Source organism: Pseudomonas sp. JV245A (genome assembly GCF_032424515.1).
GTDB classification, from domain to species: Bacteria; Pseudomonadota; Gammaproteobacteria; order Pseudomonadales; family Pseudomonadaceae; genus Aquipseudomonas; species Aquipseudomonas protegens.
This window is the reverse complement of record NZ_VYKE01000005.1, coordinates 1-56,291: the sequence shown is the minus strand read 5'-3', so window position 1 is coordinate 56,291 and position 56,291 is coordinate 1. Positions and strand designations below refer to the sequence as shown.

The window sequence follows — 56,291 nt, the reverse complement described above, 5'->3', positions numbered from 1 at the left end:
ACTGTCCGCGCAACCATGGGTCATTGCAGGCGGAGTTATGGGACAGCGCAAGGAACAGCCCCGGTTTGTCGATGGGCTGGGGAAACGCCGCCAGATCCGCCGTCATGCCCAGGGTCTGGGCCATGGCCATGCCTGCGTAGCGAGGCGCCAGCACATAGTCCACCTCCCCCAGGAGCAAGGTCTGGAAGACCTGGGTCAGATTCGGCAGGCGCTTGAGTTGCAGATGCTCCTTGGCCATGGCGACAAAGGGCTGAGTCAGTCGGGCCTTTTCCGACACGGCGCCCGGATGGCCTGCCAGGTCTCCCGGCTGGGTGTAGCTGAGGGTCGAATCCTTGCGGGTCCAGACCAGATAGTCGTTCTGCACCAGCGCCGGGTGGATGTAGTCCAGCGATTCCAGCTCATTGAGGGTCAGCGGTGCATCGGCGAGCAGGTCCATGCGCCCGGTGCGTACCTCGTCCAGCGCCTCGGAGCGCTTGCCGGCATACAGCACCTCGACCTTCAGCCCCAGTTCCCCGGCCACCTGCTGCAGCAGGTCGGCGCTGGCACCCATCAGGTGCTTGGGGTCCTGAGGGTCACGCCACAGGTAAGGCGGTGCATCGGGGCTGCCAGTGACCACCAGACGCTCGCACTTGCCCGCCGCCATCGACAACGATGGCAACAACGTCAGGCCCAACAGCACTGGCCAGCCACTCATGCGGCGCAGATCCATGGCGAAACCCTCCCCCGGCAAAAAACACACATAAAAAAACCCGGCCAAAAGGCCGGGCTCTTTATAAGTGAAGACGCCGGATTAGACCAGCTTCTCCAACTCAGGTACGGCTTCGAACAAGTCCGCGACCAGGCCGTAGTCGGCTACCTGGAAGATTGGCGCTTCTTCGTCCTTGTTGATCGCGACGATCACTTTGGAGTCCTTCATGCCCGCCAGGTGCTGGATCGCGCCGGAGATACCGACGGCGATGTACAGCTGTGGCGCAACGATCTTGCCGGTCTGGCCGACCTGCATGTCGTTGGGCACAAAACCTGCGTCCACCGCAGCGCGGGACGCGCCGACAGCAGCGCCCAGCTTGTCGGCCAGGGCATACAGGTGCTTGAAGTTGTCGCCGTTCTGCATGCCGCGGCCGCCGGAAACGACGATCTTGGCTGCGGTCAGTTCAGGGCGATCGGACTTGGCCAGTTCTTCGCCAACGAAGCTCGACTTGCCGGCATCGTGAGCGGCGCCCACGGTTTCGACTGCAGCCGAACCACCTTCAGCGGCAACGGCGTCGAAGCCGGTGGCACGCACGGTGATGACTTTTACGGCAGCCGAGGACTGCACGGTAGCGATGGCGTTACCGGCATAGATCGGACGCTTGAAGGTATCAGCGCTTTCTACCGAGATGATTTCGGAGATCTGGTCTACGTCCAGCTGAGCGGCAACCCGCGGCAGGATGTTTTTGCCGTTGGAAGTAGCGGCTGCCAGGATGTGGCTGTAGCCAGCGCCCAGTTCGGCCACCAGCGGCGCAACGTTTTCCGGCAGTTGGTGAGCGTAGGCGGCGTTGTCGGCCACCAGCACTTTGGCCACGCCAGCGATCTTGGCCGCGGCTTCAGCCACGGCGCCAACGCCCTGGCCGGCTACCAGTACATGCACGTCACCACCGATTTTGGCGGCGGCGGCAACGGTGTTCAGGGTGGCCGGAGCCAGCGCCTTGTTATCGTGTTCGGCGATTACCAAGATAGTCATGATCAGATTACCTTCGCTTCGTTTTTCAGTTTCTCGACCAGTTCAGCCACCGACTTGACCTTGATGCCCGCGCTGCGTGCAGCCGGCGCTTCGACTTTCAGGGTCTTGTTGGTGGAGGCGGTGGAAACGCCCAAAGCATCAGGAGTCAGCGTTTCAAGCGGCTTCTTCTTGGCTTTCATGATGTTTGGCAGAGACGCGTAGCGCGGCTCGTTCAAACGCAGGTCGGTGGTGACGATGGCTGGCAGGTTCAGCGCAACGGTCTGCAGGCCGCCGTCGATTTCACGGGTGACGTTGACCTTGTCGCCGGACACTTCGACCTTGGAGGCGAAGGTGCCTTGAGCGTAGCCGCTCAGGGCTGCCAGCATCTGGCCGGTCTGGTTGTTGTCGCTATCGATGGCCTGTTTGCCGAGGATCACCAGCTGTGGCTGTTCCTTGTCGACCACGGCCTTGAGCAGCTTGGCCACGGCCAGGGAGTTCAACTCTTCAGCGGACTCGACGAGGATCGCGCGATCGGCACCCAGTGCCAGGGCGGTACGCAGTTGCTCTTGAGCAGTAGCAGGACCGATGGAGACGACGACGATTTCAGTCGCTACACCTTTCTCTTTCAGGCGTACGGCTTCTTCCACTGCGATTTCGCAGAAAGGGTTCATCGACATCTTGACGTTGGCGAGGTCGACGCCGGAGTTGTCCGCTTTGACGCGAACCTTGACGTTATAGTCGACCACTCGTTTGACAGCTACAAGAACCTTCATGGATTCCTCGTTACTCTCCGGTGAAAAGAAAGTCGCCTAGGCGAGAACCTGGCGGTTGATGCTCATCGGCACAAGGGCACCTCCAAAAACGCTGGCGCACAAAAAGGTTGACCTTGCTCACGGGGTGATGACCGTTCGTCAGTGGTGACCGACGAGTCATTCATTATCGCGGCGTGTAGACTGCGCACTTTCAAGTTGCGCGCGCGTCACCTTTACTGCCTTTGCCCTGTCTTTAGAGGTGCTCTTGAAACCAACAGTCAGCCTACGGCGAGCGCAAAACCGACCGTATCTTGACCGGAACGCCTTTTCCGGTCAATACGGCAAAATAGCCGTTTATAAGCCGCGCTTCTTTGATTTATCTGGGCTGCGGCAAATTCAAACAAACGTTTGTATTGGACGCTGAGAGTGGTGTAGATATAATGCGCCGCCCAGAGAGAAAGGTCGGCCGTCCTCCCCTTCTCCCCCCCATGCGCGATGGGAGAAAGCGGGGATGCAACGCCAAACCTCCAATTAGAAAAAACCGTTGAGCCTTGAGTAGGAGATAGCCTAGTGGAACGCGAATACATGGAATTCGACGTGGTCATCGTCGGTGCCGGCCCCGCAGGCTTGTCCGCCGCTTGCCGCCTTAAGCAGAAGGCCGCTGAAGCCGGGAAGGAAATCAGCGTCTGCGTGGTTGAAAAAGGCTCCGAAGTCGGTGCTCACATCCTTTCCGGTGCCGTGTTCGAACCACGGGCCCTGAATGAATTGTTCCCGGACTGGAAGGAACTGGGCGCCCCGCTCAATACCCCGGTCACCCGCGACGACATCTATGTCCTGCGCAGCGGCGAAACCTCCACCAAGGTTCCAGACTTCTTTGTGCCCAAGACCATGCACAACGAAGGCAACTACATCATTTCCCTGGGCAATCTGTGCCGCTGGCTGGCCCAGCAGGCCGAGAACCTGGGCGTGGAAATCTACCCGGGCTTTGCCGCCCAGGAAGCCCTGATCGACGAAAACGGCGTAGTCCGCGGGATTCTTACCGGCGACATGGGTGTCGACCGTGAAGGCCAGCCGAAAGAGGGCATGTACACCCCCGGCATGGAACTGCGCGGCAAATACACCCTGTTCGCCGAAGGCTGCCGTGGCCATATCGGCAAGCAACTGATCAAGCAGTTCAACCTGGACAGCGACGCCGACGCCCAGCACTACGGCATCGGCCTCAAGGAAATCTGGGAAATCGACCCGGCCAAGCACCAGCCTGGCCTGGTGGTGCACACCGCCGGCTGGCCGCTGGATATCATGAGCAACGAGAACACTGGCGGCTCCTTCCTCTATCACCTGGAAAACAACCAGGTAGTAGTGGGCCTGATCGTCGACCTGTCCTACGCCAACACTTACCTGTCGCCGTTCGACGAGTTCCAGCGCCTCAAGCATCACCCGGTGCTCAAGCAGTACCTGGAAGGCGGCAAGCGCGTCAGCTACGGCGCTCGCGCCATCTGCAAGGGCGGCCTGAACTCGCTGCCGAAGATGGTGTTCAAGGGTGGCGCGCTGATCGGCTGCGACCTGGGCACCCTGAACTTCGCCAAGATCAAGGGCAGCCACACCGCCATGAAGTCCGGCATGCTGGCCGCCGATGCGGTAGCCGACTCGCTGTTCGCCGGCTCCGAAGGAGCCGACGAACTCAAGAGCTACGTCGATTCGTTCAAGGCCAGCTGGCTGTATGAAGAGCTGTTCGCCAGCCGCAACTTCGGCCCGGCCATGCACAAGTTCGGCCCGATCATCGGCGCGGGCTTCAACTGGATGGACCAGAATATCTTCGGCGGCAAACTGCCGTTCACCCTGCACGACACCAAGCCGGACTACGCCTGCCTGAAGCTGGCCAAGGACTGCGTGAAGATCGACTATCCGAAACCCGACGGCAAACTCAGCTTCGACAAGTTGAGCTCGGTGTTCATCTCCGGCACCAACCATGAAGAAGAACAGCCTTGCCACCTGAAGCTGACCGACCCGAGCATCCCGCTGAGCCGCAACCTGCCGCTGTACGACGAACCTGCCCAGCGTTACTGCCCGGCCGGCGTGTATGAGGTGATCACCCAGGAAGATGGCGAGAAGCGCTTCCAGATCAACGCGCAGAACTGCGTGCACTGCAAGACTTGCGACATCAAGGACCCGGCCCAGAACATTACCTGGGTCACTCCGGAAGGCGCCGGCGGCCCGACTTACCCGAACATGTAAGCCGGTGCGATAAAAGAAGGCCCCCTTTATGGGGGCCTTTTTCATGCCCGGGATTCAGCGACACCGACACCTGTAGGAGCCGGCTTGCCGGCGAAGAGCCCCCCCAAGCCTTGCTCCGACCCAAGGGCGCATTCGCTGGCAAGCCAGCTCCTACAAGGGGGGCGATGTTTTCAAGCGGCGCGTTCTTCGCCCGGGTTGCGTTCGAAGTAGCGCTTGTACTCGCGGCTGAACTGCGAAGTGCTTTGATACCCCACCCGATGAGCCACCTGGGCCACGCCCAGCCCCTCTCCCAGCAGCAACTGCTGGGCCTTGAGCAGGCGCAGGCGCTTGAGGTACTGCACCGGCGACAGCAGGGTGCTGCGCTTGAAATGCTCGTGGAAGGTCGAGGTGCTCATGTTGGCGCAGCGGGCCAGGGTCTCGACGTTCAACGGCTCGGTGTAGTGCTCGTGCAGGTGATTGAGCGAAGCCGCAACCCGGGCGAACTGCCCCTGCTGCTCCACCAGCGCCCGCAGCGCATCGGCCTGAGGCCCGCGTAAAGCGGCAAAGAGCAACTCGCGCACCCGTGAAGGGCCCATGACCTTGCACTCCAGAGGATCGTGCAGGCAGCGCAACAGGCGTTCCACGCAACCACGCATGGCGTCGTCGAGCACAGCCGAGGTCATCGACTCCAGGGTCTGCGCCGAAGCCGCCCGGCCTTCGGTGACGCCCATGGCCAGCACCAGCTCGCTCAATACCGCCCGGTCGATGGCGATGGAAACCCCCAGCAGCGGCGCATCGGGCAAGGCGAAGGTTTCGCACTCGAAGGGCACCGACAGGGCCTGGATCAGGTAATGCCCGGCACCGTATTCCAGGGTTCGCGTGCCCAGGTAGGCCAGCTTGCTGCCCTGGGCAATGATCATCAGGCTCGGCTCATAGATCTGCGGGCCCCGCGCCACGTCGCAACTGGCCCGCAGCACCTGGACCCCGGGCAAGGCGGTGGCAACGAAACCGTCACGGCTGGCAAGGGGCTGGATCAGCGAGACCAGGGTGGCGTTGGCGTCCAGATGGCGGGTCAGCAGCATGGGGAAAACTTCACGGAAAAAGGGACGAAAACATCATCGCAGGTCTGTACGCCAATGCCGCGTGAAAACCGCCAATGCCGGAGGAATAGGCATGACATGCCGAGGAATCGCCATGGTTGGCCCAGGGCCCGACGCCGAGAATGCCACGCCTCAATTGTCAATGCTTTTGCGAGGTCCACCATGTACACCGCCATCGGTTATGCCGCCCAATCGGCCACCACTCCCCTCGCCCCCATGAGCTTCCAGCGCCGCAGTCCGCGTGCGGACGACGTCGCCATCGAGATCCTCTACTGCGGCGTCTGCCACTCCGATATCCACCAGGCCCGCAACGAATGGGGCATCGCCGTGTACCCGCTGATGCCGGGCCACGAGATCGTCGGCAAGGTCACAGCCGTCGGCGCCAACGTCAGCAAGCACAAGGTCGGCGACCTGGTGGGCGTTGGTTGCATGGTGGATTCCTGCCGCCACTGCGAGGCCTGCGCCGCCGACCTGGAGCAATACTGCCTGCAAGGCCCGACCATGACCTACGCCACCCCGGACCGGGTCGATGGCAGCAACACCATGGGCGGCTACTCCGACAGCATCGTGGTCAGCGAGCACTTTGTGGTGCGCATTCCGGAGAAACTCGACTTGGCCAGCGCTGCGCCAATCCTCTGCGCCGGCATCACCACCTACTCGCCACTCAAGCATTACGGGGTCAAGCCCGGTGACAAGGTGGGGATTCTCGGCATGGGCGGCCTGGGCCACATGGGCATCAAGTTCGCCAAGGCCCTGGGCGCCGAAGTGACCCTGTTCACCCGCTCCGCGAGCAAGGCCGAAGAAGCCCGCCGCCAGGGTGCCGACCATGTGATCGTATCCACCGACGTGGCGCAGATGCAGTCGGTGGCCGGGCACTTCGACTTTCTCCTGGACACCATCCCGGTGCCCCACGACCTCAACCCCTACCTCGACACCCTGCGCTTCGATGGCGTGCATATCCTGGTGGGCCTGATCGAACCGGTGGACCCGGCGCTGCACGCCGGCAAGCTGGTGATGAGCCGCCGGGTGCTGGCCGGCTCGCTGATCGGCGGCATTGCCGAGACCCAGGAAGTGCTGGACTTCTGCGCCGAGCACGGCATCACCTGCGATATCGAAATGCTCGACATCCGCCAGATCAATCAAGCCTACGAGCGCATGATCAAGGGTGATGTGAAGTACCGCTTCGTGATCGACATGGCGACCTTGAAAGGCTGATTCTCGACACCGTCAAAGCATGGCTTGTCGCCGGGGGCGCCGATGGCGTGCGCCTTCGCCGGCACGCCGGCTCCTCCACGAGCCAGCGGAGGTCAGCCGCGAGCAAAGGCGCGCAGCACTTCGCCATCCATGCGGTACTTGACCCATTCCTCCTGAGGCTGGGCGCCCAGGGACTTGTAGAACTGGATCGCCGGCTCGTTCCACTCCAGCACGCTCCATTCGAAGCGCCCGCAATCATTGTCACAGGCGATCTGCGCCAGATGTCGCAGCAGTTGCTTGCCCGCCCCGCCGCCCCGTTGTTCCGGAGTGATGTAAAGGTCCTCCAGGTACAGGCAGTTGCTGCCCAGCCAAGTGGAATAACTGAAGAAGAACACCGCAAAGCCGATCGGCACGCCTTCGCGCAGGCAGATCAGGCCATGGGCCGTGGCCCCCTCGCTGAACAGGCTGCGTTCGATATCGGCGACACTGGCGATCACTTCATGGCGGGCCCGCTCGTAATCGGCAAGTTCGGTGATGAACGCAAGAATCTGCGGGGCATCGCTGGGCAGTGCAGGACGGATTTCTACGGTCATCGACGGCTCTCTTGTTGGAATCAGGCGGCCATATTAGAACGGCAGCAGAAATACATGCACGACCATTTATGCCAAGCCCCCCGGCCCAGCTCCTTGCGCACGGCACTTACTCCGCTGCCGACTAACCCTGAGGCCTGCAGGAACACAACAAACACCAGGAGGCGCCATGTTAGAAAGCCCGACATGACTTCAAGCATAAAGAGGCACTTTCATGTCGGCGTGCACCCCGCAGCAGTCCCGGGTCTCGGCCCCGTTATTCGGCCTGTTCTGCCTGGGCAGCTACCTGCTGTCGCTGTCCTACGGCTCGACCTTTCTCCTGTCGCTGCTGATCGGCAGCCGTGGCGGCAATGAACACGATGCCGGCACGGTGATTTCCACAGCCATGCTCAGCACCTTTGTTGCGGTGATCGGCTCCGGGCACCTCTCGGACCGCCTCGGCGCCGCGCGCTCGGTGGCAGTGTTCGGCTGCCTACTGGCGGTGGCCAGCCTGGGCTTTGCCCTGACCCCGGGGGTCGGCCCCGGCCTGCTGTTCTTCGGCCTGACCCTGGGCCTGGGCTGGGGGGTGTTCTATACCCTGGGGCCGATCATCGTGGCGATGCTGGTGGAGCCTGCGCAACGGGCCCGCTACTTCGCATTGCTGTCGGGCAGCATGATGACCGGCATCGGCTCCGGCCCCTTGCTGGGGCGCCTGGCCAGTGCCCTGGGCTACCCACTGACCAGCGCCTTTCTGATCGCCGCCGGTGCCAGCCTGCTGGGTGTGCTGATCTTCTGGCGGCTGGGCGGCCGGCTGCGCCAGCAGGCCAACCACCTGGGCACCTCGGCGGCTGGCATCACCTGGGCTGGCACCGCGCAGGTGCTGTCCTCCCGCGCCGTCTGGCCGATTCTCATGGTGGGCCTGGGAGGTTGCGTATTCGGCGGCCTGTCGAGCTTCCAGACCAGCTACGGCCCCTCCCGCGGCGTCGACTACTCGCTGTTCTTCCTCGGCTTCATGAGCGCCGCCATCGCCAGCCGCCTGCTGATCGCCGGGATCGTGGTCAAGCGCGATCCCTATCGTGCTGCCTGCCTGCTCTCGGGGCTGATGCTGGTGTCGATCCTGCTCTTTTTATTTGCTGTCGACAGCAGCGCCAGCTACCTGCTGGCTGCCGTGACCCTGGGGGTGGGCTATGGCCTGACCTACTCGGTGATCAACGGCCTGGCGGCCAACGAAGCACCAGCCGGCTGCACCTCCCAGGCGTTGCTGCTGTTCAGCCTGTCGTACTTCATCGGGGTCTTCGGTTTTCCCTGGCTGGCCGGGCGGATCATCGTCGAAGCCGGCATCCAGGCGCTGCTGTTCACGGTGCTCGGCGTGGCGTTGCTGAACTGGCTGATCAGCCTTGGCCGCCTGGGCTGGCGGCGCCTGGGCCACTGGCGTATGGCAGCCGGTGCATAACACCGTTCGTCGATCATCAGGCACCAACCGGCCCCGGCAGCGGACCAATATCAGGTAACGACTCTAACGAATGGAGGCGACACCATGATCAAGGTCCAACTCTGCGCCCTGGCCCTGGCCGGGCTGCTGTCCACTGCTGCCCTGGCCGGCGCCACCGGCCCGACCAACCCGGTTGAAGGCCCGAAATCCCCGGCCACCCAGGGCACGCCGAAGATCAACATCAACCCACCGGCCATGGACGAAGGCTCATTGCCACCGGCGACCGGGACCGACCCGCGCATTCAGGGCAACGACAACGGCCGCCAGGGCGGTGTCGGCACCATGGACTCCAGCACACCCGACAGTGGCAAGACCGGTACCGGCTCGAAAACCACCACCGGCGGCTCAGGTTCTGAAGGCAGCAGCCAGTAACCGCCGGTTCAATCCAGCAGGCCCTGTGCGCCAGGGCCTTGAGGAGAGATGTCATGACTCGAGGAAGCAAAGCCAAATACACCCTGGCCCAGCGCCGCAAGGCCGCGGCCATCGAAGCCAGCTACGAAGAACGCGGGCTCTCGCCGGAGCAGGCCGAAGCACGGGCCTGGGCCACGGTGAACAAACAGTCCGGTGGCGGTGAACGGGCGGGTGGCTCCGGTCGGGACAAAAGCCCCGCAGACAAAGCCCGGGCCCGCAGCGAGTCGGCCCGGCGCGCAGTGGCCACACGCCACGGGCATGCCCGCAACAGCGCGGCATCCCTGGGCACCCAGAGCAAGGACAGCCTGATGCGCGAAGCTCGGGCGAAGAAGATTCCGGGACGCTCGCGCATGCGCAAGCAGGAGCTGATCGAAGCCTTGAGCAAGGCCGGCTGACCGGCGGCCAACTGCTCGCCGCTGACTCAGCCGCGCGCCAGCAAGGCATCCACTTCGGCACTGCCCGGAGCGGTGGCCGGGCCACGCCGGGTGACGGCAATCGCCGCCGCGGCGTTCGCCCGACGAGCCGCCATCAGCGGCTCAAGGCCCGCTGCGAGCCCGGCGACCAAGACCCCGGCGTGGGCATCACCGGCACCGTTGCTGTCCACCGCCTCCACCTTGAACCCCGGCACCTGCACCGCCTGCCCCTGGCGGCTGACCCAACAGCCGCGGGGGCCATCACGCAGCACCAGCAACGCCGCAGGTGACAACCAGCTTTCGAGCTGCGCCAGCGCCTGGGCAATCTGCGAAGTACCGGTCAATTGCAATGCCTCGGCGCGGTTGCTGCTCCAGATGTCGATCCGTGGCAACAGCGCCGCCATCAAGGGTGAATCTGCCGAACCGGCCAACGGCCCCGGGTCGAACATCAATGGGATCGAACGAGGCAGCGCCAGCAACCAGTCCAGCAGGGCCCGTGCCTTGCACTCCTGCAACAGGCTGTAGCCGCTGACATAGAGGTAATCCCCCGCCTCCACCCGGACCCGGGCCAGATCCTCGGCCGACAATTCGCCCTCGGCGCCGATATGGGAAATGAAGGTGCGTTCAGCAGAGGCTTCGGTCAGGGCCACGCACAGACCGGTATCAGCCCCCCTGCCGGGCTCCAGGCTCATCTGTATGCCTTCGCCCTGCATCGCCGCCCGCGCCAGGTCGCCAAAGCGCCCCTGCCCGTGGCGCCCGAGGTAGACCACCGGCAACCCGTTGCGCGCCGCGGCGGCCATCACGTTGAAGCCGCCACCGGCCTCGAAGCCCGCAGATTGCGCGAGCACATCGCCTCCGGAGGCCGGCAGGCGCTCTACCGCCATCACCAGGTCGACTATCACCTGGCCGGTGTGCAGCAACCTAGGCATTGGCGTTCTCGACAAAGGCCGCGCGCCGGTCCCGGGCACCGCCCAGTAGAGCGTAACCGCCGCCGGCCACCAGGAAGGTGACGATCCAGCCCAGGCCGTTATGCCCCAGCCAGGAATCTGCCAGGGGCCCGGTGAACCAGACGTCTTCGGCAGTGGTGCCGATGGTGGTGAAACAGAAGCCCAGCACAATCGCCAGCACCCAGGCGCCAAAGGCTCGCCATTCGATGCCGCCCCGGTACCAGTAGGCGCTGCTCGGGCCGACGTTGAGCAGGTCATCGGCGCTGTAGTGATGACGAGGGATCAGGTCCACCACGAAGATCCCCACCCAGGCGGTGATCGGCACCGCCAGCAGGGAGATGAAGCTGATGAAAGGGCCATAGAAGCTGTCGGCAATCAGCATGAAATAGATCGAGCCGAGGAAGATCGCCACGATATCCACCAGCACCGCATAGACCCGCTTGACCTTGAGGCCCAGGGTCAGCGCGGTGAGGCCGGCGGAATACACAGAGAGGTTGTTGGACAGCAGCAGGCCGCCAAAGGCCGCGACCAGGTAGGGCACCGCCATCCAGGTCGGCAGCATGTCGCGGATCGCGATGATCGGGTCCACTGCCGAGGCCAGGTGGTCGTTGCCCACCGACAGCAATCCGCCCAGGGTAATCAGCAACACCAGCGGAATGCCGGCGCCAAACGCCGCCGAAGCCACCAGGCGCCCGGCCGTTACCGAACGGTGCTGATAACGCGACATATCGGCCCCGGAACTGGCCCAGCCAATCCCGGTCCCGGCGGCCATGGTGCCGACGCCGATGATCATCGCGCTCATGGGGGCCGGCGCGGCATTGAAGACCGCCGCCCAGTCGATGGTGGCGCAGAGGAAACCGCCCACCAGCACGTTCAGGGCACCAAAGCCGTAGGTGGCCCACTTCTGGATGACCAGCAAGGTGGCGTGGCCCAGGCCGGAGACGCTCAGGGTCATCAGCACGAAGATGCCGATGAACAGCAGGGTCAGCAGCGGCGCATCCTTGGCCGAGGCCGGGGTCTGGAACAGGATCGAGCTCAGGGACAGCAGGACGAAGGCCGCCGTGGTGGTATTGACCGTCTCCCAGCCAACCCGTGAAAGCATCGACACCAGGGTCGGGCCGATATTGCCCCGCACCCCGAAGATTGCCCGGGACAGGGTCAGGCTCGGCGCCCGCCCGCGCCGGCCGGCTACCGAGATCAGGCCGACCACGGCGAACGACCCCACCGACCCCAGGATGGCCACCAGCAGCACCTGCCAGATCGACAAACCGCGAAACGCCACCAGAGTCGCCCCCAGGGGCAGGCCGAGAATACTGATGTTGGCCGCGAACCAGACCCAGAACAGCTGCAGCGGGTGCCCGTCGCACTCTGCCTCGGGAACCGGCTCGATACCGCGGGTTTCCAGTTGCCCGGCGCCTGATCCGGCCGTGGATGAACTCATGATAAAACTCCTGTTGCCGTTGTTAGGGGTATTGGGCAATTTCGGAAGTCACAGAACATCCCGGCATTCCTGGCCGTGTCATAGCTTTCCATAGCGATCGGCAACATGGCCGCACACCGCGGCCTGTACCTTAAAGGTGGCTCAACGCAGCGCCAGCAGCTGTTCCACCAGAGGCTGCAGGTCCAGCTCATTGACCTTTCGCACCTGCCCGATCAGTTCGCCAGGCCAGATCTCCATCCCCAGGCAAGCGCCGAGCATGGCACCGAGAATCGCCGCGATAGTATCGGTGTCGCCCCCAAGGCCCGCGGCTATGCACAGTGCCTCGAAGGCCGGCAATTGCCCCAGGGCCACTTGTCGGGCCAGGGCGAAACTCACCACCACCGATTCCTGGGAAGCCACCGAGGTGCCGATCAGCTCGTAGAGCATCCGCGCAAAGCCTTCCCGGTCGCCGTCGACACGCAGGGTGCTGGTCCAGTCCAAGCGAGCACCGATGGTGGCACCCGCTACCCAGTGCCCCTGGGCCTGGGCCTGCCGGGCGACCTGCACACCAAGTGCCAAGGCTTCGGCCAGAGGCTGGCCGTTGATTCCGGCGGACACCACCGCCGCCACCGCCGCCGCGCTGGCAATGCCCAGGCTGGTGTTGTGCGTCACCTGGCAGGCCTCGACCACCGCCTGCAGAAACGTCTCGGGCCGAGCCACATCGGCGGCGATGCCCACCGGCGTGATGCGCATGGCGGCGCCATTGGTGGTGCCATAGCGGCCCGCCTCTTCAACGGACTCCCCGGCGAGGATCATTTCAATGGCGCGTTTGGTGGAAGGCCCCAGCAGATCCTGGGAACCCTTGGCCTGCATCTGCGCCTCCCACTCGATCAGGCTCTGGGCCAGGGCCGCCGGAGCGATCCGGCCCTGCCCCCGGACCAACAGGCGAGCCACCAGGATCGCCTGCTCGGTATCGTCGGTAATGGAGCCCCGGGGCATGTTCGCGGCAATCGGCTGGTCCGGGCCGGCGTCCTCCAGGGTGCGGATGACGCCGAAGCGCTGCTGGATCTGTTCCCGGCTCAAGGATTGGGTCGGCATGCCCAGCGCATCGCCCAGGGCCAGCCCGTAGAAGGCGCCCAGGGCGCGCTGCAATGCATTCACCGCGGCTCTCCGAACTGCAGGTGCATGCGAAAATGCTGCGGGTCCAGCAGGCTTTCGACCTGCTCCATAAAGCGCCCCTGGCGGTCGTAGGTGGTACGCAGGGCCTTGAGGAAGACTTCGCCCGGCGCACGTCCGAGCAATTGGGCATCTTCAGCATTCAAGGGCTCGGCGCCGATCCACTGATCGCCGCGCTCGCCGATATAGCCGTAGGCGGCCAGGGTAATGGTCAGGGAATCATCGATCAGGCCGACCCGAGGCAGGCCTTCCAGCTCGCCGGAAGCCGGGATCAGAGAGCGCTCCAGGGACAGCACCCGGCCATCGGTGCTGCGGCGCCGGCGATCGAGGGCGATGAACTGGTCGGTGCCCAGGCGATGCTTGAGGTCCGGGCGCTGGATCGCCTCCAGGCGCAGCACCTCGGTGTTGACCAGCGCACCGCTGTCGGCCAGGGCCTGGGCCCAGCCATGATGCTGATCCAGGGCAACACCGTCGAAGGTGACGATGGAGCCTACGCCGCTTTGCGTGGCGATGTAGTTGCGCCGCTTGAGCTCGGCCAGGGCCTCGCGCAAGGTGCCACGGCTGACACCGAATTCTTCGGCCAACTGATGCTCGCCCGGCAGTTGAAAGCCGTCCTCCAACAGGCCGCTTTCAATACGCCGGATCAACTCGTCGACCACCCTTGTTTTCTTATCGAATCGGACATGTTTGATCATGTCCGGCTTGATACATGAAAGGCCCGAGCCAGAGCAAGAAATATCTTCTTACAGCCGTCTGAAACGCCCGTCAGGGTTCAAGACCAATGGGAAAGAACACCCCGCAACTCCACACCCCCAGCCAATTCTGGCCGTCGATCTGGCGGGTCTGCGCCAGCTCCACCAGTTGGTAGAAGACGTTGCGATGGATCAGCGCTTCAAGATTGTGTCGAACCAGGATGTAAGGCGCCGGTTCCTGGGTCAGGGAGTCGATCACCACCCGCAGCGGGTGCTCGTCATTGGCGACCACCTGCTCCTCGACGTTGGTAGAAAAGCGCAGCACCTGAGCCTCGCCCTGCCCTTCGACCTCCAGGGTCACGGCGACGAAGGGTGCGTCATCGACCTTGATGCCGACCTTCTCCACCGGAGTGATGAGGAAATAGTCATCGCCATCGCGGCGAATGATGGTGGAGAACAGCTTGACCATGGGTTTGCGGCCGATCGGCGTACCCAGGTAATACCAGGTGCCGTCGCGGGCGATGCGCATGTCGATATCGCCGCAGAAGTCGGGGTTCCACAGGTGGACCGGCGGCAGGCCTTTTTCAGCCTTGGGAATCTGCGCCAACAGGTCGTTGGCCTTGCCTGGACCACTCATACCGCTCTCCTCCCTCAATCAATCAGTCGCTCAGGCCCAGCAGGCCGCGCGCGTATTGCTGCAACGGCGGACCAAGCAGATCCTGTGGCTTGTTGTCGTGGAACGTCAGTAAACCGCCACGGCTGCGAATCCGCGCGGAATCGATCAGGTACTGGGTACTGGTTTCGATCAACATGATCTGGATGGTACTGGTATCCACCCCTAGGCGGTCCACGGCTTCCTGATCCAGCCACTCGTCAGAGTTACCGATACGGTCATCGGCCTTGGCGAAACGGGCGTAGAGCAGATAGTGCGCCCCCGCTTCCCGGGCTTCGGCCATGGCTTCATTCAGGCCCTCGGGCGCCTTGGCCCGACGCACCATGGGGAAATACTCGACAAAGCCGTTGAAGGCTTCCTCGGCTACCACGTTGGGCCGCGGATAAGCGCCACCCGGCGGTACGAAATGCCCCTGGGCAATGAAAATGAACGAATCCGGCTGAATGCGGAACGAGCTGGTGCGGCGTGTATCACTGTGATCGAGCACCCCCGCATCACTCAGGTGATAGCGCACCCCTTCGCCCATATCACTGACATTCATGCAGCCGCCGAGTGCCAAAAAGGCCAGCAGCAAAACCAGGCTACGCATCCTACCCTCCAAAATCCGGTGACGGAAAACCGGCGAATGGCCACGGGATGCAGCTTCCGCGCCAGCTCCGCCAAGGAAGGGAATTCGTCGGCAAAGCACCTCAGCCGCCAATGATCTTCATCACCGTGGCTCCACCGGAAAAGGCCAGCTCCTGCTTGTCCCCCAAGGCCTTGACCAGCAGCCGCTGCAAGGCCGGCAGAGCCTGATGGCGCGGCTTGTCCAGCAGGTCGCCGACATAGTGACGATTGCTCGAAGAAAGGCAGCCGTGCAGCCAGCCCGTGGAGGACAGCCGCAAACGCGAGCAGGTGCGGCAGAACGGCACGCTTTCGTTGGCGATCACGCCGAAATGACCGTGCCCGGGAATGGCGTAGCGCACCGCGGTAGCATCCACCGGCGCATCGGCCTGAAGGTATTCGTAGCGCTGGCCGATCAGGTCCAGCAACTGTTGCAGGCTGACAAACTGCTGCAGGAAAGCGTTGCCATCATTGGCCAGGTGGCCCATGCGCATCAGCTCGATGAAACGCAGCTCGTAACCCCGTTCCAGGCAGTAATCCAGCAACGGCATCACCTGATCCAGGTTCTGCCCGCGCAACGGCACCATGTTGACCTTGATCTTCAAACCGGCACTGCGGGCTTGCTGCATGCCATCGAGCACCGTGGCCAGGTCGCCGCCACGGGCAATGCTGCGAAAGGCCGTCGCATCCAGGGTATCGAGGGAAACGTTGATCCGGCGGATACCGGCCTCCACCAGCAACGGCAGCTTGCGCGCAAGCAATTGGCCATTGGTGGTCAGGCTGATGTCGTCCAGCCCCATGCGCCCCACCGCGCCCATGAAGGCTTCCAGCTTGGGACTGACCAGGGGTTCGCCACCGGTGATGCGCAAGCGCTCGATGCCCGCCGCTTCCATCAGGTACGCCACGCCGCGAGCCATTGCCTCGGCCGACAACTCATCCTGGGCAGCCACCAGCCGCTTGCCGTTGGGCACGCAGTAGGTACAGGCGTAGTTGCAGGCAGACGTCAGACTGATCCGCAAGTTGCGAAAGCGCCTGCCTTGACGATCAACGATCATGGATGACTCCGGCGTAGGAAGGGAGAACCGGGCAAAACCTGACCCAAAAATCAGGTTTTGGCAAGTCCCATGCCTGAGTATATTCCTCGGACACTGCGCCATACAGTTTGTCGATGGCGCAATACAGCGGCTGAATGCCTTAGCTGTTCGAGGTGTCGGGGTCGCGCTTGCGCTTGTTGCCCATGCGCACACCGATGTCCATCAGGAACTGGAAGAAGCCTTCCTGATCTTCCAGCACATTGCTCCAGAACGGCGAGTGGTACAGCGCAACCGCACCATGCACCAGTGCCCACGAGGCACAGTAGTGGAAGTATGGCGGCACGTCTTCAAGCTTGCCTTCACTGATGCGACCCTTGATCAGCAGGGTCAGGCGCTCGAAGTTGGACGCGCGGATCTTGTGCAGTTCCTCGACCATCTCCGGCACCTGGTTGCCCTTGACCACCTTCTCTTCCAGGCGGTCGAACAACCGATAGCGCTGCGGGTCACGCATGCGGAATTCGAAGTAGGCCCGGGACAGGGCTTCCTTGTCCTTGTCGACGTCGGCCGAGTGCAGCAGCTCGTTCAGGTCGCGCTCGTAGTCGAGCATCAGGCGCAGGTAGATCTCCGCCTTGGACTTGAAATGCTTATAGATGGTCCCTTTGCCGATACCCACGGCATCCGCAATCATCTCGACGGTGACACTGTCTTCACCTTGTTCGAGGAACAGCTTGAGCGCGGTATCGAGAATTTCTTGCTCGCGGCGACGAAACTCACGGACCTTACGAGGTTCTTTCTGCATAAGAAAAGGTCTGTTCGGGGTCAAAATCGAAGCCGCGTATTATGCCTAACTTGCGCCAAAATGCACGGATCATCCATCGTTGCTGGTGTTTCTGGCGCAAAAGCCGCCCCGTCAGAACCTTCCAGACAGGCGCCAAAAGCCAGGGAAATCCCGTGAATACGGGGCCGGGCCAGGGTTCAAATAGCAAACTTCCACAGCCGCCAAGCTCCGGATCAGACCGCGAAGTCTGGTTTTTCCCGCAACCAGTACCCTGGATTGCCCCACGCCCTGCGTGCGACGCAAAGACCTCGATAAGTCGCAATTCCATCATTGCCCGGCTGATTCGTCGCTCAGTGGGGGCCAATGCAACTGCCGTCCCACAGCATCAGAGAAGCCCTAGAAGAGCGGAAGAATAATCCGAAAGTATCGATGGCGTTGATAACTGCCAGCCGGGCAGGTACAGCAAACTGCAACAGATTATGTAGGCAACTTTCAGGAAAATGCGGCTATTTTTAGTCTTATCGGCTAAAAATCAGATGATATTCAGCGATCGAGTCGAAAACTGCGATACAGGCAACCCAAATGAGAACTCAAGCGAAGCGCGCGTATTCCAAATTTGTTTAAAAAACGAGCAGGGGCAACTGGACTGAATGCAATAGTGATCAATACTTCAACTGTCGGCGGGACATCTCCCCCAAGTGAAACGCCGATCAAGGTACCGAAGGACCGCGTGCCTTAGTTTTACTCCTAATGGTCTTAACCCGGATTCACCCCCCAGAACCCGGGTTTTTTTTGCCCGCCATTCAGCGCCAGTGCACCGTGCGACCCAGGCTCAGCCCTTGACCCGCGCCAAGGGGAACAGACGCTTGAAGTTGGCCGTGGTCTGCTGGGCAAAGGCTTCATAGCTTTCGCCCCGCAGCATCGCCAGGAACTCCGCCACCTCGCGCACGTACTGCGGCAGGTTGGGCTTGCCGCGATAGGGGATCGGCGCCAGGTAAGGCGAATCGGTCTCCACCAGCAGGCGGTCGGCCGGCACCTGTCGGGCCACGTCCCGCAGGGCATCGGCATTGCGGAAGGTGACAATCCCCGAGAGGGAAATATAGAAACCCAGGTCCAGGGCCGCCTTGGCCATTTCCCAGTCTTCGGTGAAGCAATGCAGCACACCGGCATTGGGCAATGCCGCCTCGCGCAGCAGTGCCAGGGTGTCGGCGCGGGCGCCGCGGGTGTGCACCACCACCGGTTTGCCGGTCTGCTGGGCGGCCTGCAGGTGCAGGCGGAAGGATTCCTGCTGCAGCTCGGCGGCTTCCGGCTCGTAGTGATAGTCCAGGCCAGTCTCGCCAATGGCCACTACCCGGGGGTGATTCAGTTCATCCAGCAGCCAGTCCAGGGCCGGCGCTGCGCCGGGCTGCACATCCAGCGGATGCACGCCCACCGAGCAGTCGACATCGTCATAACGATCGGCCAGGGCCTTGACGTCCGCCGCGTTGTCGGCGCTGACACCGATGCACAGGAAGTGCCCTACCCCCCGCTGGCGGGCGGCAGCCAGCGCGGCATCCAGGGAGCCGTCATGAGCGGCGAGGTCGAGGCGGTCAAGGTGGCAATGGGAATCTACGAGCATAGGAGGCTACAACTACATCCGATCAATGAAAGGCCCGGGTTGTGGCGCCCGGGCGGAAACAACGCTGAGTCTAGGCGCTGCGGGTCAATTCTGGGTAGGCAGGGCCGCCCACTGCACCAGCAAGGCTTCCAGCAACAGCACGCGGTTGAGGTTGGCCTTGCTCAGGACCTTCTGGCGCTGGGCGAGGATCCAGTCCTGGATGTTCAGCACCTTGGCCTGGGCGGACTTCTGCGCCAGGTATTGCAGCACCTTGCGCATGTCTTGCAGGCCCAGTCCCTGCTCATCCTGGGTCAGTTGATAGCGCAGGACCAGGTTCGACCAGTCGCAGAACCAGTCGAACAGCAGCAACAAGGGAATGGCACTCCAGGATTCGGCCAGTTGCGTGGGCGACTGCTGCTGTTTCAGCAGCTTCTTCACCCCTTCCACCACTTGCGCCCGCTGCTCGCGAACACCCTGGGCCTGCAGGCTGACCGCTGCCAGCGGCGAACCGGCAGCCAGGGTCAAGAGCTCCACCCGCTCCTCCTCGGAGCAATCAGGCAGGGCCTGGGCCAGCCACTCAAGGCTCATGGCCTCGCTGGGCAGCGGGCAGGCCTGCTGCACGCAACGGCTCTTGATCGTGGGCAACAACCGGCTGGGCTGGTGGCTTACCAGCAACAGCACAGTGTTGCCGGAAGGCTCCTCGAGACTCTTGAGCAGGGCGTTGGCGGCGTTGATATTCATCGACTCCACCGGCTCGATCAGCACCACCTTGCGCCCCCCCAACTGGGCGGTCTGGACCACGAAGCTCACCAGTTCGCGGACCTGGTCGACCTTGATCGCCTTGTCCGCTTCCTCCGGCTCCAGCACGTAGTTGTCCGGGTGGCTGCCGGCCAGCAGCAACAGGCAGGACTTGCATTGACCACAGGCGTCCAGGCCTTCCGGGCGCTGGCACAGCAAGCGCGCCATCAGCCGCTCGGCCAGGGCCCGCTTGCCGATACCCGCTGGGCCATGCAACAGGTAGGCATGGGCATGCTGGGTACGCCCCGCCAATTGCTGCCAGAGGCTGTCCTGCCAGGGGAAGACTTCAGCCACGGGCGCGCTCCAGCAATTGCGGCAACAAGCTGTCCAGGGACTGCTGGACCTGGGCCAGGGGCTGCGCCGCATCCACCAGCACATAACGCTGCGGCGCCGCTGCGGCGCGGGCCAGGAAGGCTTCGCGAACCTTCTGGAAGAAGGCCTGGCCTTCCTGCTCGAAGCGATCCAGCCGGCCACGGGCACTGGCTCGCGCCAGGCCGACATCCACCGGCAGGTCGAAGACCAGGGTCAGGTCGGGGCGCAACTCGCCCTGGACGAAATCCTCCAGCGCAGCAATGCGCGCAAGGCTCAGGCCGCGGCCCGCGCCCTGGTAGGCGTAGGTGGAGTCGGTGAAACGGTCGCACAGCACCACCGCACCGCGCTCCAGGGCCGGGCGAATCACCGTTGCCAGGTGCTGGGCACGCGCGGCGAACACCAGCAACAGCTCGGTGTCGGCATTCATGACCTCTTCCACCGGGGTCAGCAGTACATCGCGAATCCGCTCGGCCAGCGGCGTGCCACCAGGCTCACGGGTCAACAGCACCTCGATCCCCGCAGCGCGCAGGCGCTCGGCGAGGTACTCGCGATTGGTGCTTTTGCCCGCGCCTTCCGGGCCTTCCAGGGTAATAAACAAGCCAGTCACGGGCAGTCCTTAATCAATGTCATTGCGGGCTTTTCGCCGCGGGCTCGGGCACAGGCTCGGCAGGAGCCGGAGTCGCAGGCGGCTCGGGCGCAGCTTGCGGGGCGCTTGCCGGAGCCGTCTCCGGGCCAGGGGTTGCAGGCGTCTCCGGCACCGGACCTGCCGCTTCGGGAACCGCTGGCGTGGCGGCTGGGGCCGGGCTGGAACGGTAGTCGGCGCGACGCTTGAGCTGAAACTCGCGCACCGCGCTGTTGTGGGCATCCAGGTCATCGGAGAACACATGGCTGCCGTCGCCCCGCGCGACAAAATACAGGCTCTTGCCGGGCACCGGGTTGAGGGCGGCGTGGATCGCCTCGCGTCCGACCATGGCGATCGGCGTCGGCGGCAGGCCGGCAATCACGTAGGTGTTATAGGGCGTGGCTTCCTTGAGATGAGCCCGGGTCAACTTGCCGGCGTAACGCTCACCGAGGCCGTAGATCACCGTAGGATCGGTCTGCAGCAGCATGCCAATCTGCATGCGACGCACGAACACGCCTGCGATCTGCCCACGCTCCTGGGGTACGCCGGTTTCCTTCTCCACCAGCGAGGCCATGATCAGCGCCTGATAAGGATCGCTGTAAGGCGCATCGTCGGCACGCTTGCTCCACTCCTTGGCCAGCACATCGTCCAGGCGGTCGTAGGCTTTTTCCAGGAGTTCGGCGTCGGTCATGCCCCGAACGAAACGATAGGTGTCAGGGAAGAAACGCCCTTCAGGGAAAACCCCGGGATGCCCGAGCTTTTCCATCACCTGACTGTCGCTAAGCCCCGTCAGGGTCTGCTGCAATTTTTCGCTCTTGGCCAGGGCGCTGCGTACCTGGCGGAAATTCCAGCCTTCCACCAGGGTCAGGCTGTACTGCACCACCTCACCGCGCTGCCAGAGGCCGATCAGGCCTTCGGCGGTCATGCCTGGGGTCATGCGGTACTCGCCGCTGTGCAGAGGCTGGCCCGCCATATTGAAGCGCCAGTACAGGCGCAGCCAGAAGGCATCATCGAGCACACCCTCGGCTTGCAGACGATTGAAGGTGCCGGTGGGCGTCGAGCCGGCGGGAACATCGAGCAACTGTTCCTGGCTCAGGTTCAGCGGTTGTTCCAGGGCCGAGTGCAGTTTCCAGGCACTCGCACCCAACAGCAGTCCTGCCAGGACCAGTCCGGTTTCCAGCAGGAGCAGTAATTTACGTCTCACGAATCAAGCATCCAGTAGTGCGCGGGTAATGCCCTGCAGTTTACGGGTGAGCGCACCCGCCGACCAGCTCATCCCGGCACAGCCAAGCACTGGCCAGACGCCATAGACACTGTTGCAGACAAAGACTTCATCAGCCTGTTGCAGTTGATCGAGACTGATATCCCCGACTTGCGCGGGGATGCCCAATGACTCGGCCTGAAACAGTATTTCAGCGCGCATCACCCCGGCCACGCCGCAGCGCCCCAGGTCAGCCGTCAGCAGCCGCCCCTGGCTGACCAGGAACAGGTTGCTGAACACGCCTTCGATAACTCGCCCAGAGGTATCTCGCATCAAGCCTTCGGCATGCTCGGTATCACGCCACTCGGCACGAGCCAGAACCTGCTCCAGACGATTGAGGTGCTTGAGGCCGGCCAGCAGCGGCTGCTCGGCCAGGCGCGTGGTACAGGGAAACAGACGAATGCCTTGCTCGGCATGGGCCGGGGGATACACCGGCAATGCGGAGCCCTGGAGAATCCGCCGTGCAGCGGTTGCAGGATCGGCGGCATAGCCGCGCTGGCTGTCGCCCCGGGTCAGGATCAGCTTGAGCACACCCTCCCCCAAAGCCGCCGCATAAGCCTGCAGCTCACTGCGGATCAGGGCTTGATCCGCCGTCAGCGCCAGGCGACGGCATCCTTCGGCCAAACGCTGCAGATGCCGCTCCAGCAACTGCGGGCGCCCGGATTTGACGGCAATGGTCTCGAACAGACCATCACCGTAAGCCAGGCCGCGGTCCTTGAGCGACAGTGCGTCAGCCGGCTGACCGTCGACCCAGCTGTGCATCACTCGGAGAACCGGCGGAACACCAAGGAGCCGTTGGTGCCACCAAAACCGAAGGAGTTGGACAGCACTACGTCGATGTCCATGCTGCGCGCGGTGTGCGGCACGAAATCGAGATCGCAGCCTTCATCCGGCTCATCCAGGTTGATGGTGGGCGGCGCGGCCTGGCTGTTGATTGCCAGCACACTGAAGATCGCCTCGATCGCCCCCGCGGCACCCAGCAGGTGACCCGTCATGGACTTGGTGGAACTGACCGCCAGCTTGTAGGCGTGATCGCCGAACACGCTCTTGATCGCTTCGGCCTCGGCCAGGTCGCCGGCCGGGGTCGAAGTGCCATGGGCGTTGATGTACTGCACCTGGTCCACGTTGAGCTTGGCGTCGCGCAGGGCATTGGCGATGCAGCGCGCAGCACCGGCACCATCGGCGGGAGGCGACGTCATGTGATAGGCGTCACCGCTCATGCCGAAGCCGATCAGCTCCGCATAGATGGTGGCCCCACGAGCCTTGGCGTGCTCCAGCTCTTCCAGAACCAGGGCGCCGGCGCCGTCGGACAGGACGAAGCCATCACGCCCCTTGTCCCAGGGACGGCTGGCGCGGGTCGGCTCGTCGTTGCGGGTCGACAGTGCACGGGACGCGCCGAAGCCGCCCATGCCCAGGCCACAGGCAGCCATTTCAGCACCGCCGGCGATCATCACGTCGGCTTCGCCGTAGGCGATGTTGCGCGCAGCCATGCCGATGCAGTGGGTACCGGTGGTGCACGCAGTGGAAATGGCGTAGTTCGGCCCCTGGGCGCCCAAGTGGATGGACAGGAAACCGGAAATCATGTTGATGATCGAGCCAGGCACGAAGAACGGAGAAATCCGTCGTGGGCCGGAATCGTGCAGGATGCGGCTGGTTTCCTCGATATTGGTCAAACCGCCAATACCCGAGCCCATGGCCACGCCGATGCGTTCACGGTTGGCATCGGTGACTTCCAGACCGGCGTTGCGTACCGCCTGGAAACCGGCTGCCAGGCCGTATTGAATGAACAGGTCGAGTTTGCGGGCCTCTTTGACCGACAGGTATTCCTCGACATTGAAGCCCTTTACCGAGCCGCCAAAACGGGTGGAATAGGCAGAAAGGTCGGTGTGTTCGATCAGACCGATGCCACTTTGGCCAGCCAGAATGCCCTGCCAGCTGCTTGGCACATCCGTACCCAGTGGCGACAACATACCCATACCGGTGACTACGACGCGTCTACGCGACACAGCACTCTCCTTTTTCTAATGACGACACTTTGTATCAGGCCTAAAGAAAAAACCGCACGCCGTAACGGCAGTGCGGTTTTTCCATGACAGCAAAAGACGACTACAAACGATTAAGCCTGGTGGCTGGTAACGTAGTCGATAGCTGCTTGAACGGTAGTGATCTTTTCAGCTTCTTCGTCAGGGATTTCGGTCTCGAATTCCTCTTCCAGAGCCATCACCAGCTCAACGGTGTCAAGGGAGTCGGCACCCAGGTCTTCAACGAAGGAAGCGGTGTTAACAACTTCTTCTTCTTTAACGCCCAGTTGCTCAGCAACGATTTTCTTGACGCGCTCTTCGATGGTGCTCATACCTTGTTTTCACTCCTAATGGACAAATTCAGGCAGCTGGCCAGTGGGTAAGTGTATAGAAAGGCTTTTCAGCTTTTCAACTGAAAGCTTTGTCCCTCAAACCCTTTGGCCATCTGCCTATAAATTGATTGCAGCTTTATAACGGATTTTAGACAGCTCGTATGACATTTTTTTGAAGCAATCCGTCACATTTGACTCACATATACATCCCGCCGTTGACCGGGATTGTAGCCCCAGTAACGTATGCCGCACCGTCGGATGCCAGAAAAGCGACCACTTGCGCGATCTCTTGAGCCTGGCCCAGACGACCCAGCGGAATTTGCGTCAGCAGTGCTTCACGCTGCGCTTCCGGCAGTTCGCGGGTCATATCGGTGTCGATAAAACCTGGAGCAACCGAGTTCACCGTGATCGACCGCGAACCCACTTCACGGGCCAGGGCACGGCTGAAACCTTCGAGACCGGCCTTGGCGGCCGCGTAGTTTACTTGGCCTGCGTTGCCCATGGCACCCACAACCGAGCCAATACTGATAATTCGGCCCCAACGAGCCTTGGTCATGCCACGCAGAACGCCCTTGGACAGGCGATACAGGCTGTTCAGGTTGGTATCGACCACGTCGTACCATTCGTCATCTTTCATGCGCATCATCAGGTTGTCGCGAGTGATGCCGGCGTTGTTCACCAGGATCGCCGGCGCACCGAACTGCTCGGCGATGCTGGCCAGGACTGCAGCCACGGACTCGTCACTGGTAACGTTCAGCTCAAGGCCGGTGCCCTGGATGCCATTTTCCTTGAGGGTGGCAGCAATGCGCTCGGCACCCGAAGCGGACGTGGCGGTACCCACCACGGTGGCGCCCATACGCCCCAGCTCAAGCGCGATGGCCTGGCCGATACCACGGCTGGCGCCGGTCACCAGTGCAACTTTACCTTGCAGACTCATGCAAGCTTCTCCTAGTTCAGGCCAACGCTGCACGGGCGGCAGCGAAAGCATCTGGGGTGTTCAGGTTAGAGGTCGACACGCCTTCGGCGCAGCGCTTGTTGAGGCCGGCCAGGACCTTGCCCGGGCCGCACTCGACCAGCTCGGTGGCGCCATTGGCTGCCAGAGTCTGGACCGACTCGACCCAACGCACCGGCTTGTACAACTGCTCCAGCAGGTCGCGCTTGAGGGTGTCCAGGTCGGCGGCCACAGCGGCACTGACGTTCTGTACCAATGGAATCTGCGGCGCCTGCCAGTTGATCGCAGCGATCGACTCGGCAAAGCGCTCGGCGGCCGGGCGCATCAGCTCACAGTGGGAAGGCACGCTGACCGGCAGCGGCATGGCGCGCTTGGCGCCCCGCGCCTTGCAGCCCTCGATGGCGCGATCCACAGCCGCCTTGGCCCCGGCGATCACCACCTGGCCAGGGGAGTTGTAGTTCACGGCGCTGACCACCTCGCCCTGCGCGGCTTCAGCACAGGCGGCGACCACATCGGCATCTTCCAGGCCGAGAATTGCAGCCATGCCGCCCTGCCCTGCCGGCACGGCTTCCTGCATCAACTGGCCACGACGCTCGACCAGCTTGGCCGCTTCACCCAGAGTCAGGCTGCCAGCGGCGACCAGGGCACTGTATTCACCCAGGCTGTGACCGGCGACGAAAGCCGGGCGCGCGCCACCTTCGGCCAGCCATACACGCCACAGGGCGATGGACGCGGTGAGGATGGCCGGCTGGGTCTTGTCGGTTTGATTGAGCAGCTCTGCAGGACCTTCCTGGGTCAGAGCCCAGAGGTCGTAGCCCAGAGCATCGGAGGCTTCTTTGAACGTATCGAGGATCAGTGGGTACTGCGCGCCCAGCTCGGCCAACATGCCGAGGGACTGCGAGCCCTGTCCTGGAAAGACGAATGCGAGGGATGCAGACATGTAACAAGCCCCTAATGATCTTGTCGTCGGAGAATTGACGTCACACCGTGGTGGACGCAAGAAACTGACAGTTGGATGGCCAATTGAACTGAGCGGTCACATTTAAGCACTCCACAGGGAAAACGCCTAAAGCAACAAGTCTTCAAGACGCCCATGCAAGCGGCGCGGCAGGTCTTCCTGGATCTCGATCAACGCCCGCTGAATGGCACTCTGGAAACCTTGAACGCCTGCAGAACCATGGCTCTTCACCACGATCCCCTGCAAGCCGAGGAAACTCGCACCGTTGTGCCGCGCCGGCGCCAGATCCGCCTGCAACCTGCGCATCAGCGGCAAGGCCAGCGCCCCAACAGCCCGGGACAGCAGATTCTGCCTGAACAAGGCTTCTATACGAGCGGCGATCATGGTCGCCAGCCCCTCGCTGGACTTGAGCAGGATGTTGCCGACAAAACCGTCGCACACCACCACGTCCGCCTCGCCCCGATACAACCCATCGCCCTCGACGAAACCGATGTAGTTGAGGCCGCGGGCCTGCTGCAGCAAGCTCGCCGCCAGCTTGACCTGCTGGTTGCCCTTGATGTCCTCGGTGCCGATATTCAGCAAGGCCACCCGCGGCCGCACGATGCCCAGGGTTTCCGCCGCAACCGAGCCCATGATGGCGAACTGCAACAGGTGCTCGGCACTGCAATCGACGTTGGCTCCCAGATCCAGCAATTGGCAATAGCCACGCTGAGTCGGGATGGCAGCCACCATCGCCGGCCGATCGATTCCGGGCAGGGTTTTCAGCACATAACGCGACAGCGCCATCAGCGCACCGGTATTACCGGCACTGACGCAGGCCTGGACCTTCTCATCGCGCAACAGCTCAAGGGCCACCCGCATCGAAGAGTCCGGCTTGCCCCGCAGGGCCTGGGAAGGCTTTTCGTCCATGGTGATCACCTCGCTTGCAGGGGTAATCGTCAGGCGCGCGCGATCCACAGCCGTTTGACCGGAAATCAGTTCTTCAAGAAGGGAGGGTTGACCAACCAGGGTCAGGTGCAGCGAGGGGGTAGCAGACAGACAAGCAATACTCGCCTGAACAATGCTGCGGGGACCGAAGTCCCCGCCCATTGCGTCAATCGCGATGACTTGAGCGGACAAGGATTACTCGTCAGCGCCCTTGTCGATCACTTTACGACCACGGTATACGCCTTCTGGCGATACGTGGTGACGCAGGTGAACTTCACCGGTGGTCTTTTCTACGGACAGGGTGCTAGCCTCGAGAGCATCGTGGGAACGACGCATGTCACGGGCAGAGCGGGATTTTTTGTTCTGCTGAACAGCCATAATTGATTAACTCCTAAACGTTTGGGTCACGCTTTAACTGCGCCAATACACTGAACGGGTTGGACCGCGTTACCTCGTCCTCGCTCGGTTCGGGCTCATCGAGCCCCGCCGGCTGCTGGCATTCTTCCGGATGATGAGCAGGCACGATTGGCAAGGCAAGCAAAAGCTCTTCCTCGACCAACGCCTGCAGATCCAAAGGATCTTCGCCCAGTTCCAGCACGTCATAACCTTTCGGCAACGACTGGGTATTCGCACCCTCCTTCACCACAGCGTAACTGCACTCACTGTGGATCGGCAGGGTGACCAGCTCAAGACAACGCTGGCAAACCATTTTGACTTCGACGTCGATGGAGCTGTGGATAACTACAGCTTTACGCTCGTCACGCTCGAAAACGAATTTAGCCTGCACCGTACCGACATTGTCGGAAAGCGGGTCGCAGAGTCTCTCCAAATCGGCCAGCAGCAGTTCACCTTGAAGGGTGGTGCCACGGTCAGCCAATTTGCGCGGGTCAACGTGAGGTGGAATCGGGTCATTCAACATAGGCGCAGCATTATAGGGATGCCCCAGGCCATGTCAAAGGAAATTCAGCCCTGTCCGTCACTTGCAAGCCTCGCTAGAATTCCCGGCCTGCCTCAGGAGACGCACATGCTGCCTTTATTACTCGCCTCAAGCTCGGCCTACCGCCGGGAATTGCTGTCCCGCCTGCGCCTGCCCTTCACCTGCAGCTCTCCTGACATCGACGAAAGCCATCGTCCCGGAGAGCCTGCCACGGCCCTGGTGAAACGCCTGGCCGAGGAAAAGGCCCGCGCCCTGGCAAGCAGCCATCCAGCACACCTGATCATCGGTTCCGACCAGGTCGCGGTGCTCGGCGAGCGCATCATCGGCAAACCCCATACCTTCGAAAAAGCCCGCCAGCAACTGCTGGACGCCAGCGGCGCCAGTGTGACCTTCCTCACCGGCCTGGCCCTGCTCAACAGCCAGACCGGCCACTGCCAGGTCGACTGCGTCCCGTTCACGGTCAACATGCGCACCCTGGACAGCACCCGCATCGAACGCTACCTGCACGCCGAACAGCCCTATGATTGCGCCGGCAGCTTCAAGGCCGAAGGCCTGGGGGTCAGCCTGTTCCAGAGCACCGCCGGCAGCGACGCCACCAGCCTTATAGGCCTGCCACTGATCCGCCTCGTGGACATGCTGCTGACCGAGGGCGTAGAGACACCCTGAGCCGCCATAAAAAAGCCGGCACTCAAGCCGGCTTTTTATTGAGCAACACCCGATCAGCGCAAGGTTGGGCCCTGAAAGCCCATCCACATGGCAATCTGCTCTGCCACGCTGGCACCGAGCTTCTTCGAGAAGCGATCAAATGGCGATTCCTGGACGGTAAAGTCCACCACCTCTTTCTCGCCAATCACATCCCGCGCCACCGAACTGGTATTGCCCAGGCCATCGATCAACCCCAATTGCAGCGCCTGCTCGCCCGACCACACCAGGCCGGAGAACAGCTCCGGATGCTCCTTGTCCTTCAGGCGATCGCCACGGCCCTGCTTGACGCTGGCAATGAACTGGCGATGAGTGGTGTCCAGCACGCCCTGCCAGAACTGGGTCTCTTCAGGCTTTTGCGGCTGGAACGGATCCAGGAACGACTTGTGCTCGCCCGAGGTATAGGTGCGACGCTCAACCCCCAGCTTCTCCATGGTACCGACAAAGCCGTAGCCGGCCGCCGTCACACCAATGGAACCCACCAGGCTCGCCTTGTCGGCATAAATCTCGTCAGCAGCGCTGGCGATGTAGTAAGCACCCGACGCCCCGAGATCCGAGATCACCGCGTAGACCTTGGTGTCCTTGTGCAAAGCCCGCAGACGACGGATCTCGTCATAGACGTAGCCGGACTGCACCGGGCTGCCGCCAGGGCTGTTGATACGCAGCACAATACCCTTGACCTTGGGATCATCGAACGCAGTACGCAGGCTGCCGACAATATTGTCAGCACTGGCCGATTCCTTGTCGGCAATCACCCCCGTGACATCGATCACCGCGGTGTAGCTACCGCCACGAGTGGCATTCTTTTCCATGGTCATCAGCGGCGTGAACAACGCCAGCGCCGCGAACAGATAAACAAAGGTCAACAGCTTGAAGAAAATGCCCCAGCGCCGCGAGCGACGCTGTTCCTGGACACTGGCCAACAGCGTCTTCTCCAGCAGTTTCCAGCTTTTATCATCACCACCTTCAGCGCCCGCCTTGCTCGGCGCCTTCCATTCGTCGGTCATGCCTGCTACCCCAGCAAAAACTTAATCGGCACCCTGGCTCAGCCAGGCGTGCAATTGAGGAAAACGGTCGATGGACAAGCGCGGCTCGAATGCCTGCAAGGCCTCGATGGACTGAGCACCGTAGCTCACGGCCACCGAATCCATTCCGGCATTGCGCGCCATCAACAGATCAAAGGACGAATCGCCAACCATCAAAGCCTGCCGCGGCCCAACCCCGCAATGAGCAAGGATTTCCTCCAGCATCAACGGATGAGGCTTGCTGGCGGTTTCGTCGGCCGCCCGGGTGATATCGAAATACCCTTCCCAACCATGGGCCTTCAACACTCGATCCAGCCCTCGCCGGGCCTTGCCGGTGGCGACAGCCAGCTGATATCCCTCATCCCGAAAGGCGTCGAGAGACTGCACCACACCAGCAAACAGAGGCGAAGGCTCGGCCTCGAGGGCAATGTAGTGATCCGCATAATGCTGACGAAAGGCTACCAACTGCCCATCATCTATTTCCGGATACAGTGTGCGAATCGCCTCTGGCAATCCCAGACCGATAATGCCCTTGACGGCGTAGTCATCGCGGCGAGGAAAGCCGGAACGATCAGCAGATGCGTGCATCGACTCGACAATCCGACCAATGGAATCGGCCAGAGTGCCGTCCCAGTCGAAGATCAGCAGTTTGTAATCAGGGTGCACTCAGGCGCTCCACGGTCTTGGCCCACATCTCATCCACCGGGGCCTGCAATTTCAGCTCGCCGCCATCGGGCAGCGGCACCGTCAACATATAGGCATGGAGAAACAGGCGCTTGCCGCCCAGCTCACGGATCTCGCGAGTGAAATCGTCATCGCCGTACTTGCTGTCACCGGCAATGCAGTGCCCGGCATGCAGGGTGTGCACACGAATCTGGTGAGTACGCCCGGTCACCGGCTTGGCCTCGACCATGGTGGCGAAATCACCGAAGCGGCGCAGCACCTTGAACACGGTCAAGGCCTCCTTGCCCTCTTCGTTGACCTCCACCATGCGCTCGCCGGAGCGCAGGTTGCTCTTGAGCAGCGGCGCACGCACCTGCTTCACCGCCGTGGCCCAATGGCCACGGACCAGCGCCATGTAGCGCTTGTCCACCCCATCGCCCCGCAGCGCGGCATGCAGATGACGCAGCATGCTGCGTTTTTTCGCGATCATCAGCAGGCCGGAGGTGTCCCGATCGAGGCGATGCACCAGCTCCAGCTCCTTGGCGTCCGGGCGCAACTGACGAAAGGCTTCGATCACCCCGAAATTCAAGCCGCTGCCGCCATGCACGGCAATCCCGGCAGGCTTGTTGATCACAATCAGGGCCTTGTCTTCGAAGACGATCGAGGCTTCCAGGCGCTGCAGCAACCCTTGAGCCAGCGGCACCGGCTCGTCGCGCTCGGGCACCCGCACGGGAGGCACGCGCACCACATCACCCGCTTGCAGCTTGTACTCGGGCTTGATCCGCCCCTTGTTCACTCGCACTTCGCCTTTACGCAAAATACGGTAAATCAAGGTCTTGGGCACGCCTTTGAGCCGGGCGAGAAGGAAGTTATCAATACGTTGGCCGGCATATTCCGGCGAGACCTCAAGCAATTGAACGCCTGGAGTCGAGGGGGCAGTAGTCGTCATGGCGCGAATGATAACAATTTTTTATGGATTTGAAGCACTTAATGATTGCTGCTATAGTCGCGAACGCCGCCAAAAGCGGCTGGGCAGAGGAACAGCGGCAAACAGCCGGCCCTGACCAACGCAATTCATAAGGACGCAAGGCCGTCCTACGCAGTTTTCACTATCTAACGGAAGAGTTCGGCGTTGTAACAAGCGCAGGTGACATGAGGCCTGAAGCCCGTAGAAAGCAGAGTGACTACTCGCCTTTTACGCAGCGATTAACGGCCAGTTCACAAAGTGCAGTCAGCGACAAACGATCCCGAGCGAAAGTTGCGGAAACAACGCCTTTAGCCATGATGCGTGACCTCCCCTTTCGGAGTTCACGGTAAATGCCAACCCGCTGCGGATTCTGCGCGCGGCAGCACCCGAATTATCAGGGATACGTGTAGGGTGGAGATGCACAACCGTCGGACTGTGTAGCATTAGGCTTTATCAAGACGCTTCATCTCGTCCACAGTCGCCGGTTGATTCCTCCTCCTGACAGACTTTTGCTTAAGCGGTGCCTTAGTCACCACAGCAAGCAGGACGCGTAAGTCGCGACTTCGTTCTTAGTTACCCGGACGAACCTCGCTAGACACTCGAGTGGTCAACCACTCCTGACGCACCTGACACCGACCGTGAGAAGTCGTGTGTGCCGAACGCCGTTTCCGGCAGCCCGGAAACCGACGGTACTACATGAAAAGAATGCTGATTAACGCAACTCAACCCGAAGAGTTGCGTGTTGCTCTGGTAGACGGCCAGCGCCTCTACGACCTGGACATCGAGTCCGGAGCCCGCGAGCAGAAAAAGGCCAACATCTATAAAGGCCGCATCACTCGCATCGAACCAAGCCTCGAGGCTGCCTTTGTCGATTTCGGCTCTGAGCGCCACGGCTTCCTGCCCCTCAAAGAAATCTCCCGCGAATACTTCAAGAAAGCCCCCGAAGGCCGCGTCAACATCAAGGACGTCCTGAGCGAAGGCCAGGAAGTCATCGTCCAGGTCGAGAAAGAAGAGCGTGGCAACAAGGGCGCCGCCCTGACCACCTTCATCAGCCTCGCCGGCCGTTACCTGGTACTGATGCCGAACAACCCGCGTGCCGGCGGTATCTCCCGCCGCATCGAAGGCGAAGAGCGCAACGAACTGCGTGAAGCGCTGAACGGCCTGGTGGCACCAGCCGACATGGGCCTGATCGTGCGCACTGCCGGCCTGGGCCGCAGCAGCGAAGAGATGCAGTGGGACCTCGACTACCTGCTGCAACTCTGGACCGCCATCAAGGAAGCGTCCCTGGATCGTTCCGCGCCATTCCTGATCTACCAGGAAAGCAACGTGATCATCCGTGCGATCCGCGACTACCTGCGCCAGGACATCGGCGAAGTGCTGATCGACAGCGTTGAAGCCCAGGACGAAGCCCTGACCTTCATCCGCCAGGTGATGCCGCAGTACGCCAGCAAGATCAAGCTGTACGAAGACAGCGTGCCGCTGTTCAACCGTTTCCAGATCGAAAGCCAGATCGAGACCGCTTTCCAGCGCGTGGTCGAACTGCCTTCCGGCGGCTCCATCGTCATCGATCCGACCGAAGCCCTGGTGTCCATCGACATCAACTCGGCCCGCGCCACCAAAGGCAGCGACATCGAAGAAACCGCCCTGCAGACCAACCTGGAAGCAGCGGAAGAAATCGCTCGCCAACTGCGCCTGCGTGACATCGGCGGCCTGATCGTCATCGACTTCATCGACATGACCCCGGCCAAGAACCAGCGTGCCGTGGAAGAAAAAGTCCGCGAATGCCTGGAAGCCGACCGCGCCCGCGTGCAGATCGGCCGCATCTCGCGCTTCGGCCTGCTGGAAATGTCCCGTCAGCGCCTGCGTCCATCCCTGGGCGAAAGCAGCGGCATCGTCTGCCCGCGCTGCAACGGCACCGGCATCATCCGTGACGTCGAGTCGCTGTCCCTGGCGATCCTGCGCCTGATCGAAGAAGAAGCCCTGAAAGACCGCACCGCCGAAGTGCGCGCCCAAGTGCCGATTCCGGTCGCCGCTTTCCTGCTCAACGAAAAACGCAACTCGATCACCAAGATCGAACTGCGCACCCGCGCCCGCATCGTCATCCTGCCGAACGATCACCTCGAAACGCCACACTTCGAAGTTCAGCGCCTGCGTGATGACAGCCCGGAAGCCAACACCAACCAGTCCAGCTACGAAATCGCAGCGGCCGCCGCCGAAGCCGAAGAAGTCCAGCCAACCGCCGCCACCCGCACCCTGGTTCGCCAGGAAGCGGCAGTGAAGACTGCCCCGGCCCGCGCCAATGCTCCGGTTCCGACCGAAGTCGTCGCTGCCCCTGTAGCTGCACCGGCTCCAGTGGCCGAACCAAGCCTGTTCAAAGGCCTGGTGAAGTCCCTGGTCAGCCTGTTCGCTACCAAGGAAGAGCCAGCCGCACCGGTCGTGGTCGAGAAGCCAGTGACCGAGCGCCCTGCTCGCAGCAACGAAGAACAGCGTCGCAATGGCCGCCAGCAGAGCCGCAACCGTAACGGTCGCCGCGATGAAGAGCGCAAGCCGCGCGAAGAACGTGCTCCGCGAGAAGAACGCGCACCACGGGAAGAGCGTCAGCCACGCGAAGTTCGCGAAGCCCGTGAAGAAGTTCAAGCGGTAGCCCGCGAAGAACGCGCACCCCGTGCACCGCGCGAAGAACGCCAGCCACGCGCCCCGCGTGAAGAGCGCAAGCCACGTGGCGAGCGTGAAGAACGCGTGCGTGAACTGCGTGAGCCTCTGGACGCCGCTCCAGCTGCAGCCGCTGCTACCGCCGCCGTTGTTGCCGAAGAACGTCCGGCGCGCCAGCCTCGCGAAGAGCGCCAGCCACGTGCGCCACGTGAAGAGCGCCAACCACGTGCCGAACAGGCTCAAGCCGCTGCCGCCAGCGAAGAAGAAGCGCTGCCGAACGAAGAGCAACTGCAGGAAGACGGCCAGGACAACGCCGAAGGCGAACGCCCACGTCGTCGCTCCCGCGGCCAGCGTCGTCGCAGCAACCGTCGCGAGCGTCAACGTGATGCCAACGGCAATGTGATCGAAGGCTCGGAAGAAAACGCCGAAGAGCCAAGCAGCGCCGATCTGGCTGCCGGCCTTGCGGTAACTGCCGCGGTTGCCAGCACCGCCATCAGCGCCAACGCTGAAGCCGAAGCTCACCAGCAAGCCGAACGTGCGACTGCCGCTGTAGAAGACAAGGCTCCGGAAGCCCCAGTGGTTGAAGCCACCACGCCGGTAGAAGCCCCAGTGGTTCCTGCAGTGGAAGTGGCTCCAGTGGCTGAAGTGCAGGCTCAGGTTGAAGTGGCTGCCGAACCGGCCGTGGTTGTCGAAGCCCAGCCTGTGGTTGCCGAACAACCGGCAGCAGAACCTGTAGCCCAGGCGCCAGTGGTTGAAGAAAAGGCCATCGAGCCGGTTCAGGAAGCCCCTGCGCCAGCCCCGGTTGCCGAGCTAGCAGTGGTGGTTGAAGAGCCTGTAGCGGCCCAGCAGCCTGCCCAGGTTGAAGAGCCGGCTCCGGTTGCAGCACCGGTGGTGGCCGAAGAGCCCGCACCCGCTGTCGAAGCTGAAGCCGCGCCGGTCAGCACCCTGACCAGCAATGGCCGTGCACCGAACGACCCACGCGAAGTGCGTCGCCGCAAGCGTGAAGCCGAGCGCCTGCAGAAGGAAGCCGAGCTGGCTGCCGCTGCTGCTCCGGCTGAAGCCGTGGTGACCGCCGAGCCTGCTCCGGTAGAAGCGCCAGAGGTGGTCGAGGCCGCCCCTGCGCCAGCCGAAGAGACTGCACCGGCACCAGTGGCCGAACCTGCAGTGGAAGAAGCGGCCCCTGTGGCCGAGCAAGCACCGCGCGCTGTCGAGCACGCTGCGCATGCCGAGGAAGAACAGCACGAGCCTAAACCTCTCGTCTGATTCCAGCAGCCCATGAAAAAGCCCCGCCCGGGTAACCGGGCGGGGCTTTTTTATACCTGGAGCACCTGACAATCCGGAAACAGCAACGCCTGCGGAACGTCCACATCCCAGGTCACCCCCGGATCCGTCACCGAAACTTCCACCACCCGCCCCGAAGCGAACAGCGGCCGGGCTCCCCGATCACCAGACAGGCCCTGCAACGCTGCGCCATAAGACCGGCCAAAGCCCACCGGATGACCCAACTCATCCCCCAGCCGCGGCACGCTGATGCCCTCCTCGGTCATTGCCTCCATCACCCGACTGGCGGTGGCGGGCAGGATAAAGGGCATGTCCCCCAGCCAGACCATCCAGCCATGAGCATCGGCGCAGGCAGCCACTGCCGCAGCCAGGCTATGCCCCATGCCCACGGAGTCCAGCACCAGTACCTGACAACCGTAGGCACGCGCCAGATCCGCCACCTGGGGTCGATCCGCCGTGGTCACCAGTACTCGCTGGGCAACGTCCACCGGCAGGCTCACCAGCACCTGCTCCAGCACCGGCCGCTGCACCCCGTCACGCCCGCGGCAGGGCGCCAACAGCTTGTCCTGCCCGGCGCCGGCCACCTGGCGAAAACGCCTGCCCTGCCCCGCCGCCAGGATGATCGCGCAAGGCTTGCGGCTCACCTCACCGTCTCCGCCACTCGCACCGGGAGCTTCTTCTGCAGCGGTTCGACGCCATTTTTCAGCGCGACGATTTCGGCCAGCAACGACAAGGCAATCTCCGCCGGCGTATGGCTGCCGATGGGCAATCCGACCGGCCCGTGCAAGCGCTCGATGGCCTGCGCCGAAAGACCCAGCAGCGCCAGATTGTCCCGGCGTTTCTGGCTGTTGGCCCGGGAACCCAGGGCGCCGACGTAAAATGCCCGGGAGTCGAGCGCCGTCAGCAGCGCCATGTCATCCAGGCGCGGATCATGGGTCAGGGCCACCACCGCCGTGCGCTCGTCGGGCTCGATGCTCAGCACCGCATCGTCGGGCATCCCGGCGACAAAACGTCCATCCTGCCCCTCCCAGCCATGCACGAACTCCTGGCGCGGATCGCAGATCAGCACTTCGAAATCCAGCAAGCGGGCCATCTGCGCCACATAGCGCGACAACTGCCCGGCGCCGATCAGCAGCAAGCGCCAGCGCGGTCCGTAGATCGCCCGCAGGGTGACCCCGTCAAACGCCAATTCATCGCCGCGGTTCGCCGTCTTGAGCAGCACCTGGCCGGTGCCCAGGTTCAGCTCCCGGGCCACGATCTGGTGTGCCTCGCAGCGCTGGAGCAATTCGGCGACCCAGGCCGGGTCGCCAACCCGCTCTTCGGTGAGGCACAAGGTGCCGCCACAGGGCAGGCCGAATCGCGCCGCTTCCTCCAGGGTCACGCCGTAGGTCACCAGTTGCACCGGCGGCCCGTGGCGAGACAGGCGCCCATCGCCCTGGCGGCTGATCAGGTCATCCTCGATACAGCCTCCGGACACCGAGCCGATCACCACCCCGTCGTCGCGCAAGGCCAGCATGGCGCCGGGTGGCCGCGGCGCGCTGCCCCAGGTCTGCACCACGCTGTACAGCAGCACGCCGCGCCCGGCGCGCCGCCATTCCAGGACACTGCGCAGGACATTCAGGTCGACGCTGTCCATCAGGCGCTCGCCTGCTGCCAGCCCTGCAACTGGTAGCGCACCGGCAGGTTGCGTATGCGCTTGCCGGTGGCGGCGAAGATCGCGTTGCACAGGGCCGGCGCAATCGGCGGCACACCGGGCTCTCCCACCCCGCCCAGGGGCACGTCCCCCGGCGGCGTCACCAGGTGCACCTGCACCTGTTTCGGCGCCAGGGACATGCGCGCCACTTCGTACATATGGAAATTGTCCTGCTGGACCTTGCCCTCCTTGAAGCTGATCTCCCCCAGCACCGCATTGCCCAGGCCCATGACGCAAGCCCCTTCGAATTGCGAGCGGATACGCTCGGGGTTGATCTGCGGGCCGCAATCCACGGCGATATCGGCCTGATGCACGATCAGCGTGCCATCGTCCTTCACTTCCACCTCGATCACCGCCGCCACATAGGTCACGAAGCTGTAGTGCACGGCCAGCCCCAGACCGCGCCCCTTGGGCAGCGAGCGCCCCCAGCCGGCCGCCTTGGCCGCGGTTTCCAGCACCGTGCGCAGGCGCCCGGTATCAATGGGGTAGCGCTCGGGGGATTCGCCGTAGTTCCACTCTTCGCTCAGGGTTCGGGGGTCGATCTGACGATCCGGCCCCAGCAGCTTGAGCTGGTACTGCAGCGGATCCTGGCCGGCCTTGTGGGCCAGTTCGTCGACAAAACTCTGGATCGCGAAGCCATGGGGAATGTTCGACACCGAACGGTACCAGCCGACCCGGGTATGGGCCGCGGCCTCGGGGTTTTCCAGGCGCACGTTGGGAATCGCGTAGGCCATGTTGGTAAAGCCCATGCCCAGCTCGAAGGCGCCTTCGTGATTCATCCCCGGGGCGAACAGCGCGGTGATGCTCGGCGCCACGGTGCGGTGCAGCCAGGCCGCCGGCAGGCCGTCCTTGTTCAGCCCGGCCTTGAGGTATTCCGCCGACACGGTATGGAAGTAGGAGTTGTGGATATCGTCCTCGCGGGTCCACTGCACCCGCACCGCCTTACCGGGAAAGGCCTTGGCCAGGATCGCCGCCTCCAGGATGAAGTCGGGCTTGGACTTGCGCCCGAAGCCGCCGCCCAGCAGCGTGACGTTCACCGTGACCTGCTCGAAGCCGATCCCCAGGCGTTCGGCGATTCGCTCGCGGGTCACCTGTGGCGCCTGGCTCGGTGCCCACGCCTCGCAGCGACCGTCCTGGAATCGCGCCACGGCCACCATCGGCTCCATCGGCGCCTGGGCCAGGTGCGGCAGGTAATAGCTGGCCTCCAGGCTGCTCTCGGCGCCCTTCAGGGCCTCATCCAGGTTGCCGGTACTGCGCACCACCTTGCCCGGTTGCCGCGCCGCCGCCTCCAGTTGCTTGCGGTATTGGATGGAGTCGTAGCCAGCGTTGGCACCATCCTCCCACTCGATCCTCAAGGCATCGCGGCCCTTGATCGCCGCCCAGGTGTTGCTCGCCACCACAGCCACGCCGCCCAGGGGCTGGAACTCCGAAGGCAAGGGGCGGCTGTCGATGGGCACGACCTTGATCACCCCCGGTACCTTCAAGGCTGCGCTGTCATCCACCGACTTGACCTTGCCGCCATACACCCGGGGCCGCGCCACCGCCGCGAACAGCATGCCGTCGAAATGCACATCGGCGCCGTACACCGCACGGCCGTTGACGATGTCCTGGCCATCGATGGCCCGGGTGGCCTCCTTGCCGATGTAGCGGAACTCCCCGGGCTGCTTCAGGCGCAGGCTATCCCGGGCAGGCACCGCCAGGGCGCCTGCCGCAGCGGCCAGGGCGCCATAGCCCAGCTCACGCCCGGTGGGCTGGTGAACCACCTTGTGCAACTGCGCCCGACACTGCGCCAATGGCACCTGCCACTGCGCAGCGGCGGCCTGTTCCAGCATGGTCCGCGCAGCCGCGCCACAGCGGCGCATGGGCTCGTACCAATGACGCATGCTGCGCGAGCCGTCGGTGTCCTGGTTGCCGAAACGCACCTCGTCACCCGGTGCCTGGCGCACCTTGACCTGCGCCCAGTCGGCGTCCAGTTCGTCGGCCACCACCATGCTCAGGCTGGTGCGCACGCCCTGGCCCATCTCCGAGCGATTGCAGATCACCGTGACGCTGCCGTCGCTGGCAATGCTCACGTAGACCTTGGGGTCATCGACCCAGCCGTGGGGCATGCCGTCGGCACCGAATTTCTTGTCCTCGGCAAAGGCCTCCTGCCAGCCCCAGCTCGCAGCCAGCACCAGGGCCCCGGTGGCCCCCACACCTTTGAGAAAGCCCCGGCGGCTGAGGTTGCTCAGGGCAAAATCCTGCGGTAGGCGGTTCATGCCTTGGCCTCCTGCAGATGGCTGGAAGCCTGTCGGATCGCGGTCTTGATCCGGTTGTAAGTACCGCAGCGGCAGATATTGCCGAGCATCGCCTCTTCGATCTGCTCGTCGCTGGGGTTGGGGTGGACCTTGAGCAAGGCAGTGGCCGACATGATCTGCCCGCCCTGGCAGTAACCGCACTGGGCCACCGCCGTATCCAGCCAGGCCTGCTGCACCACCTGCCCTACCGGGTCGGTATGCAGGTTGTCGATGGTGCTGACGTTCTTGCCCTGCACCGAGCCTATCGGCGTGATGCAACTGCGCGCCGGGTCGCCGTCGATATGAATCGTACAGGCGCCGCACAGGCCCATGCCGCAGCCGAACTTGGTGCCGTTGTAGCCCGCCACGTCGCGGATAGCCCACAGCAGCGGCATGTCCTCGGTGACGTCCAGTTGATGATCTTGACCGTTGAGCTTCAGGGTAATCATGGGCACGCCCGCATTTTCTGAGTGATGGGGTCGAGTCATCCGCCGTGCAGTACCGCCGCTACGGTGCACGCAGATCGGCTCAGGCTAATCGGGCTCTCTTGTGAAGACAGGCTTCACCGGGCCTTTGGGAACAGCAAAAAGCTGATTCTTAGCCTGCTAAGTTAAGCCGCAATTAACAAAAAAGCCTTGCCCGAACGTCAGCCAGGCAAGGCTTTTTGCTATCCACCGCAAGCCGGCTCTCGCTAATAGAGGTTGGGCTCCATCTCCAGCTCGACACTGAAACGCTCGGCGATATCGCGCTGGATCCGCCGCGCCAGTTCCAGCAACTGCAGGCCGCTAGCGCCGCCATAGTTGACCAGCACCAGCGATTGCAAGCGATGGACCCCGGCATCCGCCTCGCGAAAGCCCTTCCAGCCCGCCTGTTCGATCAGCCAACCGGCCGCCAGCTTCACCTGCCCATCGGCCTGGGGGTAACCCACCAGCCCCGGATGCGACTGCTTGATCTGCGCCGCCAGTGCCGCCGGCACCACCGGGTTCTTGAAGAAGCTGCCGGCATTGCCCAGCACGGCAGGGTCCGGGAGCTTCTCGCTGCGGATGCTGCAGATCGCCCGGCTGACATCGCTGGCCGTCGGCTGTTCGATGCCCTGCTCGCTCAGGCGCTGGCGCACCGGACCGTATTCCAGGTGCAGGTGATCGACACGGTTCAGGGCAAAGCGCACCCGCAGGATCAACCAGCGACCGGCCTGATGCTTGAACAGGCTGTCGCGGTACGCGAACTGACACTGCGCCAGATCGAATTCCCGCAGCTCGCCGGTCTGCCGATCGAGGGCGGTCAGGCCGGCGAACACGTCCTTGATCTCCACCCCATAGGCGCCGATGTTCTGCATCGGTGCGGCGCCGACGGTGCCGGGAATCAGGCTCAGGTTCTCCAGCCCGGACAGGCCCTGCTCCAGGGTCCACTGGACAAAGGGATGCCAGGTTTCCCCGGCCTCGGCCTCGACCACCACCCGCTGCCCGTCATCGCTGAGCAGGCGAATGCCACGAGTGGCCATGCGCAGCACCAGGGCCTGGATATCCGCCGTCAGCAGCAGGTTGCTGCCGCCGCCGATCACCAGCAGCGGCAACTGGTGGGTAGCGCAATAGGCCAGGGCCTCGCGTACCTCGTCGTCGCTGTGGGCCTGGGCAAACCACTTCGCCTTGACCTCGACCCCGAAGCTGTTGAACGGCTTGAGGGACACATCGGCCTGAATGTCCAGGGTCATAGCCGCCCCTTCAATTCGACCACCAGCCGGTCGCAGGCATCCTCGATCAGGTCCAGCACCTGCTCGAAACCCTGCTCGCCGTCGTAGTACGGATCCGGCACTTCATCCAGCGCCGCCTCGTAGCGACGCAGGAACAGGTCCAGCTCGGCCTTGCCCCGAGCCGGTTGCAGGGCCTTGAGGTTGCGCAGGTTGCTCTGGTCCATGGCGAAGATCAGGTCATAGGCAGCGAAATCGGCGCTGCCGACCTGCTGCGCCCGTTGTGCCGACAGGTCGTAGCCGCGCCGCAAGGCAGCCTGCTGGCTGCGCTTGTCCGGGGCCTTGCCGATGTGCCAGTCGCTGGTGCCCGCAGAGGCGACTTGCACCTGGTCACCCAGGCCGGCCTCGTGCAACTTGCGGCGCAGCACGCCTTCGGCGGTGGGCGAGCGGCAGATATTGCCCAGGCAGACGAACAGAACCCGCATCAGGCCTCCAGCAGGCGCCGAACGCGCTCAAGGTCTTCGGCGGTATCGACGCCGGTAGGCGGTGCTTCCAGGGCGTCGGCCACGTGGATCCGCACGCCATGCCACAGGGCACGCAGTTGCTCCAGGGATTCGGTGTTTTCCAGCCAGCACGGGCCCCAACTGACGAAGTCGTGAAGAAAGCCGGCGCGGTAGGCATAGATGCCGATGTGACGGCGATAAGGCACGCCTTCGGGCAGTTGCTCACGACTCTGGGCAAAGGCATCCCGGGCCCAGGGCAAGGTGGCGCGACTGAAGGTCAGGGCCAGGCCGTTGAGGTCGCTGACCACCTTGACCACATTGGGGTTGAACAGGGTCTGCACGTCCTCGATCGGCTCGGCCAGGGTGGCCATGCGCGCTTCGGTGTGGGCTGCCAGGTTGGCCGCTACCTGATCGATCACCGACGGCGGGATCAACGGCTCGTCGCCTTGTACGTTGACCACGATCGCATCCGCGGCCAGGCCCAGCTGGGCGGCGACTTCCGCCAGCCGGTCGGTGCCGGAGTTGTGATCTTCCCGAGTCAGCAGCGCCTCGGCGCCAAAGCCCTGGCAGGCCTCGACGATGCGCTGATCATCGGTGGCCACCACGACCCGCTCGGCGCTGCTCTTGCGCGCCTGTTCCCAGACCCACTGGATCATCGGCTTGCCGGCGATCAGTTGCAGCGGCTTGCCTGGCAAGCGAGTGGAGGCGTAGCGCGCCGGGATGACAACGGTAAAGGCGCTGCTCATTTGTCCAGGCGCTCTTCGGTGGTCAGGGTGCGCGCTTCGCTTTCCAGCATCACCGGGATGCCATCGCGAATCGGATAGGCAAGGCCCGCGCCCTTGCTGATCAGCTCGGTCTTGTCGGCGCTGAGTTTGAGGGGGCCTTTGCAGATCGGGCAGGCGAGGATGTCGAGCAGTTTGGTGTCCATGAGGATTCCCTGGATAAAAGCGAATTAAGGCAGCAGACGATCAGGCAGCAGGCGCATCAACTGAGTATCGAACCAGGCGACGAAGGCCGGCGAAGGCTGGGCATCGACCGCCAGGTACCACCAATCGTCTGCCGCGAAAGCCCGGCACTTGACCGCATCTTTCTCGGTCATGACCAGCGGCAATGACGGGGTGAAGGTCAAGGCCTGCGCACTGTATTGAGCGTGATCGGCAAATGCATGGGGAACAGGCCGCCAGTGTAGCGTTTCAAGGGTGTTGAAGAAACGCTGGGGATTGCCGATGCCCGCCACCGCATGCAGCGCCTGGCCGGGGGCGAAATGCTCCAGCGCACGACGCTCGCCACTGCGCAGGTTGACCAGCACCGAGGGCTTGAGATGAAAGGCGAACCCCTCGTCACGGTCATCAACTGCGCCGTTGTAGAGCACCGCGTCGACGCTCTGCAAACGCTCCGCCGGCTCGCGCAGCGGCCCGGCAGGCAGGCAGCGGCGGTTGCCCAGGCCGCGGGCGGCATCGATCAGCACCAGCTCCAGGTCACGGGCCAGGCGGTAGTGCTGCAGGCCGTCGTCGGACAGGATCAGGTCCAGCGGCTCGGCGGCCAGCAGGGCCTGTACGGCGCGGCCGCGATCCGGGTCGATCATCAGCGGCACGCCGCAGCGCTGGACGATCAGCAGCGGCTCATCACCGGCCACCGCGGCGCAATCTTCGGCGCTGACGCGCCAGGGCAGTTGCGCCGGCTTGGCACCGTAGCCGCGGCTGACCACCCCGACCCGCAACCCGAGGCGCTGGCAGTGCTCCACCAGCCACAGGATCAACGGCGTCTTGCCGGTGCCGCCGACAGTGATGTTACCCACCACGATCAGCGGCACAGGTGGTTGATAGATCGCCCCCTCACCGGCAAGAAAGCGCTGGCGCTTGCCCGTCACCACTCGGCGATACAGGCATTCCAGGGGGCGCAGCAGTTTCAGCGCGGGGTGGCCGTTGTACCAGGCATTGAGCAGGCGATCGGAAAGTGCCATCAGGGTGCCGGGTCCGCCTCGACGGTGGTCATGCGCAGGTGGCTGAAACCGAGCTTGCCGGCTGCATCCATGGCAGTGATCACCGCTTGATGCTGGGTCTTGCCGTCGGCGCTGATGGACAGCGGCAGGTTGGTGTCGCCCGCCGACTCCTTCTGCAGGGCCTCGATCAAGGTCTCCAGGTCATTTTTGGGCAGGACCTGGTTGTTCACCGAAAACACGCCGTCGGCGCTGATGGCGATATCCAGTTGCTTGACCTGCTGGTCTTCGGCCGGCGAGCCGCTGACCGCTTCCGGCAGGTCGACCCGCAGCTCGGTTTCCCGGGTGAAGGTGGTGGTGACAACAAAGAACAGCAGCAGGATGAACACCACGTCGATCAACGACGCCAGGTTGATGTCCACGGTTTCCCGGGGCTTGCGACGGAATTTCACGCTTTGCCCTCGGCCAGATCGACATCGCGGTCGCCCTGGATCACTTCCACCAGCTTGATCGCCTCCTGCTCCATGCCCACCACCAGTTCATCGACCCGGCGTTGCAGGAAGCGGTGGAAGAACACCGAGGGAATGCCCACCATCAGGCCGGCGGCAGTGGTGATCAGGGCTTTGGAAATACCGCCTGCGAGGATGTGCGCGTTGGTGGTCATGCCCGAGCCCATGAACGAACTGAAGATGTCGATCATGCCCAGCACGGTGCCCAGCAGCCCCAGCAGCGGTGCCATGGCGGCAATGGTGCCGAGGGCGTTGAGGTAGCGTTCCAGCTCATGGATGACCCGGGCGGCAGCCTCTTCGATGCATTCCTTCATGATCTCGCGGCCATGCTTGGAGTTGGCCAGGCCCGCCGCCAGAATCTCGCCCAGGGGCGAATCGGCGCGCAGTTCCTTGAGCTTTTCCTTGTTCAGCTGCTTGTCCTTGATCCAGCGCCAGACCTGCCCCAGCAGGTGGGGCGGGGTGACACGACTGGCCCGCAGGGTCCACAGACGCTCGGCAATGATGCCCACGGCAGCAATGGAACTCAGAATGATCGGCAACATCATCCAGCCGCCGGATTTGACCAATTCCCACACAGTGACAGCCCCCTCGAAAAAGTGCGCCACTCTAACATAGGGGCCGGACGCACCGAAGACCGTGATGTCGCATGCTCACAGGCTTTAATAACCCACGGTTATTTAAGGCATTGCGGGCGGCTCACGCCAGAATCGCCGCTGCTCGCGAAGCCCATGCGCCGCCCCGAAGGCCCCCAGTTGCAGCCTCAGAGCGCCCTGTTCGGCACTGTCATAAATTGCCATGTCCAGGCGCTGATAGCGTGCCAGCACTTGAGGATGGGGGTGGCCGAAGGCATTGCCCCGCCCACGGGAAATCAGCACCGCGTCGGGGGCCAGCCGTTGCAGCAAGGCCATGGATGAAGAGGTGCGGCTGCCGTGATGGGGTGCCTGCAGCCAGTGGGTCCGCACCGCCAGCGGGCTGTCGAGCAAGGCTCGCTCGGCACGGGCGTCGATGTCCCCGGTGAGCAGCAGGCGCTCGCCGGCAGCCTCGACCTGGAGCACGCACGAAGCCTGATTGCCGTCGGTCGCCGCCGCCCATTGCCACTGGCGAAAGCGCACGCCATTCCACACCCAGCTCAGCCCACTGTCGCAAGGCCTTGCCTGCAGGCCCGCGGGCAAGGCTTCGGGCTGGCCTCCGCGGACCTCGCCCACGGGCATTGAGCGCTGCACCGCCTGGGCGCCACCGGCATGGTCGTTGTCGGCATGGCTGAGCAGCATCAGGTCCAGCCGCCGGATGCCGAGCCTGTGCAGGGTCGGCACTACCACTCGCTCTCCCAGGTCGAACTCGGCGACCCGCGCGCCAGCGTCATACAGCAGGGCGTGATCACGGGTCCGCAGGATGAATGACAGGCCCTGCCCCACATCCAGCTGCCAGACCTCCACCTCGCCTTCGGGCACGCGCGCCAGGGGTGGCCAGACCGCCAGCAGCAACAGCGGCCAACCCAGAACCCGCATGGGCACGCCCCTGGGCAACAGCAGCAACAGGCAGCCCAGAGCATTCATGCCCCATAGCCACAGAGGGATCTGCGGCGGCACCCAGGCCGGCCACCCACCGGCAATCAATCCGAGCAAGCGGAACAACCCGTCCAGCAATCCACCGGCCAGCCACAACAGGCCCTCACCCACATAAGGCACCGGCAGCAGCAGGCTGCCGAGCAAAGCCGGCGGCAACACCAGAAAGCTGATCCAGGGCACCGCCAGCAAATTGGCCAGCGGCCCGCTGAGGCTGATAGGCAGCCCCAGAGCCAGCAACGGCGGCAGCAGGCCAATGGCGATCAACCATTGGGCCCGGGTCCAGCCCTGCCACCAGCTCCACGCCCCCAGGCGCCCGGCAAAGGTCAAGATCAGGATTGCCACTGCGGCAAAGGACAGCCAGAACCCCGCCTGCAAGCTGGCCAGCGGCTCGGCCAGCAACACCGCATTCAACGCCAGCAGCAGGGGCCAGCCGGCCGGCAGATGGCGAAAGCGCATGCGCCAGAGCAGTACCAGGGCGACCATCACACAGGCGCGCTGCACTGGCACATCGAACCCCGCCAGCAGGCCGTAGCCCAGGGCGCCGAGCCAGGCCAGGGCACAGGCCCAGGGCAACCACGGCAAGCGCTCGGGCCAGAGACCATGGCGGGCCAGCCCGGCCACCGCGAAATAGATCACCCCAGCCAGCAGGCTGATGTGCTGCCCGGAAATCACCATCAGGTGGACGGTGCCGGTGTCCTGCAACAGCTGCCAGTCTTGCCGCGTCAGGCCGGAACCGTCGCCCATCACCAGCGCCGCCAGCCCCGCACCGCGCCCCTGTGCCTCGACCTCTAGCAAGCGCTGGCGCAAGCCTTGCCGCCAGGCCTGCGGGGCCGGTGCCAGTAACTGCCCGGCCTTGACCGTGCCGGTGGCGCCGATACGGCGCGCCAGCAGCCAGGCCTGGTAATCGAAGCCCTGGGGATTCAACAAACCCATCGGCTGGCGAAGCTTGACCGCCAGCCGCCAGCGCTCGCCACTCTTGAGCGCCGGGCCCTCACGCCAGGCCAGCCGCATGCGCCGGGGCAGCCGCTCACGGCGGGCCTGGGCATCTTCCAGCTCGAAACGCACCACGCCGCCCGCCTGCTCCGGCAGGCCGCTCACTCGCCCCTCCAGCCAGCGGGTCTGTGCCTCCAGGCGCGGCGCCAGGCGATCATCCAGGGCCGACTGCGCGGACACACAGGCCCAGGTGAAACCGAACAGGAAAAATGCCACCGGATGTGTACGAAACGGCAACAGCATCAAGGCCAGTATCGCCATACACAGCAGCAGCCAGCCTGGGGGCAAGGCCGGCATGAAACCCAGCGCCAGCAGCCCCGCAGCCAGCGCCAGCATTGCGCTACGCATCCGCCCGCCCCTCCTTGGGAGTTCATACTCTTGGCTTAGTCGAGGATGGGCAGCGCGGCTTTATCATTTGTCACAATGTCTGAATTTTCGCCGACTAGAATCCGGTCATAATCGTCGCCTGACCCGACCGAGAAGCCTTATGCCCCGGCGCTTATTCAAACGTTACATGCCAGATCCGACCAGCATCCGGGAACACAAGTCCTTACGCTTTCTCGGCACCCTGCTGCATGACGCCAACCTCTGGCACCTCAATCGACACTCGGTGGCCCGGGCCATGGCCGTGGGCCTGTTTGCCGCCTTTATTCCCATTCCAATGCAGATGTTGCTGGCTGCGGTACTGGCCATCTGGCTACGCGGCAATATGCCCATCAGTGTCAGCCTGGTCTGGTTGACCAACCCCATCACCATGCCGCCGGTGTTCTTCTGCACCTACCAACTGGGGGCCTGGCTGATGAACGTGCCGCCGCGCACCCTGCCCGACGAGCTGACCTGGGAGTGGATCAGCAGCCAGCTGGCAACCCTGTGGCAACCCTTCCTCCTCGGCTCGGTGGTGGCCGGGCTGGTGCTGGGGGCCACTGCCTATTGCCTGACCATGCTCTATTGGCGCTGGTGGGTCGCGCGCCAATGGTCCAGGCGCAAGCAGCAACGGCAGTGACCAACGAAAACGGCCTCCCGAGGGAGGCCGTTTGCATGACGCACTAAAGGCATTTACTGACGCATGCCGCGCCCGCTCACCAGCAGCCGTGCGCAACCGATATACAGCACCAGGGTGGCCACCAGCATGAAGGTAATGGCGATGCTGATCTTGATGTCCGACACCCCGAGGATGCCGAAACGGAAGGCGTTGACCATGTGCAGCACCGGGTTGGCCAGGGACACCGTCTGCCAGAACGGCGGCAGCAGGTTGATCGAGTAGAACACCCCGCCCAGGTAGGTCAGGGGCGTCAGCACGAAGGTCGGGATGATCGAGATATCGTCGAAGTTGCGTGCAAAGACTGCGTTGATGAAGCCCAGCAGCGAGAAGATGGTCGCGGTCAGCACTACCACCAGCACCGTGATGCCCAGGTGGTGCACCTGCAGCGTGGTGAAGAACAGCGACAGCAGCGTCACGATGACCCCCACCATCAGCCCCCGCAGCACCCCGCCCAAGGTGTAGCCGATGAGAATGGTATGGGGCGACAACGGCGAGACCATCAACTCCTCGATGGAGCGCTGGAACTTGCTGCCGAAGAAGCTCGATACCACGTTGCCGTAGGAGTTGGTGATCACCGACATCATGATCAGCCCCGGGACGATGTACTCCATGTAGGTGAAACCACCCATGTCGCCGATCTGCCGGCCGATCAGGTTACCGAAGATGACGAAGTACAGGACCATGGTGATGGCCGGGGGCAGCAGGGTCTGCGGCCAGATCCGGGTGAAGCGCCGGACTTCGCGATAGACAATGGTGTTGAGCGCCACCAGGTTGGGTTTGAACTCCGAACTCATACCGCCACCTTCGACAGATTCTTCTCCACCAGGGACACGAACAACTCCTCAAGACGGTTGGTTTTGTTACGCAGGCTCAGCACCTCGATGTTCTGCAGGGCCAGTTGGCCGAACAGCGCGGTGATGCCCACGGCCTTGTCCACCTGGACCTCCAGGGTATGGCTGTCCACCAGCCGGGTCGGATAGCCGGCCAGTTGCGGCGCCACGCTCAGGTCGTTCTTCAGGTCGAGGAGGAAAGTCTCCACATGCAGCTGGCTGAGCAACTGGCGCATGCTGGTGTTCTCGACGATGGTGCCGTGGTCGATGATGCCGATGTTGCGGCACAGCTGCTCAGCCTCTTCCAGGTAGTGGGTGGTGAGGATGATGGTGATGCCTTTCTGGTTGAGCTCGGTGAGAAAGCTCCACATGGAACGGCGCAGCTCGATATCGACCCCGGCGGTAGGTTCGTCAAGGATCAACAGGCGCGGTTCATGCACTAGCGCGCGGGCGATCATCAGGCGCCGCTTCATGCCACCGGACAGGGAACGCGAAGGCACATCGCGCTTGTCCCACAGGCCGAGCTGGGTCAGGTACTGCTCGGCGCGCTGCTTGGCGATCTTCGCCGGAATGCCGTAGTAGCCGGCCTGGGTCACGACGATGTCGAAGGTTTTCTCGAACTGGTTGAAGTTGAATTCCTGCGGCACCACGCCGATGCAACGCTTGAGCGCCGCCGGCTCACGATCCAGGTCGTGGCCGAAGACGCTCACCGTACCGCTGGTCTTGTTCACCAGGGTCGAGAGAATGCCGATGGTGGTGGATTTGCCGGCCCCGTTAGGGCCGAGCAGGGCGAAAAAGTCACCTTCGGCGACATCCAGATCGATACCACTCAGGGCCTGGAAACCGTTGCCGTAGGTTTTGGTTAGCTGCCGGATGGACAGAGCGGAACTCATATCGGATTCATGCACCAAGAAGGGGGAATTTTATAAGTAAGGGCGGCCCGAGCCGATTGCAACGACGCCGGACGCCCGCCATGTTGCGTGCCTGCGTCGTGCAAGTACAGTCACCCGTATCGATAGTGGGTATTAAGTCAACGCGGTCATCACGGCCTGGCGATAGGCCGGGCGCTGTTTCAAGCGCTCATACCAGGCTTGCAGATGGGGCATGGAAGGACGCTCGATGGGCATCTCGAACCAAGCGTAGATGAAACTGCCGAGGGGAATGTCGCCCACGCCGATCTCCTGCCCGGACAGGTAAGGCTGCTCGCCCAGGGCCTGATCGACCCGCGCCAGCAGCTCGGCACACGTGGCCTTGGCGGCGTTGATCTGCGCCCAGTCCTGCTGCTCGGCCGGGGTGCGCACTACGCCCCAGAACAGATATCGGAAGGGTTCAGCGAAGGTCGAGGTGGTCCAGTCCATCCACTTCTCGGCGCTGGCCCGCAGTTGCACGTCGGCTGGGTACCAGTGGCTATCGGCGGCGTAGCGCGCAGCCAGGTAGCGCACGATGGTATTGGACTCCCAGAGCACGAAGTCGCCGTCTTCAATCAGTGGAATCCGGCCATTGGGGTTCAGCGCCCGGTACGCCGGGGTGTCCACCACCCCAAAGGCGCCGCCGGCGTCCAGGGACTCATAGGCGAGCCCCAGTTCCTGCGCGCACCAGAGTGCCTTCCTGACATTCGACGAGTTCTTGCGACCCCAGATCTTCAGCATGACCATCCCTCAATAATGAATGCCGGGGCAGTCTACGCCTGATCAGCCGCGACTCAAATCGCCGCGCAGGTCTGCCAGCACTTGCGGCTGCTGCGCGTCGAACAGGTGCGGGTAGCATTTTTCCAGGTGGCCGAAAAACAGCTCCTGCGGCACGTCGGCAAACTGCCCGTGGTCCACCAGGTACTCCATCGACTGTTCGCCCTGGCGATTGAAAGGCTGGAAAACGCTGTCCTCCAGGCCGTCGAAATCCAGCGGCGCCACATCGAACATTTCACACAATTGCCGGTTGAACGCCGGCGTGGCCTTGACCCAACGACCCTGCAGATAGAACTCGGTGTAGCCGTGCATGGCGAACACATCGCTGCGCAGCAGCTCCAGCAGCCTGGGTGTGGACAGGTGATTGCGCACATCGGCCAGGCCGATGCGCGCCGGTATCCCGCAATGCCGGGCACAACCGGCGAGCAAGGTGGCCTTGGGCACGCAATAGCTCTCGCCGGTGGCCAGGGCATGGCTGCCGCGCAAGGTCTGGGGATCACGGCTGAAACTGTAGAAATTGTAGCGTACGGCCTCGCGCACCGCGTAATAGAGGCTGACGGCTTGCTGTCGGGGATCGCGGCTGGCACCGCGATGAGTTTCGGCGAACTCCACCACCGCCGGGTGGTCACTATCGATGAAGCGGCTGGGACGCAGGTACTCGTGCATGGGCATGACCTCCGAGAGGAAGCCTGAGTCTATCGAGGCGTCCGCCCCAGTGATAACGACGTATCGGCCAAAGATCATGGCCCCCACGATCAACCGGGCCTGGCCCGCAAGATACAGACTTGCATTGCACCCGCACTGCCCTGCTCACCCGCGCTGTCGAAGGCCGACTACGCTCTGAGGGTGATTTCACCCCTGGTTTCACGGAGGATTGAATATGCTGTTGTTGTGGATACTGGTTCTGGTGCTCGCAGTGGCCTACCTGGCCCATCGCCGTACCGCCCCCCTGCCCGCCCTCGGCGTGGTCGCCATCTACCTCTTGGCCATGGGCGCCTTTAGCCGTGCCCCCGGCTGGCTGCTGCTGATTTTCTGGGTGCTGCTGGCAGCGGTCGCCGCCCCTCTGCTGCTGCCCGATCTGCGGCGCAAGTATTTCAGTGCGCCGCTGTTCAGCTGGTTCCAGAAGGTTCTGCCGCCGATGTCCCAGACCGAGCGCGATGCCATCGATGCCGGCACCGTCTGGTGGGACGGCGAGCTGTTCAGTGGCCGCCCCGACTGGAATACCTTGCTGGCCTACCCCAAGGCCCAGTTGACCGAAGAAGAGCAGGCGTTCATCGACGGCCCGACCGAGGAGCTGTGCGCCATGGTCAGCGACTGGCAGATCGGCCAGCACATGGACCTGCCGGCCGAAGCCTGGGCCCACATCAAGGAGCACGGTTTCTTTGCCCTGATCATTCCCAAGGAGTTCGGCGGCAAGGGCTTCTCGGCCTACGCCCACTCCCAGGTGGCCATGAAGCTGGCCACCCGCAGCGGCGACCTGGCCTCCACCGTGATGGTGCCCAACTCCCTGGGCCCGGCCGAACTGCTGCTGCACTACGGCACCGACGAACAGCGCAATCACTACCTGCCGCGGCTGGCCCGGGGCGACGACATTCCCTGCTTCGCCCTCACCGGCCCCCTGGCCGGCTCCGATGCAGGGGCCATGCCCGACACCGGGATCATCTGCAAAGGCCAATGGCAGGGTGAAGAAACCCTGGGCCTGCGCCTGAACTGGGAAAAGCGCTACATCACCCTGGGCCCGGTGGCCACCCTGCTCGGCCTGGCCTTCAAGGCCCATGACCCGGACCACCTGCTGGGCGACCAGGAAGACCTGGGCATCAGCCTGGCACTGATCCCCACCGACACCCCCGGGGTGGATATCGGCCGCCGCCACCTGCCCCTGGGCGCGGCCTTCATGAACGGCCCGAACTCCGGCAAGGACGTGTTCATTCCCCTGGACTTCCTCATCGGCGGCCAGGAAATGCTCGGCAAGGGCTGGATGATGCTGATGAATTGCCTGTCCGTGGGCCGTTCGATCTCCCTGCCCGCGGTGGGCACCGGCGCCGCCAAATTCACCAGCCTGGTGACCGGCCAGTACGCCCAGGTGCGGGAGCAGTTCAACGTGCCCCTCGCCGCCTTCGAGGGCATCCAGGAGGCTCTGGCCCGCCTCGGCGGCAATGCCTGGCTGATGGACAGTGCACGCATGCTCACTGCCAACGCCGTGGACCTGGGGGAAAAACCCTCGGTGCTGTCGGCGATCCTCAAGTACCACCTCACCGAGCGCGGCCGCGAGTGCATCAGCCACGCCATGGACGTGCACGGCGGCAAGGGCATCATCATGGGCCCCAACAACTACCTGGGCCGCAGCTGGCAAGGAGCGCCGATCTTCATCACCGTGGAAGGCGCCAACATCCTTTCGCGCAACCTGATGATCTTCGGCCAGGGGGCAATCCGCTGCCATCCATTCGTGCTCAAGGAAATGGCCCTGGCCGGTCGCGAAGACCACGACCAGGCGCTGCAGGAGTTCGACGCCCTGCTGCTCAAGCACATAGGTTTCGCCGTGAGCAACGCCGCCAGCACCCTGGTGCTGAACCTCGGCCTGGGCCACTTCGAACACGTTCCGGGAGACAAGGTCAGCCAGGGCTACTTCCGTGCCCTGAACCGCCAGGCCGCGGCCTTCGCCCTGCTGGCGGACTTCTCGATGATGCTGCTGGGGGGCGAACTCAAACGCCGCGAGCGCCTTTCCGCCCGCCTGGGGGATGTGCTCAGCCACCTGTACCTGGCGTCGGCAGCGCTCAAGCGCTACCACGACCTGGACTCCCCGGAATACCTGCGCCCCCTGCTGGCCTGGGCCATGGAAGAGAGCCTCGGGCATTCCGAACGGGCCCTGGACGAGTTGCTCAGCAACTTCCCCAACCGGGTGTTCGGTTGCGTGCTGCGGGTGCTGGTGTTCCCCTTCGGCCGTCGCCATACCGGGCCATCGGACAAGCTGGATGCCGAAGTGGCGGCGATCATCGGTCGAGCCCAGGGCGATCCGGCCCTGGAAGCGGTGCTTGCCGGCTGCTACCGCCCGCAATCCAAGGACGACCCGGTGGGCGCCCTGCAACATGCCAGCAACCTGCTGAGCGCCGTGCACCCGTTGCACAAGAAGCTCCACGAAGCGCTGAAAAGCGGCCAGGTCAAACCGGCTGCCGGCGAATCGGCCATCGACGCGGCGCTGGAAGCCGGCGTGCTGCAGGCCGCCGAGGCCCAGAGCCTGCACGAGGCCGAGGCGGCGCGGCGCAAGGTCATCGATGTGGATGATTTTGCCAAGGAGGAGCTGACCCTAAGCGAAGGCAAGACCCGCTAGACGGCCGCCTTCGGGGCAGGTCGATTATGAAACCGGGCGCGGGAGCTATATACTCCCGCGCCCGTTTTGCTCTTGAGGACCCTGTCATGTCCAACATCGTCGCCGATCATCTCGTCCTGCTGGACCACCTGCGCAGCATCCTGGTCGCCGTAGGTGAAGCCGAACAGGTGCCCGAGGAAAGCCATGCGCTGTTCCTGGAGCGCTTCGACGAACTGCGCGCCTCGCTGCCGATCGACCCGATCGAAAGCCAATACCTGGGCCAGGACCTGCTGTGCCAGATCATGCAGCGCTACCCGCAGATCGCCCACCTGGTGCCTCGTGACCTGCTGTGGTTCTTCGCCGGTGACTGCCTGCACTACATGCCCGATGAAGAAATCGACCTGTACCAGGCCCTGGAAGAGCGCCGTTTCGAAGCCGAGCAGAACGACGAGCCCTTCGACTGGAACCAGGAAAAGCAGCTGCTGGCGCTTTCTGCCCAGGACAGCAAGCACTGATCACTGCGCCCGGCGCAACCAAGGCCCGCACGGTTCGCCCGGCGGGCCTTTTTCATGGGCGCCTTTTAGCGCCGGCTTGTCAGAGAATTCGCTGGCAAGCCAGCTCCTACAGCGGGCGTTCCGCTTTGCCCGGGCGGTTGAGGGTCGGCTCCTTGGCCAGGCACTCCACCAGGTAGTCGATGAAAACCCGCAACTTGGGCGGCAGGTAACGGGTCGGTGAATGCAGCAGCCAGGCACCGCCGTGGTAGGAGGCCAGGAAGGTCCACTCCGGCAGCACCTGGACGATCAGCCCCTGCTCCAGGGCATGGCGCGCGGTGAAGTACGGCAGGCTGCCGATCCCCAGGTGTTGCAGCACCGCATCCAGGCGCACCCCGGTGTGGTTGGCCGCATAGCGCCCGCGCACCCCCACCGTGACCGCCTTGCTGCCCTGGGTGAATTTCCAGCGCGCATCGCTGGGGGTCTCGCCCAGGTAGATGCAACTGTGCTGGCGCAGGTCCTGGGGATGGGCCGGGGTACCGTGCTCGGCCAGGTACTGCGGGGTGGCGCAGAGCAGGTGATCGATGCGCAACAGCTGGCGGCCGATCAACCCGGGCGGCGGGCGATCGGTGATGCGGATCGCCAGGTCGACGTTGTCGTCGATCAGGTCGACATCGCGGTCCTCATGCAGCAGTTCCACATCGACCAGGGGATAGCGCCGCAGAAACTCCGGCATGTGCGGGTGCACCACGAAACGCCCCACCGCCTTGGGCACGCTGACCCGCACCACGCCTTCGGCTTCGTGGGTGAACTGGCCGCTGACCTCCATCACCGAACGGGCCGCACTGACCATTTCACTGCAACGCTTGAACACCTCTTCGCCACCGTCGCTCAAGCGCAACTTGCGTGTGGTGCGCTGCAACAACCGGGTGGCCAGGGCCTTTTCCAGGCGCGAGATGCTGCGGCTGACCGCCGAAGGCGAGGAGCCCAGCTGGCGTGCCGCCTCGGAGAAGCTGCCGGTCTCCACGACCCTGACGAAAATGGCCATTTCTGCCAGCAAAGGCAGGGGTAGATTTATGCTCATGACGCAATAGTCCATTGAGTTTCGAACGGATTATCACGCAATTGCCCAGGCCGCATAATAAAAAAACACTGAATTCCAGGGTTAGAGAAATGACGCGGCGCCTGTATTACGACAATGACCAGTTACTGACCTCCGTCGAGGTCCTGAGCTGCATCCCCCACGAACAGCAATTCGCGGTCACCCTCAACGCCACGCCCTTCCACCCCCAGGGTGGCGGCCAGCCCAGCGATACCGGCTGGATCGGCCAGGCCGCCGTTCTGCGGGTGGCCCAGGAAGGCGAGCAGATCGTGCATTACCTGGACCAGCCGCTGGAGCCGGGCATTTTCGAGGCCCGGGTCGATGAGGCCGCGCGCCTGTTCAACAGCCGCATGCACTCCGCCGGGCACCTGATCGGCCACTTCGTGCAAAGCCAGGGCTGGATACCGATCAAGGCCCATCACTGGCCAGGTGAAGGCCGGGTGTCGTTCAAACCGGCAGAGCAGCCCCGGGAGATCGACGGCGCCAGCGTGCAGGACGCGATTGCGCAGTGGATAGAGGCCGACCTGGAACGGCATAGCACAATGGCGGACGGTTCGCGCCAGATCAGCTTTGGCCAACTGCCGGCCTATGGTTGCGGCGGCACCCACGTCAGCCACCTGCAGCAGCTGGGCGCGGTGCTCATCACCGCGGTCTCACTCAAGAAAGGCACCCTTTCGGTCAGCTATAGCCTCGACTGAAAACGGCCTGCCACTCAATCACCCTGCTTTGCGGAGTCCGCATGCTCTCCAACTATCTTGGCGAGTTCCTCGCCCTGGCCCTGGTTCACTTTCTCGCGGTGGTCGCTCCCGGGCCGGATTTTGCCGTGACCATCCGCCAGAGCGTGCGCTTTGGCCGCATGACCGGGGTCTGTACCGCCCTGGGCATCGGCGCCGGCATCTCGGTGCACGTGCTCTACACCCTGCTGGGGGTGGGCGCCCTGATGCACGCTACGCCCTGGTTGCTGAGCGCGGCCAAGCTACTGGGCGGCGCCTACATCCTGTACTTGGGTATCAGCCTGCTGCGCAGCAAGGCCAAGACCAGCCTTCCCGGCGAGGCGCCCACCGATGAGCCCCAACAGACCTTGCTGCGAGCCTTTACCACGGGGTTTCTGACCAATGCCACCAACCCCAAGGCGACCCTGTTTTTCCTGGCGATCTTCACCACCCTGGTCAGCGCCACCACCCCACTGAGCATCCAGGCCCTATATGGCGCCTGGATGTGCCTGGTAAATGCGCTGTGGTTCGTGATCGTCGCGCTGTTCTTCTCCAGCTCTCGGGTGCGCTTGCTGTTCATGCGCCTGGGGCACTGGTTCGAGCGCTGCATGGGGCTGATCCTGCTGCTGTTCGCCGGGCGGTTGCTGCTGTCGCTGTAGGCAAGGCAAACGACAAAGGCCCGCGCAGGTGTACTGGCGGGCCTTTTTTCTGGGCACTGGCTGCAGCGTTGAATCGCAGGCAAACAAAAACGCCGCTCAATGAGCGGCGTTCTTGTGAAT

57 protein-coding genes (1 of these 57 running past the window's edge) are annotated in these 56,291 nt (G+C 63.4%); 12 read left to right on the top strand and 45 right to left on the bottom strand.

Annotation, left to right across the window (positions count from 1 at the left end):
* The 3 genes from F6S12_RS02785 to F6S12_RS02775 form a co-directional block, all read right to left on the bottom strand.
* On the bottom strand, positions 1-709 hold the 5' portion of the coding sequence (locus tag F6S12_RS02785) for a substrate-binding periplasmic protein (RefSeq protein ID WP_011060142.1). 116 nt of this gene lie to the left of the window's left edge; only the first 709 of its 825 coding nucleotides appear in the window; it begins with the start codon at positions 707-709; its stop codon lies beyond the left edge, outside the window.
* Positions 710-790: 81 nt separating this feature from the next.
* On the bottom strand, positions 791-1,720 hold the full coding sequence (locus F6S12_RS02780; protein WP_011060141.1) for an electron transfer flavoprotein subunit alpha/FixB family protein: 930 nt from the start codon (positions 1,718-1,720) through the stop codon (positions 791-793).
* A 2-nt stretch (positions 1,721-1,722) separates the two neighbouring features.
* Positions 1,723-2,472, bottom strand: coding sequence for an electron transfer flavoprotein subunit beta/FixA family protein (locus tag F6S12_RS02775; protein WP_015634720.1), 750 nt, complete (start codon positions 2,470-2,472; stop codon positions 1,723-1,725).
* A gap of 549 nt (positions 2,473-3,021) precedes the next feature.
* Here F6S12_RS02775 and F6S12_RS02770 point away from each other — a divergent pair.
* Positions 3,022-4,686, top strand: coding sequence for an electron transfer flavoprotein-ubiquinone oxidoreductase (locus F6S12_RS02770; RefSeq protein ID WP_011060139.1), 1,665 nt, complete (start codon positions 3,022-3,024; stop codon positions 4,684-4,686).
* A gap of 170 nt (positions 4,687-4,856) precedes the next feature.
* Here the strand turns inward: F6S12_RS02770 and F6S12_RS02765 are convergent, their stop codons facing one another.
* Positions 4,857-5,747 (bottom strand): AraC family transcriptional regulator, encoded by an 891-nt coding sequence (locus tag F6S12_RS02765; RefSeq protein WP_011060138.1) that lies wholly within the window; start codon positions 5,745-5,747, stop codon positions 4,857-4,859.
* Positions 5,748-5,927: 180 nt separating this feature from the next.
* Between F6S12_RS02765 and F6S12_RS02760 the strand changes: the two genes are divergently transcribed.
* Positions 5,928-6,980: an NAD(P)-dependent alcohol dehydrogenase gene (locus F6S12_RS02760; protein ID WP_019094642.1), complete on the top strand. Its 1,053-nt coding sequence runs from the start codon at positions 5,928-5,930 to the stop codon at positions 6,978-6,980.
* Positions 6,981-7,072: 92 nt separating this feature from the next.
* On the opposite strand, the gene F6S12_RS02755 is transcribed toward F6S12_RS02760, so the two are convergent.
* Positions 7,073-7,552, bottom strand: a complete 480-nt coding sequence (locus F6S12_RS02755) for a GNAT family N-acetyltransferase (RefSeq protein WP_011060136.1) — start codon at positions 7,550-7,552, stop codon at positions 7,073-7,075.
* 211 nt (positions 7,553-7,763) lie between these two features.
* On the opposite strand from F6S12_RS02755, the gene F6S12_RS02750 reads away from it, so the two are divergent.
* The 3 genes from F6S12_RS02750 to F6S12_RS02740 all read left to right on the top strand — a co-directional run bounded on the left by F6S12_RS02750 (position 7,764) and on the right by F6S12_RS02740 (position 9,826).
* Positions 7,764-8,981, top strand: coding sequence for an MFS transporter (locus tag F6S12_RS02750; RefSeq protein ID WP_011060135.1), 1,218 nt, complete (start codon positions 7,764-7,766; stop codon positions 8,979-8,981).
* An 84-nt stretch (positions 8,982-9,065) separates the two neighbouring features.
* Positions 9,066-9,392, top strand: coding sequence for a hypothetical protein (locus F6S12_RS02745; protein ID WP_011060134.1), 327 nt, complete (start codon positions 9,066-9,068; stop codon positions 9,390-9,392).
* A 53-nt stretch (positions 9,393-9,445) separates the two neighbouring features.
* Positions 9,446-9,826, top strand: a complete 381-nt coding sequence (locus F6S12_RS02740; protein ID WP_019094643.1) for a Rho termination factor N-terminal domain-containing protein — start codon at positions 9,446-9,448, stop codon at positions 9,824-9,826.
* 26 nt (positions 9,827-9,852) lie between these two features.
* Here F6S12_RS02740 and F6S12_RS02735 read toward each other — a convergent pair whose 3' ends face one another.
* From F6S12_RS02735 to F6S12_RS02640, 20 genes are all read right to left on the bottom strand, one after another.
* Entirely contained in the window at positions 9,853-10,773 is a 921-nt protein-coding gene (locus F6S12_RS02735; protein WP_015634716.1) for a PfkB family carbohydrate kinase, read from the bottom strand.
* Positions 10,766-12,232, bottom strand: a complete 1,467-nt coding sequence (locus F6S12_RS02730; RefSeq protein ID WP_315868697.1) for a purine-cytosine permease family protein — start codon at positions 12,230-12,232, stop codon at positions 10,766-10,768. Before F6S12_RS02730 ends, F6S12_RS02735 begins: the two co-directional genes overlap by 8 nt.
* Positions 12,233-12,373: 141 nt before the next feature.
* Positions 12,374-13,372, bottom strand: coding sequence for an ADP-ribosylglycohydrolase family protein (locus F6S12_RS02725; RefSeq protein ID WP_315868696.1), 999 nt, complete (start codon positions 13,370-13,372; stop codon positions 12,374-12,376).
* Positions 13,369-14,082: a GntR family transcriptional regulator gene (locus tag F6S12_RS02720; RefSeq protein WP_011060129.1), complete on the bottom strand. Its 714-nt coding sequence runs from the start codon at positions 14,080-14,082 to the stop codon at positions 13,369-13,371. The genes F6S12_RS02725 and F6S12_RS02720 overlap by 4 nt, the downstream gene beginning before the upstream one ends.
* 70 nt (positions 14,083-14,152) lie before the next feature.
* On the bottom strand, positions 14,153-14,716 hold the full coding sequence (locus F6S12_RS02715) for a DUF1285 domain-containing protein (RefSeq protein ID WP_123473759.1): 564 nt from the start codon (positions 14,714-14,716) through the stop codon (positions 14,153-14,155).
* A 22-nt stretch (positions 14,717-14,738) separates the two neighbouring features.
* A complete protein-coding gene (locus tag F6S12_RS02710; RefSeq protein ID WP_011060127.1) occupies positions 14,739-15,341 on the bottom strand; it encodes a DUF4823 domain-containing protein in 603 nt (200 codons plus the stop codon).
* 100 nt (positions 15,342-15,441) lie between these two features.
* Positions 15,442-16,410 (bottom strand): GTP 3',8-cyclase MoaA, encoded by a 969-nt coding sequence (locus tag F6S12_RS02705; protein WP_011060126.1) that lies wholly within the window; start codon positions 16,408-16,410, stop codon positions 15,442-15,444.
* Between the two features lie 139 nt (positions 16,411-16,549).
* Positions 16,550-17,188: a TetR/AcrR family transcriptional regulator gene (locus F6S12_RS02700; protein ID WP_011060125.1), complete on the bottom strand. Its 639-nt coding sequence runs from the start codon at positions 17,186-17,188 to the stop codon at positions 16,550-16,552.
* Positions 17,189-17,999: 811 nt separating this feature from the next.
* Positions 18,000-18,785 carry a TatD family hydrolase gene (locus F6S12_RS02695; protein ID WP_011060124.1) on the bottom strand — a complete coding sequence of 262 codons (786 nt, stop codon included), beginning with the start codon at positions 18,783-18,785 and terminating at the stop codon, positions 18,000-18,002.
* An 84-nt stretch (positions 18,786-18,869) separates the two neighbouring features.
* Positions 18,870-19,856 carry a DNA polymerase III subunit delta' gene (locus F6S12_RS02690; protein WP_011060123.1) on the bottom strand — a complete coding sequence of 329 codons (987 nt, stop codon included), beginning with the start codon at positions 19,854-19,856 and terminating at the stop codon, positions 18,870-18,872.
* Positions 19,849-20,481 (bottom strand): dTMP kinase, encoded by a 633-nt coding sequence (tmk, locus tag F6S12_RS02685; RefSeq protein WP_011060122.1) that lies wholly within the window; start codon positions 20,479-20,481, stop codon positions 19,849-19,851. Before tmk ends, F6S12_RS02690 begins: the two co-directional genes overlap by 8 nt.
* 19 nt (positions 20,482-20,500) lie before the next feature.
* Entirely contained in the window at positions 20,501-21,700 is a 1,200-nt protein-coding gene (gene mltG / locus F6S12_RS02680) for an endolytic transglycosylase MltG (protein ID WP_315868695.1), read from the bottom strand.
* Positions 21,701-21,703: 3 nt separating this feature from the next.
* Positions 21,704-22,519, bottom strand: coding sequence for an aminodeoxychorismate lyase (pabC, locus tag F6S12_RS02675; protein ID WP_161466656.1), 816 nt, complete (start codon positions 22,517-22,519; stop codon positions 21,704-21,706).
* Entirely contained in the window at positions 22,519-23,763 is a 1,245-nt protein-coding gene (gene fabF, locus F6S12_RS02670; protein WP_011060119.1) for a beta-ketoacyl-ACP synthase II, read from the bottom strand. Before fabF ends, pabC begins: the two co-directional genes overlap by 1 nt.
* Positions 23,764-23,873: 110 nt before the next feature.
* The gene (gene acpP / locus F6S12_RS02665) at positions 23,874-24,110 is read right to left on the bottom strand and encodes an acyl carrier protein (protein WP_003175607.1); all 237 of its coding nucleotides are present in this window, start codon (positions 24,108-24,110) and stop codon (positions 23,874-23,876) included.
* Positions 24,111-24,306: 196 nt separating this feature from the next.
* Positions 24,307-25,047 (bottom strand): 3-oxoacyl-ACP reductase FabG, encoded by a 741-nt coding sequence (gene fabG / locus F6S12_RS02660; protein ID WP_015634709.1) that lies wholly within the window; start codon positions 25,045-25,047, stop codon positions 24,307-24,309.
* Between the two features lie 16 nt (positions 25,048-25,063).
* Positions 25,064-26,002: an ACP S-malonyltransferase gene (fabD, locus tag F6S12_RS02655; protein WP_011060117.1), complete on the bottom strand. Its 939-nt coding sequence runs from the start codon at positions 26,000-26,002 to the stop codon at positions 25,064-25,066.
* A 126-nt stretch (positions 26,003-26,128) separates the two neighbouring features.
* Entirely contained in the window at positions 26,129-27,139 is a 1,011-nt protein-coding gene (gene plsX, locus F6S12_RS02650) for a phosphate acyltransferase PlsX (RefSeq protein ID WP_072451636.1), read from the bottom strand.
* A gap of 3 nt (positions 27,140-27,142) precedes the next feature.
* Positions 27,143-27,325, bottom strand: coding sequence for a 50S ribosomal protein L32 (gene rpmF, locus F6S12_RS02645; protein ID WP_003179396.1), 183 nt, complete (start codon positions 27,323-27,325; stop codon positions 27,143-27,145).
* Positions 27,326-27,338: 13 nt separating this feature from the next.
* On the bottom strand, positions 27,339-27,866 hold the full coding sequence (locus tag F6S12_RS02640) for a YceD family protein (RefSeq protein WP_011060115.1): 528 nt from the start codon (positions 27,864-27,866) through the stop codon (positions 27,339-27,341).
* 105 nt (positions 27,867-27,971) lie between these two features.
* Here F6S12_RS02640 and F6S12_RS02635 point away from each other — a divergent pair, with 105 nt between their 5' ends.
* Positions 27,972-28,550: a Maf family protein gene (locus F6S12_RS02635; RefSeq protein ID WP_053157011.1), complete on the top strand. Its 579-nt coding sequence runs from the start codon at positions 27,972-27,974 to the stop codon at positions 28,548-28,550.
* 53 nt (positions 28,551-28,603) lie between these two features.
* Here the strand turns inward: F6S12_RS02635 and sppA are convergent, their stop codons facing one another.
* Genes sppA through rluC form a run of 3 tightly spaced genes read right to left on the bottom strand, consistent with a single transcriptional unit; the run spans position 28,604 to position 31,223 of the window.
* Complete coding sequence (gene sppA / locus F6S12_RS02630; RefSeq protein ID WP_011060113.1) at positions 28,604-29,593, bottom strand: signal peptide peptidase SppA; 990 nt, start codon at positions 29,591-29,593, stop codon at positions 28,604-28,606.
* Between the two features lie 21 nt (positions 29,594-29,614).
* Entirely contained in the window at positions 29,615-30,277 is a 663-nt protein-coding gene (locus tag F6S12_RS02625) for an HAD-IA family hydrolase (RefSeq protein WP_047284721.1), read from the bottom strand.
* The gene (gene rluC, locus F6S12_RS02620; protein WP_011060111.1) at positions 30,267-31,223 is read right to left on the bottom strand and encodes a 23S rRNA pseudouridine(955/2504/2580) synthase RluC; all 957 of its coding nucleotides are present in this window, start codon (positions 31,221-31,223) and stop codon (positions 30,267-30,269) included. The genes F6S12_RS02625 and rluC overlap by 11 nt, the downstream gene beginning before the upstream one ends.
* Positions 31,224-31,937: 714 nt before the next feature.
* Here rluC and rne point away from each other — a divergent pair.
* Entirely contained in the window at positions 31,938-35,156 is a 3,219-nt protein-coding gene (rne, locus tag F6S12_RS02615; protein WP_315868694.1) for a ribonuclease E, read from the top strand.
* Between the two features lie 50 nt (positions 35,157-35,206).
* Here rne and F6S12_RS02610 read toward each other — a convergent pair whose 3' ends face one another.
* The 12 genes from F6S12_RS02610 to F6S12_RS02555 form a co-directional block, all read right to left on the bottom strand.
* The gene (locus F6S12_RS02610; RefSeq protein WP_152686049.1) at positions 35,207-35,818 is read right to left on the bottom strand and encodes an NTP transferase domain-containing protein; all 612 of its coding nucleotides are present in this window, start codon (positions 35,816-35,818) and stop codon (positions 35,207-35,209) included.
* Complete coding sequence (locus F6S12_RS02605; RefSeq protein WP_161466654.1) at positions 35,815-36,810, bottom strand: XdhC family protein; 996 nt, start codon at positions 36,808-36,810, stop codon at positions 35,815-35,817. Before F6S12_RS02605 ends, F6S12_RS02610 begins: the two co-directional genes overlap by 4 nt.
* Positions 36,810-39,125 (bottom strand): xanthine dehydrogenase family protein molybdopterin-binding subunit, encoded by a 2,316-nt coding sequence (locus F6S12_RS02600; RefSeq protein WP_072451642.1) that lies wholly within the window; start codon positions 39,123-39,125, stop codon positions 36,810-36,812. The genes F6S12_RS02605 and F6S12_RS02600 overlap by 1 nt, the downstream gene beginning before the upstream one ends.
* Entirely contained in the window at positions 39,122-39,592 is a 471-nt protein-coding gene (locus F6S12_RS02595; RefSeq protein WP_011060107.1) for a (2Fe-2S)-binding protein, read from the bottom strand. Before F6S12_RS02595 ends, F6S12_RS02600 begins: the two co-directional genes overlap by 4 nt.
* Positions 39,593-39,834: 242 nt before the next feature.
* Positions 39,835-40,854: a UDP-N-acetylmuramate dehydrogenase gene (gene murB, locus F6S12_RS02590; RefSeq protein WP_011060106.1), complete on the bottom strand. Its 1,020-nt coding sequence runs from the start codon at positions 40,852-40,854 to the stop codon at positions 39,835-39,837.
* Positions 40,851-41,315 carry a low molecular weight protein-tyrosine-phosphatase gene (locus F6S12_RS02585; protein ID WP_015634698.1) on the bottom strand — a complete coding sequence of 155 codons (465 nt, stop codon included), beginning with the start codon at positions 41,313-41,315 and terminating at the stop codon, positions 40,851-40,853. The genes murB and F6S12_RS02585 overlap by 4 nt, the downstream gene beginning before the upstream one ends.
* A complete protein-coding gene (gene kdsB, locus F6S12_RS02580) occupies positions 41,315-42,079 on the bottom strand; it encodes a 3-deoxy-manno-octulosonate cytidylyltransferase (protein WP_011060104.1) in 765 nt (254 codons plus the stop codon). The genes F6S12_RS02585 and kdsB overlap by 1 nt, the downstream gene beginning before the upstream one ends.
* Positions 42,076-42,261, bottom strand: coding sequence for a Trm112 family protein (locus F6S12_RS02575; RefSeq protein WP_011060103.1), 186 nt, complete (start codon positions 42,259-42,261; stop codon positions 42,076-42,078). The genes kdsB and F6S12_RS02575 overlap by 4 nt, the downstream gene beginning before the upstream one ends.
* 24 nt (positions 42,262-42,285) lie before the next feature.
* Positions 42,286-43,296 carry a tetraacyldisaccharide 4'-kinase gene (gene lpxK / locus F6S12_RS02570; RefSeq protein WP_015634697.1) on the bottom strand — a complete coding sequence of 337 codons (1,011 nt, stop codon included), beginning with the start codon at positions 43,294-43,296 and terminating at the stop codon, positions 42,286-42,288.
* Entirely contained in the window at positions 43,296-43,724 is a 429-nt protein-coding gene (locus tag F6S12_RS02565) for an ExbD/TolR family protein (protein WP_011060101.1), read from the bottom strand. The genes lpxK and F6S12_RS02565 overlap by 1 nt, the downstream gene beginning before the upstream one ends.
* Complete coding sequence (locus tag F6S12_RS02560; protein WP_011060100.1) at positions 43,721-44,356, bottom strand: MotA/TolQ/ExbB proton channel family protein; 636 nt, start codon at positions 44,354-44,356, stop codon at positions 43,721-43,723. The genes F6S12_RS02565 and F6S12_RS02560 overlap by 4 nt, the downstream gene beginning before the upstream one ends.
* Before the next feature lie 102 nt (positions 44,357-44,458).
* Positions 44,459-46,690: a DNA internalization-related competence protein ComEC/Rec2 gene (locus F6S12_RS02555; protein WP_161466652.1), complete on the bottom strand. Its 2,232-nt coding sequence runs from the start codon at positions 46,688-46,690 to the stop codon at positions 44,459-44,461.
* A 139-nt stretch (positions 46,691-46,829) separates the two neighbouring features.
* Between F6S12_RS02555 and F6S12_RS02550 the strand changes: the two genes are divergently transcribed.
* The gene (locus F6S12_RS02550) at positions 46,830-47,345 is read left to right on the top strand and encodes a DUF2062 domain-containing protein (RefSeq protein ID WP_015634695.1); all 516 of its coding nucleotides are present in this window, start codon (positions 46,830-46,832) and stop codon (positions 47,343-47,345) included.
* 53 nt (positions 47,346-47,398) lie between these two features.
* Here the strand turns inward: F6S12_RS02550 and F6S12_RS02545 are convergent, their stop codons facing one another.
* The 4 genes from F6S12_RS02545 to F6S12_RS02530 all read right to left on the bottom strand — a co-directional run bounded on the left by F6S12_RS02545 (position 47,399) and on the right by F6S12_RS02530 (position 50,565).
* Positions 47,399-48,178, bottom strand: a complete 780-nt coding sequence (locus tag F6S12_RS02545) for an ABC transporter permease (protein WP_011060097.1) — start codon at positions 48,176-48,178, stop codon at positions 47,399-47,401.
* The gene (locus tag F6S12_RS02540) at positions 48,175-49,107 is read right to left on the bottom strand and encodes an ABC transporter ATP-binding protein (protein WP_011060096.1); all 933 of its coding nucleotides are present in this window, start codon (positions 49,105-49,107) and stop codon (positions 48,175-48,177) included. The genes F6S12_RS02545 and F6S12_RS02540 overlap by 4 nt, the downstream gene beginning before the upstream one ends.
* 132 nt (positions 49,108-49,239) lie before the next feature.
* On the bottom strand, positions 49,240-49,863 hold the full coding sequence (locus F6S12_RS02535; protein WP_315868693.1) for a glutathione S-transferase: 624 nt from the start codon (positions 49,861-49,863) through the stop codon (positions 49,240-49,242).
* Positions 49,864-49,905: 42 nt separating this feature from the next.
* A complete protein-coding gene (locus F6S12_RS02530) occupies positions 49,906-50,565 on the bottom strand; it encodes a transglutaminase-like domain-containing protein (RefSeq protein ID WP_011060094.1) in 660 nt (219 codons plus the stop codon).
* Positions 50,566-50,779: 214 nt separating this feature from the next.
* Here F6S12_RS02530 and F6S12_RS02525 point away from each other — a divergent pair, with 214 nt between their 5' ends.
* The gene (locus F6S12_RS02525; RefSeq protein ID WP_315868692.1) at positions 50,780-53,227 is read left to right on the top strand and encodes an acyl-CoA dehydrogenase; all 2,448 of its coding nucleotides are present in this window, start codon (positions 50,780-50,782) and stop codon (positions 53,225-53,227) included.
* Between the two features lie 86 nt (positions 53,228-53,313).
* Entirely contained in the window at positions 53,314-53,721 is a 408-nt protein-coding gene (locus tag F6S12_RS02520; RefSeq protein WP_011060092.1) for a PA2817 family protein, read from the top strand.
* Positions 53,722-53,827: 106 nt separating this feature from the next.
* On the opposite strand, the gene F6S12_RS02515 is transcribed toward F6S12_RS02520, so the two are convergent.
* Positions 53,828-54,781, bottom strand: coding sequence for a LysR family transcriptional regulator (locus F6S12_RS02515; protein WP_019095144.1), 954 nt, complete (start codon positions 54,779-54,781; stop codon positions 53,828-53,830).
* Positions 54,782-54,870: 89 nt separating this feature from the next.
* Here F6S12_RS02515 and F6S12_RS02510 point away from each other — a divergent pair, with 89 nt between their 5' ends.
* Positions 54,871-55,497 (top strand): hypothetical protein, encoded by a 627-nt coding sequence (locus tag F6S12_RS02510; RefSeq protein WP_015634691.1) that lies wholly within the window; start codon positions 54,871-54,873, stop codon positions 55,495-55,497.
* Positions 55,498-55,538: 41 nt separating this feature from the next.
* Entirely contained in the window at positions 55,539-56,171 is a 633-nt protein-coding gene (locus F6S12_RS02505) for a LysE family translocator (RefSeq protein WP_015634690.1), read from the top strand.
* Positions 56,172-56,291: the final 120 nt, after the last annotated feature.

Coding starts and splice junctions, on each gene's coding strand:
- F6S12_RS02780 (WP_011060141.1), bottom strand. CDS start 1,720: ATGACTATCTTGGTAATCGCCGAACACGATAACAAGGCGCTGGCTCCG.
- F6S12_RS02775 (WP_015634720.1), bottom strand. CDS start 2,472: ATGAAGGTTCTTGTAGCTGTCAAACGAGTGGTCGACTATAACGTCAAG.
- F6S12_RS02765 (WP_011060138.1), bottom strand. CDS start 5,747: ATGCTGCTGACCCGCCATCTGGACGCCAACGCCACCCTGGTCTCGCTG.
- F6S12_RS02760 (WP_019094642.1), top strand. CDS start 5,928: ATGTACACCGCCATCGGTTATGCCGCCCAATCGGCCACCACTCCCCTC.
- F6S12_RS02755 (WP_011060136.1), bottom strand. CDS start 7,552: ATGACCGTAGAAATCCGTCCTGCACTGCCCAGCGATGCCCCGCAGATT.
- F6S12_RS02750 (WP_011060135.1), top strand. CDS start 7,764: ATGTCGGCGTGCACCCCGCAGCAGTCCCGGGTCTCGGCCCCGTTATTC.
- F6S12_RS02745 (WP_011060134.1), top strand. CDS start 9,066: ATGATCAAGGTCCAACTCTGCGCCCTGGCCCTGGCCGGGCTGCTGTCC.
- F6S12_RS02740 (WP_019094643.1), top strand. CDS start 9,446: ATGACTCGAGGAAGCAAAGCCAAATACACCCTGGCCCAGCGCCGCAAG.
- F6S12_RS02735 (WP_015634716.1), bottom strand. CDS start 10,773: ATGCCTAGGTTGCTGCACACCGGCCAGGTGATAGTCGACCTGGTGATG.
- F6S12_RS02730 (WP_315868697.1), bottom strand. CDS start 12,232: ATGAGTTCATCCACGGCCGGATCAGGCGCCGGGCAACTGGAAACCCGC.
- F6S12_RS02720 (WP_011060129.1), bottom strand. CDS start 14,082: ATGATCAAACATGTCCGATTCGATAAGAAAACAAGGGTGGTCGACGAG.
- F6S12_RS02715 (WP_123473759.1), bottom strand. CDS start 14,716: ATGAGTGGTCCAGGCAAGGCCAACGACCTGTTGGCGCAGATTCCCAAG.
- F6S12_RS02710 (WP_011060127.1), bottom strand. CDS start 15,341: ATGCGTAGCCTGGTTTTGCTGCTGGCCTTTTTGGCACTCGGCGGCTGC.
- F6S12_RS02705 (WP_011060126.1), bottom strand. CDS start 16,410: ATGATCGTTGATCGTCAAGGCAGGCGCTTTCGCAACTTGCGGATCAGT.
- F6S12_RS02700 (WP_011060125.1), bottom strand. CDS start 17,188: ATGCAGAAAGAACCTCGTAAGGTCCGTGAGTTTCGTCGCCGCGAGCAA.
- F6S12_RS02695 (WP_011060124.1), bottom strand. CDS start 18,785: ATGCTCGTAGATTCCCATTGCCACCTTGACCGCCTCGACCTCGCCGCT.
- pabC (WP_161466656.1), bottom strand. CDS start 22,519: ATGCACAGCTGGGTCGACGGTCAGCCGGCTGACGCACTGTCGCTCAAG.
- acpP (WP_003175607.1), bottom strand. CDS start 24,110: ATGAGCACCATCGAAGAGCGCGTCAAGAAAATCGTTGCTGAGCAACTG.
- fabG (WP_015634709.1), bottom strand. CDS start 25,047: ATGAGTCTGCAAGGTAAAGTTGCACTGGTGACCGGCGCCAGCCGTGGT.
- fabD (WP_011060117.1), bottom strand. CDS start 26,002: ATGTCTGCATCCCTCGCATTCGTCTTTCCAGGACAGGGCTCGCAGTCC.
- rpmF (WP_003179396.1), bottom strand. CDS start 27,325: ATGGCTGTTCAGCAGAACAAAAAATCCCGCTCTGCCCGTGACATGCGT.
- F6S12_RS02640 (WP_011060115.1), bottom strand. CDS start 27,866: ATGTTGAATGACCCGATTCCACCTCACGTTGACCCGCGCAAATTGGCT.
- F6S12_RS02635 (WP_053157011.1), top strand. CDS start 27,972: ATGCTGCCTTTATTACTCGCCTCAAGCTCGGCCTACCGCCGGGAATTG.
- sppA (WP_011060113.1), bottom strand. CDS start 29,593: ATGACCGACGAATGGAAGGCGCCGAGCAAGGCGGGCGCTGAAGGTGGT.
- rluC (WP_011060111.1), bottom strand. CDS start 31,223: ATGACGACTACTGCCCCCTCGACTCCAGGCGTTCAATTGCTTGAGGTC.
- rne (WP_315868694.1), top strand. CDS start 31,938: ATGAAAAGAATGCTGATTAACGCAACTCAACCCGAAGAGTTGCGTGTT.
- F6S12_RS02605 (WP_161466654.1), bottom strand. CDS start 36,810: ATGGACAGCGTCGACCTGAATGTCCTGCGCAGTGTCCTGGAATGGCGG.
- F6S12_RS02600 (WP_072451642.1), bottom strand. CDS start 39,125: ATGAACCGCCTACCGCAGGATTTTGCCCTGAGCAACCTCAGCCGCCGG.
- F6S12_RS02595 (WP_011060107.1), bottom strand. CDS start 39,592: ATGATTACCCTGAAGCTCAACGGTCAAGATCATCAACTGGACGTCACC.
- murB (WP_011060106.1), bottom strand. CDS start 40,854: ATGACCCTGGACATTCAGGCCGATGTGTCCCTCAAGCCGTTCAACAGC.
- F6S12_RS02585 (WP_015634698.1), bottom strand. CDS start 41,315: ATGCGGGTTCTGTTCGTCTGCCTGGGCAATATCTGCCGCTCGCCCACC.
- kdsB (WP_011060104.1), bottom strand. CDS start 42,079: ATGAGCAGCGCCTTTACCGTTGTCATCCCGGCGCGCTACGCCTCCACT.
- F6S12_RS02575 (WP_011060103.1), bottom strand. CDS start 42,261: ATGGACACCAAACTGCTCGACATCCTCGCCTGCCCGATCTGCAAAGGC.
- lpxK (WP_015634697.1), bottom strand. CDS start 43,296: ATGGCACTTTCCGATCGCCTGCTCAATGCCTGGTACAACGGCCACCCC.
- F6S12_RS02555 (WP_161466652.1), bottom strand. CDS start 46,690: ATGCGTAGCGCAATGCTGGCGCTGGCTGCGGGGCTGCTGGCGCTGGGT.
- F6S12_RS02550 (WP_015634695.1), top strand. CDS start 46,830: ATGCCCCGGCGCTTATTCAAACGTTACATGCCAGATCCGACCAGCATC.
- F6S12_RS02545 (WP_011060097.1), bottom strand. CDS start 48,178: ATGAGTTCGGAGTTCAAACCCAACCTGGTGGCGCTCAACACCATTGTC.
- F6S12_RS02540 (WP_011060096.1), bottom strand. CDS start 49,107: ATGAGTTCCGCTCTGTCCATCCGGCAGCTAACCAAAACCTACGGCAAC.
- F6S12_RS02535 (WP_315868693.1), bottom strand. CDS start 49,863: ATGCTGAAGATCTGGGGTCGCAAGAACTCGTCGAATGTCAGGAAGGCA.
- F6S12_RS02530 (WP_011060094.1), bottom strand. CDS start 50,565: ATGCACGAGTACCTGCGTCCCAGCCGCTTCATCGATAGTGACCACCCG.
- F6S12_RS02525 (WP_315868692.1), top strand. CDS start 50,780: ATGCTGTTGTTGTGGATACTGGTTCTGGTGCTCGCAGTGGCCTACCTG.
- F6S12_RS02520 (WP_011060092.1), top strand. CDS start 53,314: ATGTCCAACATCGTCGCCGATCATCTCGTCCTGCTGGACCACCTGCGC.
- F6S12_RS02515 (WP_019095144.1), bottom strand. CDS start 54,781: ATGAGCATAAATCTACCCCTGCCTTTGCTGGCAGAAATGGCCATTTTC.
- F6S12_RS02510 (WP_015634691.1), top strand. CDS start 54,871: ATGACGCGGCGCCTGTATTACGACAATGACCAGTTACTGACCTCCGTC.
- F6S12_RS02505 (WP_015634690.1), top strand. CDS start 55,539: ATGCTCTCCAACTATCTTGGCGAGTTCCTCGCCCTGGCCCTGGTTCAC.